The organism is Caldibacillus debilis DSM 16016 (genome assembly GCF_000383875.1).
In the GTDB taxonomy this organism is placed as follows: Bacteria; Bacillota; Bacilli; order Bacillales; family Caldibacillaceae; genus Caldibacillus; species Caldibacillus debilis.
Window position 1 is genome coordinate 1 of the sequence record NZ_KB912886.1, and the last position, 57,671, is coordinate 57,671.

Here is a 57,671-nt window from a genome sequence, read left to right on the forward strand (position 1 = left end):
AGCCAAAGGCCGCCTTTCAACCGGAAGCCATGCGGCCCCCGGTGTTATCCGGTATTAGCCCCGGTTTCCCGGAGTTATCCCGGTCTTACGGGCAGGTTACCCACGTGTTACTCACCCGTCCGCCGCTGAGCCCGAAAAGGAGCAAGCTCCCCTCGGGCTCCGCCCGACTTGCATGTATTAGGCACGCCGCCAGCGTTCGTCCTGAGCCAGGATCAAACTCTCCATCAAAAAAATTTATGCTCATCCGAAACTCAAAGGCGCTTTGTCTTGTTCAGTTTTCAAGGTTCAATCGAAACGCGACTTTTTTAATATAACACCCGGAATATTTTTTGTCAACACAAAAATTTATATTTCTTTTTCGCCCGAAATCAAAGGGGATCGAACCGGAAAAGAGCCTTCAAGTTTTTCAGAAGTTTCTCCTTTGCCATTCATCTCCGGCCCCCCATTGCTTCCGTGCGTTTCCCTTTTTCCATGAGGAAAAGAAAATACCGATAATGGGCCGCATGGTCCGGAAGCGCCGGGGCCGATTTTTGTCCGATTTCGCCGCTACAAGGGATCGTGACGGATTACAGCCGTAAAAATTTTTCCCGTTCCGCCTGATACGGCACGGTCCTGTGCCGGCGGCACAGAGTTGTTATTTCCCTTGCTTGGGAGGAACCGGAAACCGTCCGGCTCGCCCCGGACCCTTGAAAACATTCCGTCGGAAATCTCCCCCGTCCGAAAAATGTCCCGTTTCCCGTTCCCTTCCCTGTTCCATTTCAATATTCTTCAATGATTTCTTCGATAAACAGATCTTTATGGTTCTCCAGGGAAATGACCTCGTCGTTCTTCACCAGCTTTATGATCGGCCTCGTTAAATTTTTCGGATCAATAAACAGGATTTTTGCCACGTCCCCGTTGGAAAGGAGGACGTGGGAATGGATGGAATATTGGGCAATATAGGACATGAAGGATTGCAAGATGGAAAGGTCGAATTTTCCGACCATATCATACATCATCATTTCAATCGCTTTGAAGGGAGATACTTTGTCCTTGTAAGAACGGGCGCTGATCAGCGCATGGTAGACATCGGCAACGGCGATCATTTTCGCGTACGGGTGGATATTCTCCTTTTCCCCCATCGGGTAACCGCTTCCATCCAGCCTTTCATGATGCTGCAAAATCCCCATCTTCGCGCTGTTGGATAAGGAGGGCGTATCCTTCACCATCTTGTAACTGATAACCGGGTGTCTTTTTATTTCCGCGTAATCTTTTTCCGAAATCTCCTTGTTTAAGTAGATTTTCCGGTTCATTTTCGCCATGCCGGCATCGCACAGGCAGCCGGCCAATGCGATCTGATAGCAATCCCCTTTTTTCATGTTCATTTTATGGGCGATATATCCGGTAATCAGGCCGACGGAGACGCAATGGTGGTAAATGTAATCGTTGCGCTCCACAAAATTTTGCAGCATCAACAATTTATTGGGATATTTCAGGAATTTCTCCAGCAGCGGAATGAAAAATTCCCGGATGGTCTGGATGTGAACCGGCAGCCCGTTCTGCCATTTCTCAAATTCCTTCTTGAACAATTGAACGCCGGTCAAATATTCCGCGAAAAGATCCGTAGCGATGATCTTTCCGCCGTTTTTTTCCGATAAGGGGAGTTTTCTTCCGCTTTCCGCGGAATTTTTTGTTTTGTCGTTTTCGGGCCCGGCGGATTTCATTATTTCCGAAACCGTTTTTGCCGGAGGCTCTTTTTTCGGCCGTTCTTTGTTGTTCTCATCGACATGGACTTCCTCGATTAAAAACGCCTCCAAAACATCGATAATCTGCCGGGTGACGACCGTGTTTTTCGGTACGATCGGCCTATTGCTCTTGCTGTAGACATCTTCGAGGATCCGGTACCCTTCCCGGAGCTGTTTAACCTTCCTCTTCATCTTCTTTTCACCTGAAATCCCTTGGTATATTTATATTTTAGCCAATTCCCAGGCGTTGTTCTATATCTTTTTGCAAAAGGTGTTCCTTTTTGTTGATATTTTTGAAAAATTCCGTCTCGCATGGAGAAAAAAACTGCCGAAGGAAGTACCGTCTTCCTCCGGCAGCCGTCCATGGCCGCGAAGGGGAAACAGGAGCGCCGCATCTTTTCCGTTCCGATCGTCACTCGCTCTCCGTTTCCTCTTCTTTTTCCACCTTCGCGAGGGCGGAAACATAGTCATTTTCTTCCAAGTTGATCAGCTTTACCCCCGATGCGATCCTGCCGGTTTGGGAAATATCGGAAACGGCCATGCGGATCAGGATCCCGCAGTTTGTAATGACCATGACATCCTCATCTTCCTTGACCGCCATCATCGCCACCACGGGGCCGGTTTTTTCCACGATGTTATAGGTTTTTATTCCCTTTCCGCCCCTTCCCTGCAACCGGTATTTTTCCTGGTGGGTCCGTTTGCCGAACCCCTTTTTCGTCACGGATAACACATATTGGTCCTCTTCGATGATTTCCATGCCGATCACTTCATCGTCGCCGGACAGGGTGATCCCCTTCACCCCCGATGCGTTCCGTCCCATCGGCCGGACGTCCGTTTCCGGGAAACGGATGATCATTCCATTCTTCGTTCCGATCAGGATATCCTTTTTCCCGTCGGTCAACCGGACGGAAATCAGCTCGTCGCCTTCCCGGAGATGAATGGCGATCAAGCCGTTATTCCTGATATTCGTAAAATCGGACAGCGGCGAACGTTTGGAGATCCCGTGTTTCGTCGTGAAAAATAAATAGGATTGTCCGTCAATTTCCGAAACGGGGATGATCGCATTAATTTTCTCGTCTTTTCCGATCTCCAACAGGTTAATGACCGGGATTCCCTTGGCCGAACGCCCGTATTCCGGGATCCGGAAAGCCTTGAGCCGGTAAACTTTCCCCTTGTTCGTGAAGAACAAAACCGTATCGTGGGAAGAGGTGGTGATCATATGGGCGACGAAGTCGTCTTCGTTTGTCCCCATGCCTTGAATTCCCCGGCCGCCCCTCCTTTGGGAACGGTAGGCGGATATATCCGTCCGCTTGATATACCCCCGGTTGGTCAGGGTGATAATCACCTGTTCTTCCGGAATCAAATCTTCTTCTTCAATGTCTTCGGCCGAACCTTGAACGATTTCCGTTCTCCTTTCGTCGCTGAAACGCTCCTTGATATCCAGCAGCTCTTCACGGATGATTTCGACGATCTTTTCCTCGTCGGACAATATCGCCTTCAAATGTTCAATGGTTTTGATCAGTTCCTGGTATTCCTCTTCGATCTTCTCCCTTTCCAGGCCCGTCAAACGCTGCAGGCGCATGTCCAAAATCGCCTGGGCTTGTTTTTCTGACAAGCTGAAGCGTTCCATCAAAGCCGGTTTGGCAATCTCGGCGGTTTTCGAGCTGCGGATGATCCGGATGACTTCGTCGATATGGCCGAGGGCGATCCTCAACCCTTCCAAAATATGCGCCCTCGCCTCCGCTTTGCGCAAATCGTATTCCGTCCGGCGGCGTATAATTTCCTTTTGATGCTCCAAATAATAATGCAAGACTTGTTTTAAATTTAATACTTTCGGCTGCCCGTTTACGAGGGCGAGCATGTTCACGCCGAAGGTCGTTTGCATGGCGGTATGTTTGTACAAATTGTTCAGGATCACCTTCGCGTTGGCGTCCCGGCGGATCTCCATCACAATCCTTAAACCTTGCCGGTCGGACTCGTCCCTTAACGCGGTAATCCCGTCGATCTTTTTTTCGCGGACAAGCTCGGCGATTTTCTCGATCAGTTTGGCCTTATTGACCTGGTACGGGATTTCCGTCACGACGATCGATTGTTTTCCGTTGTCCGATTCCTCGATGACGGCCCTCGCCCGCAGGGTGATGGCCCCCTTGCCCGTTTCATAGGCCTTCCGGATCCCGCTTTTACCGACGATGATTCCCGCCGTCGGGAAATCGGGACCGGGGATATACCGCATCAATTCCTGGACGGTGATCTCCGGGTTTTTGCTCAACGCGATGATCCCGTCGATCACTTCCCCGAGATGATGGGGCGGAATGTTGGTCGCCATGCCCACGGCGATTCCGGAAGCGCCGTTGACCAGCAAGTTGGGAAAACGTGCGGGCAAAACGACCGGCTCCTTCTCTTGGCCGTCGTAGTTATCCTGGTAATCGATCGTGTCTTTATTGATGTCCCGCAGCATTTCCATGGCGATTTTCGACATTCTCGCCTCGGTGTAACGCATGGCCGCCGCCGAATCCCCGTCAATGGAACCGAAGTTGCCGTGGCCGTCCACCAGCATATACCGGTAAGTGAAATCCTGAGCCATGCGCACCATCGTTTCATAAACGGCGGCGTCACCGTGGGGATGGTATTTGCCGATAACATCACCGACGATGCGGGCGCTCTTTTTATACGGTTTGTCCGCGGTTATTCCCAGTTCGTTCATCGCATACAGGATCCTGCGATGAACGGGCTTCAGCCCGTCCCGCACATCCGGCAAAGCCCTCGACACGATGACGCTCATCGCGTAATCCAAAAACGAAGTGCGCATCTCGCTGCTTATGTTCACTTCTTTAATATTGGAACTCGGTGTTTCAGCCATTTCCTGCTACCTCCTTGCCCGGAAAGCCGGACCGTTCCGCCGCCATGGAAACCTTTTTCCGGGCGAAAATATCAGATATCCAGATTTTTTACGTACAAGGCGTTTTCTTCGATGAATTGCCTTCTCGGTTCCACCCGGTCGCCCATCAGCATTTCGAAAGTCTCATCCGCCTCGATGGCGTCTTCCAGGCTCACCTGCAGCAGCGTCCGGTTTTCCGGATTCATCGTCGTTTCCCAAAGCTGCTCGGGGTTCATTTCGCCCAACCCTTTATAGCGCTGAATGCCGGGTTTCGGCTGGCTGGGAAGGGACTTCAGCACCTCTTCCAGCTGCTGGTCGTTATAAGCGTAATAAACTTTCCGGTTCTGCTCGATTTTGTAAAGGGGCGGCTGGGCGATGTAAATATAACCCGCCTCGATCATTTGCCTCATGTACCGGTAGAAAAAAGTGAGCAGCAAAGTGCGGATGTGGGCCCCGTCCACGTCGGCATCGGTCATGATGACAATTTTATGATAACGGGCTTTGGAAATGTCGAAATCCTCGCCGATGCCGGTGCCGATCGCCGTGATCATCGCCCGGACTTCATTGTTGGACAAAATCTTGTCCAGCCTCGCCTTCTCAACGTTCAAAATCTTGCCCCTGAGCGGCAATATGGCCTGGTAGTTCCGGTCCCGCCCCTGCTTTGCGGAACCGCCCGCCGAATCCCCTTCCACGATGTATAATTCGCTGACCGCCGGATCATTGGAGGTGCAATCCGCCAGCTTTCCCGGCAATTGGGAAACTTCGAGGCCGCTCTTTTTCCTCGTCAGTTCCCGCGCCCTTTTGGCGGCCACCCGGGCCCTGGCGGCGAGGACGCCTTTTTCGACGATCCTTCTGGCCACCGACGGGTTCTCCAGGAAAAATTTTTCCAAATGCTCGGAGAAAACCGCATCGGTCACGGTGCGGGCTTCCGAATTTCCCAGCTTTGTTTTCGTCTGCCCCTCGAATTGGGGATTCGGGTGCTTGATGGAGATGATGGCGACGATGCCTTCCCGGACGTCTTCGCCGGTCAGATTTTCATCCTTATCTCGAAAAATATTATTTTTCCTGGCATAATCGTTGATCACCCTCGTCAGGGCGCTTTTGAACCCGGATTCGTGGGTTCCCCCTTCATAGGTATGGATATTGTTGGCAAAGGAGTAGATTAAACTCATATAGCTCGTATTGTATTGGAAAGCCACTTCAATATGGATGCCGTCCCGGTTTCCTTCGATGTAGACCGGATCGTGGAGCACTTCCTTGTTCTTGTTCAAATGGGCGACATAGGACAGGATGCCGCCTTCGTAGAGGTATTCGTCCCTCCGGTTGTTCGCCCTTCTGTCTTCGATGGTTATTTTTAGCCCTTTATTCAAAAACGCCAATTCCCGCAGCCGTTTTGCCAAAACTTCGTAGTCAAACTCGACGGTTTCCGTAAAGATTTCCGGGTCCGGGAGGAAACGGGTCGTCGTTCCCGTCCGGTCGGTTTCGCCCACCACCTTTAAATCGCAGCAGGGCACCCCCCGGGAATATTTTTGATAATAGATTTTTCCGTCCCGGTGGACATATACTTCCATTTCAACGGAGAGGGCGTTGACGACGGAGGCCCCCACGCCGTGGAGCCCGCCGGACACCTTATAGCCGCCTCCGCCGAACTTTCCGCCCGCGTGAAGGACGGTATGAATGACTTCGACCGCCGGTCTCCCCATTTTCTCATGGATTCCGACCGGAATCCCCCGCCCGTTGTCCCGGACGATGATGCTGTTGTCCTTTTCGATAATGACGTCGATTTGGGTGCAAAATCCCGCCAGCGCTTCATCGATACTGTTATCGACGATTTCCCAAACGAGATGGTGCAATCCCTTCGCACCTGTCGTTCCTATGTACATGCCCGGACGTTTGCGGACTGCTTCCAGTCCCTCCAAAACCTGGATCTGGCTTTCATCGTAAGTCGTCGCTTCCACTTTTCTATCTTCCAAGGCCATCGACTCAATCACCTGCACTTTCCTGTACGTATTCGTACATCAACGATGTTGCCCCCTTTTCGGGAGAACGTAATATCGGGATCGGAAATGCCGGGGAAAATCCGGGATCCAAGTTATTCTTTTGCGATTTTCCCGTTTGAGACAATAAAAAAATAAGCGTCTTTTAAGGCTTGGTGGTCAATTCCGTCAATTCCGGTGGCGGTGATGAATGTTTGAACCTTTCCCGAGATCGTCGTCAACAAAAGGGATTTCCGGAAATCATCCAGTTCCGACAACACGTCGTCCAACAATAAAACCGGATATTCTCCGATTTCCGAACGGATGAGATCGATTTCCGCCAATTTCAGCGAGAGGGCGGCGGTCCGCTGCTGCCCCTGGGAACCGTAAGTTTGGACTTCCCGGCCGTTTACGCAAAAGATCAAATCGTCCCTGTGGGGACCGTAGAGGGTCGAACCCCGTTCGATCTCCTTGTTTTTTCCCTTTTCGAATTTTTCCTGGTATTTATTAATCATTGTTGTCAAATCGTCTTCTTCCGATACGTCGGCCGAAGAGCAATAACGGATCGTAAGGCGCTCTTTTCCGCTGGTAATGGACGAGTGGATGTCCGTCGCCCATTTTTCCAGGCTTTGCAAAAATTCGAAGCGGCGCCGTACGACTTTCGCGGCCAGTTGAATCAGCTGTTCCGTATAAATTTCCAAAAGATGGCCGTCCGCCTGTCTCTTTCCTTGCAGCATCTTCAAATATTGGTTCCGTTGCCGCAATATTTTTTGATATTGGCTGATTTCGTACAAATAGACGGGGGAAATTTGCCCGATCTCCATGTCCAAGAAACGTCTCCGTACAAGCGGGCTTCCCTTTACGATGTTCAAGTCTTCCGGAGCAAACAGGACCACGTTCATATTGCCGACGTATTGGCTTAAACGGCGCTGCTCCAAATGATTGCATTTGGCGATTTTTCCCTTTTTTGAGATGATGATCTCCAGCGGCAAAAGGGAATGCTGTTTATATACTCTTCCTTCTATTTTAGCATAATCTTTTTCCCATTGGATAAGTTCTTTATCATTCGCGGTCCGGTGGGATTTGGCCATCGCCAGTACATAGATGGCTTCAAGAAAATTCGTTTTTCCCTGGGCGTTTTCCCCGATGATCACATGGATGCCTTCCGCCAACGGCATCGACAGCTGATCGTAATTGCGAAAATTTTTTAATTGGATCTCTTGGATATGCATGAATCAATCATTCACCCGCTGAACGTTTTATGAAAAATTTGCCGCTTCCGGGAACGAAAACTTCGTCGCCGTCCCTCAATTTCCGTCCCCTTCTCGTTTCCCTTTCCCCGTTGACGTACACTTCCTCCGTTTGCAGGAAACGTTTCGCCGCCCCACCGGTGGAAATCAAATCCGTGAGTTTTAAAAACTGGCCGAGGGTAATATATTCCGTATCGATGTTCACTGTCTTCATCGTTTTCGGGTTTCCTTTCGCCGTATTTTTTCCCATATCTTAATTTTACTAAAATTTTTGTGAGAAACAAAGGCGGCTTCCCTTCCGCAAACGCCCCGCTTCTTCGGCATGGCTTCCGCGGACCTATTTCCGTTTTTTGCGTGCTGCCAACATCTGAACAACGGAGCCTTCCCGTTTTTGGTCAAAAACGTTTTCGGACAAAAACCGGGATCAACCGTCCTTCCCGTTTCCTTGACCGGCTGGCTCCGCTTTGCCGTTGTCCGCGAGAAACAGGGGTTTCCCGCTCCTTCCTTTACCTGGCAGAAAGGCGGAGAACCGGGAACGTTCATGCAAGCCGCTTCCGAAAAAGAAAAGGGGCGTCCCGAGCCGGAATCCGGCCGGAAAACACCCCGAAGCGGCGGACGGGCCGATTAAAAGGTGCGGACGGGAAGCAAGAGCTGTACGAGCGAATCGTCATCGTTGGTTTTGATGACAAAGGGACGCATCGCACCGGTGAAGTAAATCGTCAATTCCGTCCCGTCCGCAGCCCGCAAGGCGTCCATCATATACAAGGCGTTGAAGGAAATTTTAATGTCTTCCCCTTCCATGGACAGGCTCCTGATCTTTTCCACCACCTTGCCGACTTCCGGGGTATAGGAGGAAATTTCGACGGTATTTTGATCCACCGTTGAAAATTTGATCACGTTGTTTTTGGCCTCCCGGGCGAGAAGGGAAGCCCGGTCCACCGCCCCGTAATATTCCTTGGCGTCCAACTTGACGACGGTTTTGCTGTCCGTCGGGATCAGCCGGGAAGTGTCGGGATAATTTCCTTCAAGCAGCCTCGATAAAAACAGCATATTCTTCGCTTTAAAGAGGATATGGTTGCCGGTGATGACAATTTCCACCTGATCCCTCGAATCGTCGAGAATTTTTACGAGTTCGTTCAGGCTTTTCCCGGGGATGACGATGTTATAGACTTTGTCGCCGCCGGATGAGGAATTCAACGGCACCTTTTTCATGGCGAGACGATGGCTGTCCGTCGCCACGGCCGTCAATTGATTGTTTTCGATTTTCCAATTGACGCCCGTCAGAATCGGGCGGGTCTCCGATGTGGAAACGGCGAAAACCGTTTGCCGGATCAAAGTTTTTAACAGGTCCGCCGGAAGGGTGAAGGCCCCGTCCTCGGAGATCTTCGGAAGCCGCGGGTATTCCTCCGCATCCAGGCCGTTTAAATTATATTCGATGTTCCCGGAGCGGATGATCGTTTTGAAGTGATCCACCACTTCAAGATCGATCACCGATTCCGGGAGCTTTCTGACGATTTCGCTGAAAAAGCGGGCCGGCAGGACGATCGCTCCCGGTTCGATGATCTCCGCGTTTTCCTTGTCTTCCTCTTCCGCAGGGATGAACGATTCGATGGAGATGTCGGAATCGCTGGCCGTCAGTTTAATGCCTGCTTTATCCGCCTCAATTTTGATGCCGGTAAGGATGGGAATGGTGGTGCGGGTGGCCACCGCTTTCAGCACATCCTGGATGGCGGCCGTCAACCGATCCTTCTGGGTAAAAAATTTCATTGGCATATCCTCCAATATTTATTAATAAAATAATAAGATCAAGACATTAACAGCAGTAATATGGGGTGTGGATATGTGGATAACCTTCCGCGACAGGGAAAAAATACAGTCTGTCCACATGTGGACAAACTGTGCATCAATGACCGGAGTTATTCACAGTGTTCACAGCCTTAACGGATCAGCTTGTTTTTGATTTCTTCCAATTGCTTCAGAAACAGGGGATCTTCCTGAATGAGTTTGGAGATTTTTTCATGGGCGTGGATGACCGTCGTATGATCCCTTCCCCCGAATTCTTCCCCGATTTTCGGCAAGGAAAAGTCCGTCAGTTCCCTGGCCAGGTACATGGCGATTTGCCTCGGGAAAGCCACCGACTTTGTCCGTTTCTTTGCCTTGAAGTCTTCCAGCTTCAGTCCGAAATATTCCCCGACCGCTTTTTGAATGTCTTGAATGGTCAGGACGTTCGGTTTGGAAGCCGGGATGATGTCTTTTAAGGCTTCGGCCGCCAATTCGGCGGTTATATCTTTGTTTTCCAAGGAAGAATAGGCAACGACCCGGATCAATGCCCCTTCCAGCTCGCGGATGTTGGAATCGATCTGATTGGCGATATAAATCATCACTTCGTTGGGAATGTCGAGTCCTTCCGCTTTCGCCTTTTTGCGGAGGATGGCGATCCTCGTCTCCAGATCGGGAGGGGTTATGTCGGTAATGAGCCCCCATTCGAACCGCGACCGCAATCGGTCTTCCAGCGTCGGGATTTCCTTGGGGGGACGGTCGCTGGAAATTACGATCTGCTTGCTTTCCTCATGCAGCGTATTGAAGGTGTGGAAAAATTCTTCCTGCGTCGATTCCTTTCCCGCCAAAAACTGGATGTCGTCGATGAGAAGGATGTCGACGTTCCGGTATTTGTTGCGGAAATCATCCGCCCGGTTGTCACGGATGGCGTTGATAAACTCGTTCGTAAATTTTTCCGAGGATATATAGACGACTTTTGCCGACGGATTATGCTCAAGGATATAGTGGCCGATTGCGTGCATCAAATGGGTTTTCCCCAATCCGACGCCACCGTATATGAACAGGGGATTGTACGCTTTCGCAGGGGCTTCCGCAACTGCTAAGGAGGCGGCATGGGCGAAGCGGTTGCCTGAACCGATCACGAACGTGTCAAAGGTGTATTTCGGATTGAGCATCGTCTGATAGTTTTCCGTCTGCTGGGCCTTTTTCCTGTTTATGGCGGTGCTGGCCGTTTCCTGATCCTCCGTATGGGCATCCGGGATGACAAATTTCAATTCCATTTCCGCACCGGTTAATTCGTGGATGATTTTCGCCAAGATTTGAGAATAATTGCCTTCCAGCCAATCCCGGGCAAATTCGTTCGGGGCCTCGACGATCAAAGTTTTTCCTTGAAGGGAAATGGCTTTCGTCGATTTTAACCATGTTTCGAAGCTCGGCTTGCTGATTTTCTTCTCGATAACCGCCAAGGTTTTCCCCCAGAGGTCGTCAATGCTTTCCAATCGGCTTCCCTCCCCGCCTGCTTATGTTCCTACAGGTTGGAATATTTTTTGCGAATCATAGTAGAATAAATAAAGAAAGGATAATGACAAAATCCACAGATTGTGGACAAGTTTTTACACAACCCCTGAATATTTTATTCACATGTTATTCACAAACTGTGGATAAACCCCGTCCTGTGGATAATTATCCAAAGGGAAAACACATTTCATCATATCAAAAAATACTAGAATTCGCAATGCGTGGAGGGAAATATCCACAATATCATCAGGCGGTGGATATAAAGTTATTCACAGGGCTGAATTTATGAAAAAATTGTCGATAACTTGTGAGTAAATCCGGGAACCCTGTCGAAAATTATCCACAATTTTATCCGGAAACCGGGCAGTTCCGGCAGCCGCGGAAGGTTCGGTCCGTGTTGACAGTAGCCGAAAAATGCGGCTATAATGATAAGGACTTTTTTTGAACTGTTTTCCTCAATGGCTCAAACGGGGAGGTGTCATAGATGAAAAGGACGTATCAACCGAATAAACGGAAGAGAAGCAAAGTGCACGGTTTCCGTGCGCGGATGAGCACGAAAAACGGTCGTAAGGTTTTGGCACGCCGCCGCCGCAAAGGCAGAAAAGTATTGTCCGCATAGGCCACTGAAGTTCAGTGGTCTTTTTTAAAACGGGGAGATTCCAGGCAGGGCCAGATGTCAACGAAGCAGGTGCATACCGATGAAAAAGAAGTACCGGATCAAAAAGAGCGGGGAATTCCAGGAAGTTTTCCAGCGGGGAAAGTCCTTTGCCAACCGCCAGTTCATCATATACAAACTGGAGAAAGAGAACCAGGATCATTTCAGGATCGGGATTTCCGTCAGCAAAAAAATCGGGAAAGCGGTGACGCGGAACCGGGTGAAGCGGTTGGTGCGGGAAGTTTTCAAGGAATTAAAGAATGAGCTCCCGCCGAACGCCGATTTCGTCGTCATCGCCAGAAAGCCGGCGGCGGACATGAAATACGAGGAGGTCAAAAAAAGCCTCCTTCATGTTTTGAAAATTGCAAAAGCGTTGAACCGGAACGGCGGCAAGGATAAAAGTTGAAAGATCCGGCGGAAAATTCAACGTTTCTGCGAAAAAGCCGATCGGCAGGAAGGAAAAAGGGAAGAAAATTGTGGTAAAATTTTTATAAAACGGGTTAATCTGAAAACGGGATCTCGCTTTGCCGGAAATTTCACGGATGAATGAAGAATCTAAGGTCTGATATGGGAGGATACCTGTTAAGTGAAGAAAAAGGTTGTTGGAATCGGTCTCATTCCGCTCATCTTCTTTTTGTCCGGCTGCTCGGACGTGAACGAACCGATTACGGAGGACAGCGAAGGATTTTGGAACCAGTTGATCGTCTATCCGTTATCCTGGCTGATCGTTTCCATTGCCGGACTGTTTCCCGGAAAATTCGGCTACGGGCTTTCCATCATTATCGTGACCATTTTTATCCGCATTTTGATCCTTCCTTTCATGGTCAGCCAGATGAAAAGTTCGAAAAAAATGAACCTGATCCAGCCTGAACTGGAAAAATTGAGGAAGAAATACAGTTCCAAGGATGCCGTCACCCAGCAGAAACTGAAGGAAGAACAGCTGAAATTGCTGCAGAAGTACGAGATCAATCCCCTTTCCGGCTGCCTGCCGGCATTGATCCAAATGCCGATCCTGCTCGGGCTTTACCATGCCATCGTCCGCACCGAAGAAATAAAAAGCCATTCGTTTTTATGGTTTGATTTGGCTGCCCGTGATCCTTTCTACATTCTGCCCTTCTTGGCGGGCGCGACAACGTTCCTGCAGCAAAAAGTGATGATGAGAGGCGTGCCCTATCAAAATCCGCAGATGCAGATGATGCTTTGGCTGTTGCCCGTCATGATTGTCGGTTTTTCCTTTTTCGTCCCGTCCGCATTGGTCTTGTACTGGATTGTCGGAAATCTCTTTACCGTGGTTCAATCCTGGTTCATTAAAATTCCGGAGCTCGAGGCCAGGGCTCGCGGAACTTTGGGAGGAAGAAAAAATTGAAGCAAGTGACCGCCACCGGCCAAACCGTTGAAATGGCCGTCCAATCCGCATTGAATGAACTGAAAACGACGAAGGACCGGGTCGAAATTAAAATCATCGATGAAGGAAAAAGGGGTTTGCTCGGCATTTTCGGCTCCAGACCCGCGATCGTCAAGGTGACTTTGAAGACGGATCCTGTCGCGGAGGCAAAAAAATTTTTGCAAACCATCTGCGACGAAATGGATATCCCCGTTGTGATCCATGTGCGCACCGATAATCTTTTCATGCATATCGATCTGGAGAGCGAAAAGGCCGCCCTCCTGATCGGAAAAAGGGGGCATACGTTGAACGCCTTGCAGACCTTGACCCAGGCTCTCGTCAACCGCTACACGGACCATTATATGTCCGTCATTTTGGACGTGGAAAATTACCGGAGGAAAAGGGAAGAAAAGCTGACCGAGCTGGCGGAGCGCCTGGCGAAGAAGGTCGCCCGGGAGAAAAAGCCCTATTCTTTGGAACCGATGCCTTCCTATGAGAGAAAAATCATCCACAGCGCTTTGGCGGGTCATCCGGAAGTGACGACCTATTCCGTGGGGGAAGAACCGAAAAGGCATCTGGTCATCACCCCGAAAAACTGAGGATTTTTTTCAAACTGTTTTCGTGGCAGAGGGGATTGCCATTGAAAACAGTTTTTTCTATGCAGTTTTTTTGTTTTCTTGTATAATACTGTGGATAACTTTGTTTCAACGGGATATCCACATGTGGAAATTTTTTTATCATTTGTTTATTCACATGTGGATTTATTACAATAAAATTACGGCCGTTTATTAACGTCCTTGCTTTCCGATTGTTCTTGTCGGATTTTTCCGATGTTCCTATAGATTTTTTCTTAAGCGTGGTGACCCATGATGGAGTTTGATACGATCGCAGCCATTTCCACGCCGATCGGGGAAGGGGCGATCGGCATCGTCCGCCTGTCGGGGGAAAAGGCGATCGAGATCGCGGACCGGGTGTTCCGGAGCCCTTCCGGGAAAAAGCTGCAGGATGTCCCGTCCCATACGATCCATTACGGATATATTTTCGACACGAAGGAAGAACGGAAAATCGAAGAAGTGATGGTAACGGTGATGAGAAAGCCGCGCACCTTCACGAGGGAAGATGTGGTGGAAATCAATTGCCACGGCGGCCTGCTTGCCACCAATCGGGTGCTGGAGCTCGTTTTGTCCAACGGGGCGCGGCTTGCCGAGCCCGGGGAATTTACGAAACGGGCCTTTCTGAACGGCCGCATCGACCTGTCCCAGGCGGAGGCGGTCATGGATTTGATCCGGGCGAAAACGGACCGGGCGATGAACGTGGCCCTCGGCCAATTGGAAGGCCGGCTCTCCAGGCTGATCAAAAAATTGCGCCAGGAAATTCTGGAAGTCCTGGCCCAGGTGGAAGTGAACATCGACTACCCGGAATATGACGACGTGGAAGAAATGACCCATCAAATGATGCTCCAAAAAGCGGAATATGTAAGGAAGGAAATCGAAAAATTATTGGCGACCGCCAGGCAGGGGAAGATTTTACGGGAAGGACTGAAAACGGCGATCGTCGGCAGGCCGAACGTCGGGAAATCCTCCTTGTTAAACAGCCTCGTTCACGAAAACAAAGCGATCGTCACCGATATTCCCGGAACGACAAGGGACGTGATCGAAGAATTCGTCAACGTCCGGGGGGTTCCCCTGAAGTTGATCGATACGGCGGGAATCCGGGAAACGGAAGACGTGGTGGAAAAAATCGGAGTGGAAAAATCCCGGAAGATGCTAAAAGAAGCGGATTTGGTTCTTTTTCTGTTAAATTACAACGAGGAATTGACGGAAGAAGACCGCGGGCTGTTTCAGGCGATCCGGGATGCGGAGGCGGTCATCATCGTCAATAAAATCGATCTTCCGCAAAAAATTGATATGGAAGAAGTGAGACGGCTTGCCGACGGGAAAAAGGTGATTCCCGTTTCCGTGAAAGAGGAAAAGGGCATGGAAGAGCTGGAAGAAGCCATCGCTTCCATGTATTTCAGCGGCGAGATCGGGATGGATGAAACGGCGTTCGTCACGAACGCGAGGCATATCGCTTTGCTGAAGAAGGCGTTGGAATCCGTGGAGGACGTACTCAAAGGAATCGATCAAAAGATGCCGATCGATATGATCCAGATCGATATGACGAAGACTTGGGAAACCCTCGGGGAAATCATCGGGGAGAGCGTCCAGGACGAGCTCTTGGACCAGCTGTTTTCCCAATTCTGCCTCGGAAAATGATTCGAAAAGGAGGTTGAAAGATATGCAAACCTATGATGCCGGAAGCTATGACGTCATCGTCGTCGGCAGCGGCCATGCGGGATGCGAAGCGGCGCTCGCCGCGGCGCGGATCGGTGCGAAGACGTTGGTTTTGACCATCAATTTGGATATGGTCGCGTTCATGCCCTGCAATCCTTCCATCGGGGGACCGGCAAAAGGGATCGTCGTAAGGGAAATCGATGCCCTCGGGGGGGAAATGGGGAAAAATATCGACAAAACCTACATCCAAATGCGCATGCTGAACACCGGCAAGGGCCCAGCCGTGAGGGCTTTGCGGGCCCAGGCCGATAAAGTCCTTTACCAAAGGGAAATGAAAAAAACCTTGGAAAGGCAGCCGAACCTGACCCTCCGTCAAGGGATGGTGGAGAAACTCATCGTCGAGAACGGGGTTTGCCAAGGGGTCATTACAAAAACCGGCGCCGCTTACCGCGCCAAGGCCGTCGTTTTAACGACGGGGACCTTTTTGCGCGGCGAAATCATCATCGGCGAATTGAAATATTCCAGCGGGCCGAACAACCAGCAACCTTCCATCAAGCTGTCGGAAAATTTGGAGGAACTCGGTTTCCAACTCGTCCGTTTCAAAACGGGGACGCCTCCCCGGGTCAACAGCCGTACGATCGATTACAGCAAGACGGAAATCCAGCCGGGGGACAAGGAGCCGCGCGCCTTTTCCTACGAAACGACGACTTACATCACCGATCAGCTGCCTTGCTGGTTGACGTACACGACGGAAAGAAGCCATCAAATCATCGATGAAAATTTGCACCGGGCCCCGATGTTTTCCGGTATGATCAAAGGGCGGGGACCGCGGTACTGCCCCTCCATCGAGGACAAGGTTGTCCGGTTTCACGATAAGCCCCGCCATCAAATCTTTTTGGAACCGGAAGGAAGGGAAACGGAAGAAGTTTATGTGCAAGGATTGTCGACCAGCCTCCCGGAAGAAGTGCAGCAGGAATTGATCGCCAGCATCCCGGGACTGGAGAAGGCGGAAATGATGCGGCCCGGGTATGCGATCGAGTACGATGCCATCGTTCCTACCCAGCTGTGGCCGACATTGGAGACGAAATTGGTCAAAAACCTGTATACGGCGGGACAGATTAACGGTACGAGCGGCTATGAGGAAGCGGCCGGGCAAGGAATCATGGCGGGGATCAACGCGGCATTTAAAGCCCTGGGCAAGGATGAGGAAGTTGTTTTGAGCCGTTCCGACGCCTATATCGGCGTGATGATCGACGATCTGGTGACCAAAGGCGTCGTTGAACCGTACCGGCTCCTGACTTCCCGGGCGGAATACCGGCTGCTTTTGAGGCATGACAACGCCGATTTGCGCCTGACGGAAATCGGCTACCGGATCGGCCTGATTTCCGAAGAACGTTACAGAAAATTTTTGCTGAAGAAACAGCAAATCGAAGCGGAATTGAACCGTCTCCGGTCGACGATCATCCGCCCCGACGAGAAGGTGCAAAAATTGATTCAAAGCGTCGGCGGAAGCGAACTGAAAGACGGCATAAAGGCGTCTGATCTGTTGAAACGGCCGGAGATGACTTACGAACACATCAAACAATTGGTTCCCGCCCCGGAAGAACTGTCGCCTGAAGTGGAAGAACAAGTGGAAATTCAAATCAAGTATGAAGGCTATATACAAAAGTCCCTCCAACAAGTGGAAAAAATGAAAAAATTGGAGGACAAAAAGATTCCCGCGGACATCGATTATGACGCCATTTTCGGCCTTGCCAACGAAGCGAAGGAGAACTTGAAAAAGGTGCGGCCCCTTTCCATCGCCCAGGCTTCGCGCATACCGGGCGTCAATCCCGCCGATATTTCCATTTTGTTGGTTTATTTGGAACAGGGAAAAATCGCCCGCGTCAGCAACCAATAAAGACAGGAAGATGGCCATGAACACGGAACAATTTATCGAAGCGCTAAACGAGCACCATATTTCCTTGACGGCCCGGCAGCTGGAACAATTTGAAACCTATTGGGCCCTTCTTTCCGAATGGAACGAAAAAATGAACCTGACTTCCATCAACGGAAAAGAACAGGTCTATTTAAAACATTTCTATGATTCGTTGACCGCTTCCTTTTTCGTCGATTTGAAAAGCTCCCCGTTGCAGATTTGCGATGTCGGGTCGGGGGCCGGATTTCCGGGCATTCCATGGAAAATCGTTTTTCCCCAGCTGCGTTTGACCATCATCGATTCCTTGAAAAAAAGAATCCTTTTTCTAACGGAATTGGTGAACCGGCTGCAGCTGGAAGGGGTTACCCTTTTCCATGAACGCGCGGAAAACGCCGGCCAAAACGGGGATTTTCGGGAAAAATTCGATGTGGTGACGGCCCGGGCCGTCGCCAGGTTGTCCGTTTTGTCCGAGTTTTGCCTGCCCCTCGCCAAGCCGGGAGGCGTCTTTCTTGCCATGAAAGGTCCCGGGGTCAAAGAGGAAATCAAAGAAGGGAAAAGGGCGATTTCGATCCTGGGCGGCAAGATCGCATCCGTCCATACCTTGGCGCTCCCCTATGAAAACAGCGAGCGGAACATTATTTTGATCGAAAAAGTGAAAAACACGCCGAAAAAATATCCGAGAAAGCCCGGGATTCCGGTAAAATCGCCGCTTTGACCGAAGGCCCGGGACCGTTTCCTTGCCATAGGATGCAGGAACTTCCCGGCGGCTGGAGAAATAAGTAAGTAATGGACTAGGGAGTATGATGAAGGTGGTGTCGGCCAATGAAACATCCGTTTTCGAAGATTTTCGGGCTGGGTGACAAGGAGAGCCGGGATTTTGGATTGGATCAGGAGATCGAGAATCCGAACGAAGAAGTGAAACAGATACCTATCGACCAGATCCACCCCAACCGCTTCCAACCGCGGACGGTTTTTGACGACGAAAAGATCGATGAGCTGGCGAGCACGATCCATACCCACGGCATCATCCAGCCGATCGTCGTCAGGGAAATCGGGACATCCCAATACGAAATCATCGCCGGTGAGAGACGTTTCCGGGCGGCAAAAAAACTTGGCTGGAGCACGGTCCCCGCGCTGGTCAAAAATTTGAACGATGCCCAATCCGCTTCCATTGCCCTGATCGAAAATTTGCAGCGGGAAGAATTGTCCCCCATTGAAGAGGCGATGGCCTACGACAAGCTGCTGGAAATCCACCACCTCACCCAGGAAGCCCTCGCCCAACGTTTGGGAAAAGGGCAATCGACCGTCGCCAACAAACTGCGGCTGCTCAAACTTCCGAAACAGGTCCAGGATGCCCTGCTGAACAAAAAAATTACCGAGCGCCACGCCCGTGCCCTGATTCCGTTAAAGGACGAGGAAAAACAATTGAAGCTTTTGGACGAAATCCTGGAAAAGCATTTGAACGTGAAACAGACGGAAGAAAGGGTTCAGAAACTGCTGGCCAGCGAGTCGGCCCCGAAGCCCAAGCCGAAACGGATCTCTTTAAGCAAAGATCTCCGCATTGCCGTGAATACGATCCGGCAATCGATGGCGATGGTGAAAAAGAGCGGAATCCCTGTCGAAGCCGACGAGGAAGAATTGGAAGATTATTATCAAATTACGATAAAAATACCGAAAAAGAAAAAATAGTCCCTTCTTTCTTTTTTCCAAACTTCCGAAGGGCTTCCCCCGAACACCGGTCCCGGCGATCCTTGGGGGCCTGCCGGGATCCGCGCCGGAAAGCGGCAGAAAAAAGCCCCTCTTTTTTGGCCTGTCGGCTCCGACTCGGACTCCGTTTCATCCCGATCTTCCCTTATTGTCAATAACGTCCGGCAAAGCCGGTATTTTTGGATCAAGGATATCCTCGCTTCCCTTCCGGATATCCTTTTTATCATTCTTCATTTTTTCCGATCGGAAAAATCAAAGATTCGCAGATTCCTTTCGTTCCGGTTCACAGGCTGCGCCTCCGGACGGCAGACCGCCCTTCCCTTCTCCGTTGCGGAAACCATTTCGTTGGTTTATCATTTTTTCATGTCCGTCTCTTTTTCCTTTTTTTGTGCCTGGCTTTTTTGCGGGATGGGCGGTTTTTTCTTTATATTTCGTGATAAAATAGAAGCTGAATAGTTTCTTGCGGGGTAGGTGACATCGTGGGTAAAATCATTGCTGTTGCGAACCAAAAAGGGGGAGTCGGCAAAACGACCACATCGGTTAACTTGGCCGCATGCCTGGCCTATATCGGGAAGAAAGTGTTGATCGTGGATGTGGATCCCCAGGGAAATGCGACGAGCGGCATCGGCATTGAAAAAGCGGATGTGAGCCAATGCGTTTATGATATTTTGATAGACGAAGTAGAAACGAAGAAGGTCATTATTCCGACCGATGTGGAGAATCTGTACATCATCCCTTCCACGATCCAGTTGGCAGGGGCGGAAATCGAGCTCGTTCCGACGATCTCCCGGGAAATCCGTTTGAGGCGCGCCCTAGAACAGGTCAAGGATGATTATGATTATATCATCATCGATTGTCCGCCGTCCCTTGGCTTGTTGACCATCAACGCGCTGACCGCTTCCGATTCCGTCATCATTCCGGTGCAATGCGAATATTACGCGTTGGAAGGCTTGAGCCAATTGTTGAATACCGTCCGTTTGGTCCAAAAACATTTAAACAAGAAATTGCGGATCGAAGGCGTTTTGTTGACGATGTTGGACGCCCGGACAAACTTGGGAATTCAAGTCATCGACGAAGTGAAGAAATATTTTCAGGATAAAGTATACAAAACGATCATTCCGAGGAACGTCCGCCTGAGCGAAGCACCCAGCCACGGAAAGCCCATTATCGTTTATGACCCCCGTTCGAAGGGGGCGGAAGTTTATATCGAATTAGCAAAGGAAGTGGTGGCTAATGGCTAAGGCTCTCGGCAAAGGCCTGGAATCCCTTTTCCCCGCCATGGAAATCTCCGAAGAAGAGACGATTCAGGAAATCAGCATCGATGAAATCCGGCCCAATCCTTATCAGCCGCGGAAAAATTTCAAAGACGAAACCATTGATGAATTGAAACAATCGATTTTGGAACACGGGATTCTGCAGCCCCTGATCGTCCGCAAAAGTGTCAAAGGCTATGAAATTGTCGTCGGCGAAAGGCGTTACCGGGCCGCCAAAGAAGCCAACATGAAAACCGTTCCGGCGGTTGTCCGGAAAATGGACGACCGGCAAATGATGGAACTCGCCCTTTTGGAAAACCTGCAAAGGGAAGATTTAACCCCGATCGAAGAGGCGTCCGCTTATCAGGTGCTGATGGACAGGTTGAATTTGACCCAGGAGGAGTTGGCCAAACGCCTCGGAAAAAGCCGGCCTCATATCGCCAACCATGTCCGCCTTCTGTCATTGCCCGCCTATGTGCAGAAGCTCATTAACGATCAGAAAATTTCCATGGGCCATGGACGCGCCTTGTTGGGGCTGAAGAAAAAGGAAAAAATGAAGGCGGTCGTGGAAAAAATCTTGAAGGAACAGCTGAACGTCCGCCAGCTGGAAGCCCTGATTCAGGAATTAAACAAAAATGTTTCACGTGAAACATCGAAAAAGAGCGAGCAGAAAAAGGACGTGTTCATTTTGGAAGCCGAATCGTTGCTGCGGGAGCGGCTCGGCACCAATGTAAAGATCAAACAGTCCAAAAACAGGGGCAAAATAGAGATCGAATTTTTCTCCAAGGAAGATTTAAACCGGATATTGGAAATGTTCGGCCCGGAACCGTTATAATAAGTCATTGGACAATGGCTTATTTTTTTTATCATCCTATGTAACCGTCCCGGGCGGCGCCGAAGACGGAAGCCGTGGAAAACGGCTGTCCTCATGTCGAAGTTTCTGCGGAAAACCGATGGGAAGCCCCGCTTGCGGCCGGTCCGGACGTCAGCCGCGGCAGGGAAACACCGGCCGCGTGCGGAAGCGCCCTTTTTATCGCGTCTCCGATTTCCGCTTGCGGAAATCACTCCGCCTTTCTTCCTTCGATCCGGGATTGGTAGAACAAACCCGCCTGATAAATCCCTTCCGTTATCGTTTTCGCCAGCGCCATGACCAGATACAGCCGGGTATTTTGCAAGATGAAAAATTCCATCAGCCCTCCGGCGTTTACGATCCCGGTAATATGCGAATGGCCGACGAAAGGCAGATCCTTTTGCATGGCGGCCCCGGGCTTCAAAGGCCCGGGTTTGACGGAAATGGTCCCGACGTTCTCCGGACGCCCCAAACATGCATCGACGGCGATGATGAAAGGCTGGGCCAACGCCCGGTTCACTTCCTCCAGCTTTTCCTTTAAATTGACCGCATGGACCGGATCTTCCAGCGTGCCGAACACGTGGAAGTTTTCCGGCAGCGTTTTTTCCAGCAGGTGGGTGCCGACGAGGGGACCCAGCGAGTCACCCGTGGAACGGTCGGTGCCGATGCAAAAAAGGACGATCGGGACGGATCTTTCTTTCGGCAAAAGGGAAAAAAGGAGTTCGGCGATCTTTCGCGACGAGAAGGACTCGTTCCAGTAAATGTTTGCCCGGTCTTCTTTTCGATTCGGTAAGATTTTCATGGCATGACCTCCGGCCTTCTTGGATCCAGTATTACTAGTTTAGTAACGGCGGGCGGTTTTTATACGAGAAAACGGACGTTTTTTAAAGGGCCGGGCGTTTCTTTATAAATGAACCGATTAATTGTAAACTAAAAATGAAACTTCTGTTCTAGAAAAGACGGGGAGGGAATCATTTTGGAAGAAAAAACGTTCGAACTGAATGACATAGTGGAAATGAAAAAACCTCATCCGTGCGGAACGAATCGTTGGAAAATCATCCGGATGGGCATGGACATCCGGATCAAATGTATGGGCTGCCAACACAGCGTTTTAATGCCGAGAAAGGAATTTACAAGGAAATTGAAAAAGGTGCTGGGACCCGAATCCGAAGCCGAATAATCCCCCTCGGTCCCGGATTCGTCCGTTCCGCAATTATTGAAAGGAACGGCGGCCCTGCTCGGCAGCCTTGATGGAGGGCCGTATGCCGGGCGGTTCGGATGGCGCCCGGAAATTTGTTGATCGGAAAAGCCGCCGGTTTTCTTTTCTGAGGACCCTTCGTCCATCCGGAGCCAAACCGGCATGAACGTCCCTTTGACCCGGACCGCCGTTTCCCCTTCCCGGAATAGGCTGCCTTGTCCCGCGCGGGGACGGACCGGCTACCGGCAAGCTCCGCGGCTCTTGTAATTTTTCCATGGACTAACTATAATGGGTAAAGACCGTTTGCAGGTGCTCTTTTTCATGTTTATTGAGGTTCGGATAGGAGTGAATCATGATGGGATTGACAGCGGGGATCGTCGGTTTGCCGAATGTGGGGAAATCGACCCTTTTTAATGCCATTACCCAGGCCGGTGCGGAAGCGGCCAATTATCCTTTCTGTACGATCGATCCCAATGTCGGGATCGTTGAAGTCCCGGACCGGAGGCTGGACAAGCTGGCTGAAATGTTCCAGCCGCAAAGAAAGGTCCCCACAACCTTCGAATTTACCGATATTGCCGGCATTGTGAAAGGCGCGAGCAAGGGGGAAGGACTGGGGAACAAATTCCTTTCCCACATTCGCCAAGTGGATGCCATCTGCCATGTCGTCCGCTGTTTTGATGACGAGAACATCACCCATGTTTCCGGAAAGGTCGATCCCGTTTCCGACATCGAAACGATCAATCTGGAACTGATATTGGCCGATCTGGAACTGGTCGACAAAAGGATCGCCAAAGTGGAAAAGCTGGCGAAACAAAAGGACAAAAAGGCGATGGCGGAATTTGAAGTGTTGTCCATGCTGAAAGACGCCTTCGAAAAGGAGCTGCCCGCCAGGACGATCGAATTCAATGAAGAACAGCTGAAAATCGTGAAGGGCTACCAATTGCTGACGATAAAGCCGGTCTTGTACGTGGCCAACGTCGGCGAAGATGATCTGTTGGATTCCGACGGAAACGAGTATGTCCGGCAAGTGAAGGCTTACGCGGAAAAGGATCACGCCGAAGTTGTCGTCATCTGCGCAAAGATCGAGGCGGAAATCGCCGAATTGGACGGTGAAGAAAAATCATCCTTTTTAAAGGAGCTGGGCATTGAGCAGTCCGGTTTGGACCAGATGATTCAAAAGGCCTATCATTTGCTGGGGTTGGCCACCTTCTTCACGGCAGGTGCCCCGGAGGTAAGGGCGTGGACCTTCAAAAAGGGGATGACAGCCCCCCAGTGCGCCGGCATCATCCATTCCGATTTCGAAAAGGGCTTTATCCGGGCGGAAACCGTCTCCTATGAAGACTTGATGGCCTGCGGATCGATGGCTGCCGCCAGGGAAGCGGGAAAAGTCCGGCTGGAAGGAAAGGATTACCTCGTTCAGGACGGGGACATTATCCATTTCCGTTTTAACGTTTGAAAATGTCACCGCGGAACATCCCCTGAAAATGTCAACCCCGGAAAAGTTGACATGAAAAAATCAATCCAAGGCTCGGGGCGGGGGCGTATGGCGGCAAAATTTTCGGCCGATCTTTTCATGGGCCGCCGCGAAATGTTGTATACCCGGGAACAATATGATATAATGGTTAATCGTGAGTAATGAGATATTGCTCCTTGCTCTTTTTATAAGAGCCTTATGTCCAAAAGGAGGTGAACGTCCGTGAGAAAATACGAGATTTTGTACATCATCCGTCCGGATATTGATGAGGAAGGGAAAAAGACGCTCGTTGAACGTTTTGACAACGTTTTGAAAGAAAACGGCGCCGAAATCATTGAATCCAAAGAATGGGGAAGACGCCGCCTGGCTTATGAAATCAAAAAATACCGGGACGGCATTTACCACCTTATCAATCTCAGGTCGGAACCGAAAGCCGTTCAAGAATTCGATCGGCTGGCGAAAATTAACGATGACATCATTCGGCACATGATCGTTAAACTGGAAGACTGAGATCCGCAAATGTTTCACGTGGAACATTCCGAAGGAAGGAGTTGATTCTGATGTTGAACCGGGTTGTTCTTGTCGGGCGGCTGACGAAGGATCCCGATCTGCGCTATACGCCCAACGGGATTCCCGTGGCTACTTTCACCCTGGCCGTGAACCGGACATACACGAACCGGCAAGGAGACAGGGAAACGGATTTTATTAATTGCGTCGTCTGGAGAAAGCAGGCGGAAAACGTCGCCAACTATTTGAAAAAAGGAAGTTTGGCGGGCGTCGACGGCCGGCTGCAGACAAGAAATTACGAAGCGCAAGACGGCAGGAGAGTGTATGTGACGGAAGTTGTGGCGGACAGCGTGCAATTTTTGGAGCCGAGAGCCGTTTCCGCAAGCCGGGAAAGCTCGCAAAGCTTTGGCGACCCGTTCGGTTCCAGTCAGAATCAACCCAAGCCTTCGGATGACCCGTTTCGAAACGATGAGCCGTTTTTTGATGACGGCGAACCCATCGATGTTTCCGACGATGATTTGCCGTTCTAAAACAATCCTGAGAAAAGGGGTGAACAGAGCATGGCAGCCCGAAAAGCGCGCGCGAAACGGAAAAAGGTTTGCTATTTTACGGCGAACGGAATCACCTACATTGACTATAAAGACGTCGATCTTTTGAAGAAATTCATTTCCGAACGGGGAAAGATCTTGCCCCGCCGTGTGACCGGAACGAGCGCGAAATATCAAAGAATGCTGACGAAAGCCATCAAAAGGGCACGGCAAATGGCGCTTCTTCCGTATGTTGCGGATGACAAATAATCCGTGGAACGGCGTCCGAGCCGTTTGGAACCAAGCTGACTCCACTTGATCAAGAGTCAGCTTTTTCATTTGCCGAAAATGTGGAAACCCGCCGGAATGGAAATGGGAAAGGGCATTCCATAATGAGCTTGAAGGAGTATAATAATATCGATAAAATAAAAAACATACTCCTTTTCAGTCACTTTCATTGAAAAAGATTTTTCTGCCGGATAGATAAATGAGGTGTTCCAGTGAAAACGAAACAGATTGCCGAAGGCGCCTTATGTTTGGCCTTTTACGCTTTGCTTGTCTTCCTGTTTGTCTATCTCCCCGTGGTCGGGACGATCGCAACTTTTTTCTCTGCGGTTCCTTTCATCTATTTGACGGCGAAGTACGGCTGGAAATTCGGGGGATTCTTTTTCCTCGGATCCCTCGCGGTATCCTTTATGATCGGTTCATTTGCGTCCCTTCCGGTCACTGTCCTGTTCGGCTTGACCGGTACGGTTGCCGGCTGGACGATCCATGCGAAAAAGGGGCGCGGCGTCATCTTTGCCTGTTCCGTGCTTGCGTTTTTATTGAATCTCATCGCCCAATACGCGGCCGCGGCCGTTTTCTTCCATTGGAATGCGATTGAGGAAATGAAGGATATGATCGACGAATCGGTGGAAATGACGGAGAAAATCATGCGGGCAACGGGACAGAATATGGATGATGCCCAATACGACCAGCTTCTGCAATTGTCCCAATTGTTTTCGGTGCTTCTTCCTTCCTTTTTCGTCATCATTTCGGCGGCCATGGTGCTGATCATCCAATGGGTTTCTTTTCCGGCGGTCCGAAGGATGGGAATCGAGATCCCTAAGGCCGTTCCCTTCCGGGAATTGAGCTTCCCGAAAAGCATCATCTGGTATTATTTGGCCGTACTGGTCCTTTCCCTTTTTGTGGAGACGGATGCAAGTTCTTTTCTTTATCAGGCGGTAACGAACCTTTCATACATCTTGCAATTGGTTTTTACCGTACAGGGCGCCGCCTTTCTTTTCTTTTTCTTTCATGCGCGGAAAGTATCCAAGGCCGTCCCGGCGGTATTGACGATCCTTTGCCTTTTAAATCCCTTGTTTTTGTTGATTCTGCGCATTGTGGGGATCATGGATCTCGGATTCGATTTGCGGTCGAAAATCAGACCGCAGAGGTGACGGGAGGAATGGCGGCCTCTCGGGCCGAAGGCCGGCAAAAGACGAAGGGAGGCCGTCTGCCGGCAAAATCGATCGCCGGATTCCTTTTATCTCTTTTGAAAGCATTTTAGGAGTTGGAACATATGCCTTCATTATTACGAAAAAGCCAAATTCGCATGCTGATTTTCGCCCAGTCCCTGGCGATGTTCAGTTTTTTCCTTTTCTTCGCCTTCGACCGATGGGCAGTCAGCGCCGCAGGGTTCATCCTGTATCTCCTTTTCGCATATCTTCTGCTGAAACGGGACAGATGGTACCGGAAAGAAGTGGAAGAATATATTTCCGTGCTTTCCTACCGACTGAAAAAAGTCGGCGAGGAAGCCTTGCTGGAAATGCCGATCGGCATCCTGCTGATTAACGACGATTACGATATCGAATGGGCGAATCCGTACATGGCTTCCTGCTTCAAGGAAGAATCTTTGGTGGGCCGTTCGCTGTATGACGTGGCGGACGATTTGATCCCGCTCCTGAAAAAAGAAGAGGAAACGGGAACGGTTGATTTATCGGGCCGGAAGTATAAGGTGATTTATAAAAAGGAAGAAAGGCTGCTTTACTTCTTCGATATCACCGAACAGGCTGCCCTGGAAAAAATGTACCAGGAAGAAAAGCCGGTCATCGGCATCATCTTTTTGGACAATTACGATGAAGTCACCCAGGCGATGGATGACCAGGAACGGGGAAGCTTAAACAACCGGATCGCTTCCTTGTTGAATGAATGGGCCCAGGATCAGGGTGTTTTCCTGAAACGGGTTTCCTCCGACCGCTATGTCGCCTTTCTTAACGAAAAGATCCTGGCGAACCTGGAGGAAAACAAATTTTCCATCCTGGACTTCGTAAGGGAATCCACTTCCAAAAACAAAACCCCCATCACATTAAGCATCGGCATCGGTTCCGGCGTTTCCTCCCTGCCCGAATTGGGGGTGCTCGCCCAGTCAAGTCTGGACTTGGCCCTCGGACGGGGCGGGGATCAAGCGGCGATCAAACTTCCCAACGGTCGGGTGAAGTTTTACGGGGGAAAAACGAATCCGATGGAGAAGCGGACGCGGGTAAGGGCGCGGGTCATTTCCCACGCCTTGCGGGAATTGATCCTGGAAAGTTCGCGCATCTTCATTATGGGCCACAAATACCCCGACATGGACGCCATGGGGGCATCCATCGGTCTGTTAAATATTGCCCGCATGAATAATAAGGAAGCATATGTTATACTAGATGAACAGAAAATCGATTCGGGCGTGCGAAAATTGCTGGCGGACATCAAACAGCATCCCGAGCTCGGGCCCAGGCTGATTTCTCCCGAGAGGGCGCTGGACATCATCGAGCAAAAATCCCTTTTGATCGTTGTCGACACCCATAAACCGTCCCTTGTCATCGAAGAAAAACTGGCCCACCGGATCGACAGGATCGTCGTCATCGACCACCACCGGAGAAGCGAGGAATTTTTCAAAAATCCGTTGCTCGTCTATATGGAACCTTATGCCTCATCCACTTCGGAACTGGTTACCGAAATTTTGGAATACCAGCCCAATCCGAAAATCGAAATGCTGGAAGCGACGGCCCTGTTGGCGGGGATTATCGTCGATACGAAGAGCTTTACCTTGAGGACGGGATCAAGGACCTTCGACGCCGCTTCCTTTCTCCGCTCGAAGGGTGCCGATACGATCCTGGTCCAGAAATACTTTAAAGAAGACGTGGAATCGTATTTGAAACGGGCGAGATTGATCGAAAAGGCCAAGTTTTACCCCCGGGGCATCGCCGTGGCCAAAGGGGATCCTTCCGTACGATACAGCCAGGTTCTGATCGCCCAGACCGCCGATACGCTGCTGATGATGGAAGATGTGGACGCGTCCTTTGTCATTTCCGAACGGTCCGATCAAACGGTTGCCATCAGCGCCCGTTCCCTCGGAAAAATCAATGTGCAGCTTATCATGGAACAGCTGGACGGCGGGGGCCACTTGACGAACGCGGCCACCCAACTCCACGATGTTTCCGTGGACGAAGCGGAAAAAATGCTGCTGAAAGCGATCGATGATTATTTTGAAGGGGGAAAGCAGGAATGAAGGTCATTTTTTTGAAAGACGTGAAAGGCAAAGGAAAAAAGGGAGAAGTGAAAAACGTGGCGGACGGCTACGCCCAAAACTACCTCATTAAAAACGGGCTGGCCGTTGAAGCGACGGAAGCGAATCTGAAAACATGGGAAGCGAAAAAGAGGAAAGAGCAAAAATTGGCTGAACAGGAATTGGAAGAAGCGAAAAAATTAAAAGAAACCTTGGAGAAGCTCACGGTGGAATTGAAGGCGAAGGCGGGCGAAGGCGGAAGGTTGTTCGGCTCCATCACCTCCAAACAGATTGCAGAGCATTTGGAAGGGGAAAAGGGGATCAAAATCGATAAAAGGAAGATCGATTTAAAGGAACCGATCCGTTCTTTAGGCTATACAAAGGTTCCGGTCAAGCTCCATCCCCAGGTGACGGCCGAACTGAAGATCCATATCCGGGAAGAAAGCGAATAAGGGACGGACCGGTTCCGGATGCCTTATGGCTGCAAGGGGTTCTTGGGCATACAAAAATTACTTCGCAAAAAGGCCGGTTTCGAATAAGTGGATTCGACGGGCTGAAAAACGTCATTTGTTTACTTCGCAATAAAACCGGTTCCGAATACCATGGATGCACGGGGGTAGCCTGAGAAATGAACGATCTTTTAATCGACCGCACACCTCCTCAAAACATAGAAGCGGAGCAAGCCGTTTTGGGGGCCATCTTCCTCGAGCCGGAGTCCATCCATATTGCCGCGGAACGGCTGCTTCCCGAAGATTTTTACCGCACCGCCCACCAAATCATCTTTCAGACCATGCTCAAGCTCCATGACCAGGGGAAGGCTGTCGATATCATTACCGTCACCGAAGAACTGGCCGCCGCCAAACAGCTGGAAGCGGCCGGCGGGGTATCCTATCTGACCGATTTGGCCGCTTCCGTCCCCACCGCGGCAAACATCGATTACTACGCCGGGATCGTCCAGGAAAAGTCCTTGCTGCGCCGGCTGATCCGCGCCGCATCGACGATCGCCCAGGAAGGATACACCCGGGAAGACGATGTGGAAGATCTGCTGGCCGATGCGGAACGAAGGATCCTCGAAGTTTCCCAACGGAGGAATGTCGGCTCCTTTCAAAATATACGGGACGTGCTCGTCCGCACCTACGATAAAATCGAAAAACTGCATAACCGGAAAGGGGACATCACCGGGATCCCGACCGGGTTTATCGAATTGGACCGGATGACGGCGGGGCTGCAAAAAAACGATTTGATCATCGTCGCCGCCAGGCCGTCGGTCGGGAAGACCGCCTTCGCCCTCAATATCGCCCAAAACGTGGCGACGAAAACGGATGAAAATGTGGCGATATTTTCGTTGGAAATGGGGGCGGAGCAGCTGGTGATGCGGATGCTCTGCTCGGAAGGCAACATCAATTCGCAAAATTTGCGGACGGGCCGGCTGACGGACGAAGATTGGAAAAAATTGACCATGGCGATGGGGAGCTTGTCCAATGCGGGAATTTTTATCGATGACACCCCGGCGATCCGGGTTTCCGAAATCCGGGCCAAATGCCGCCGGTTGAAGCAGGAACACGGCTTGGGCCTGGTGATCATCGACTATTTGCAATTGATCCAGGGCAGCGGGCGGGTCAAGGAAAACCGCCAACAGGAAGTCTCGGAAATCTCCCGGTCGTTGAAGGCCCTTGCCCGGGAACTGGAAGTGCCCGTCATCGCCCTTTCCCAGTTGTCCAGGGGAGTCGAACAGCGGCAGGACAAACGTCCGATGATGTCGGACATCCGGGAGTCGGGAAGCATCGAGCAAGACGCGGATATTGTCGCCTTCCTGTACCGGGACGATTATTACAACAAGGATTCCGAAAATAAAAATATCATCGAGATCATCATCGCCAAGCAGAGAAACGGTCCGGTCGGCACCATCCAATTGGCCTTCGCCAAGGAATACAATAAGTTCGTCAACCTCGACCGCCGTTATGAGGAGGCCTCCATTCCCCCGGGGGCTTAATGCATACATCCGTTGGATTTTTCCAACGGGTTTTTTGTTTTTGGCCGGCAGAACCCGGACCGCCGTCGAATAAATACGAACATTTGACCCATAATATCCATATATTGTTCGTTTGTGATATTGACTTTCCCGGGGCGGGTGGTAAACTATTCATGTCGAGAGGATCCGAAAAAATGCCTTGCAAGGCCGCGGAAAAATCTCCCGTTTATCGGAAGGAAGGAACGCCGGACCGTGAAAGGGCGCTTGGAAATTTAAAATTTTGAAGGGGTGCAAAAATGACTTCAGTCGTCGTTGTCGGAACCCAATGGGGCGATGAAGGAAAGGGAAAGATTACCGATTTTTTGGCGGAAAGGGCCGATGTCATCGTCCGTTATCAGGGCGGGGACAATGCGGGCCATACGATCCGGTTTCAGGGAAAAACCTTGAAGCTTCACCTCATTCCTTCGGGGATTTGTTATCCCGACAAATTATGCGTCATCGGCAACGGGGTTGTCATCAATCCGAAAACATTGATCAATGAGCTGGAATATCTCAAGAAGGAAAATATTCCGGCGAACCGGCTGCGGATCAGCAATCGGGCCCATCTGATCATGCCTTACCATCTTCTTTTGGATGAACTGGAAGAAAAAAGCAAGGGCGCATCCCAAGTCGGAACGACAAAAAAAGGGATCGGGCCCGCATACACGGACAAAATTTCCCGCAACGGAATCCGGATGATCGACCTGCTGGACAAAGAAACCTTCTATGAAAAGCTGAGCCGGCAAATCGAGGCCAAAAACCGGCTGCTCGAAAGATTATACGGCGCCGAAGGGTTCTCCTTGCGAGAGGTCTTTGAAGAATATTACGAATACGGACAAAAACTGAAAGAATATGTTTGTGACACCTCCAAATTGATCAATGAGGAGATGGAAAAGGGAAAACGGGTTCTTTTTGAAGGGGCCCAAGGCACGATGCTGGATATCGACCACGGGACCTATCCCTATGTCACCTCCTCAAATCCGGTGGCGGCCGGGGCGGCGGCCGGCGCCGGGGTCGGGCCCGGCAAAATCAATGAAGTGGTTGGCGTGGCAAAAGCCTACACGACCAGGGTGGGAGAGGGCCCTTTTCCGACGGAGATCACCGGAAAGACGGCCGAGGCCATTCGCGAGGCGGGACGGGAATACGGGACGACAACGGGAAGGCCGAGAAGGATCGGCTGGTTTGACTGCGTCGTCGTAAAGCATGCGAAAAGGGTGAACGGCATTACCGCATTGTCTTTGAATTCCGTCGACGTCCTGACCGGCATTGATCCCGTAAAAATCGCCGTGGCCTATGAATACAAAGGGCGGCGAATGGACGAATTTCCGGCGAGCCTGAAACAGCTGTCGGAATGCGAACCGGTATACGAAGAACTTCCCGGCTGGACGGAAGATCTGTCCGGATGCCGTTCCTTGGAAGAACTGCCGGAAAACGCGAGAAGATATATCGAACGCATTTCGGAATTAACCGGCATTCCCTTGGCCATTTTTTCGACAGGCCCCGACCGGGCTCAGACGAATGTTGTAAAAAAAATCTTCAAATAAAGGGAAAAACTGCCTGGTGCATGGTTCACACCGGGCAGTTTTTTATGGAAATTAATAAAGAAAATATATTCATGTAAAGAAAGGAAACAAAATGTAATATAAATGTAATATTTTTATCCTCCGTGAAAAGATAAAAGGCGAGAAGGAACGGTTATTAAACATTGAAACTGGGAAAATAGAAACAATAAATCGTCACGCAGGCCGGATTTTGTAAAAATATGGTTATAATTATACATTTGCTTTACAAAATGAAAACGAACAAGCTGTACGGAAGGAATTTGTGGTACATTTAAAAAAACAGTATTTTTAGAGAGTTTCAGATTATTTTGGGAGGAAAAAGAATGGGTTTTCACCTTCTGGAGAACATCTCCAAAATAACTGAAAGAGCGGAAAGGATTCGTGCCCAATCTGCCAGTACCGCGAAAAAAACCCTCATCGCGACAATTGTCATGTCCACGATTTCCATACATACCTCTTTTGCTGCAGCGAACGACATGAATAAAGTCACAAAACTAAAAACGATCTATCACGTTTACGTCAATGATCATTATTTGGGCGCCGTTTCCGACAAGGACCGGGTGGAAGCGTTCATCAACGAAAAGATGGAAAAGATCAAGGAGAAGTACAAAGGCTTCGATTTCACCTACAAGACGGATGAAGTGGCCTTCGTTCCGGAGCAGATTTTCCGTAACACTGCCGTAGAGAACGAAGAGGTTTTGTCCGAAATTGACAAAGAATATCAAATCCAAGTGGAAGCCGTTGCCTTGAAAATCGACGGAAAAATCGTCTCTTATTTGGAAAATTTGGAAAAGGTCGACGAAGCCATTGAAAAATTGAAATTGCAGTATGTGTCCAAAGAAGATTTGGAAAAGATCGAAAAGTTGAAAAACGCGAAAGGGCCTTTGCCCGCATTGAAAAAAGGTGAAAGCCGCTTATTAGACGTCAAACTTTCGAGAAATGTTACAGTTTCTTTGGAAAAAGTGAAACCCGAACAGGTCCTTTCGGTGGATGACACCGTGAAGCTGTTGCAAAAAGGAACCTTGGAGGAACGGAAATACACCGTACAGGAAGGCGATGTTTTAGGGACGATCGCCGAAAAGCACGGTTTGAAATTAAAACAGCTGCTGGAATTGAATCCGGGAATCAAGGAAGATACCCTGCTGCAAATCGGCGATCAGCTGAACGTAACGGTGAAAAAGCCCTATTTGGATGTTGTCGTTGAAAAAGAAGTGTATGCTGAAGAAAAGATTCCGTATGAACGGAAGGTCATCGAAGATTCCTCCATGTACAAAGGGGATACGAAAGTCGTCCAGGAGGGCTCCGAAGGGAAACGGGCCGTCACCTATGTCGTCAGCGAAAGGAACGGGCGGGAGATCGCCAGGAAGGAAAAGGGCGAGAAGATCTTGAAACAGCCCGTTGCTTATATCGTCCGTAAAGGCACGAAGGTCATTCCCTCCCGCGGCACGGGGAATTTCGCCTGGCCGACGAACGGCGGTTACATATCCAGCCACGTCGGATACCGGTGGGGCCAGTTCCATAAGGGAATCGATATCGCAAGACCTTATGACCGAATCATTCGGGCCGCCGATAACGGCGTCGTCGTTTCCGCGGGGTGGGACGGCGGTTATGGAAACAAAATTGTCATCGACCATCGCAACGGTTTTCGCACCGTATACGCCCATCTGGCCTCGATCAATGTCAGGGTGGGGCAGACGGTGGCCCGGGGCGCGAAGATCGGCGTGATGGGAAGCACCGGGGATTCCACCGGCGTGCACCTGCACTTTGAAGTTTACAAAAACGGCGCCTTGCAAAATCCGCTGAATTATTTAAGATAGAGGTTAGAGGAAGAGGGATAAGCTGCTTCAAAAAGCCGCATGGCGGGCTTTTAAGCAGCTTTTTCTTTTGAGGGGATCTCTCCCGCCGGAAAACATCTTTTCCGGCGGAGTTTTGCCTTTGGGGCTTGTTCCCGTCCCTCCGGGACGGCGGAATCCGCCCGTGCGGGATTTGGCAAGTGGATCGGGATGGCGGGGAAAAGACGAGGTCCGTCCTAGGAGATACGGAGGAATCTCCCCCCGGTGTCCTTGGCCGCTGCGGGGCGCTTTTTCGGGAAATCTTAAACCGGACCCCCGGGACGCATCTTCATGGACGGGAAAATCTTCGTCAATCCATTTCCTTTTCCGACAAAAAATATTTCCCAGGAAAAGCCACCGCCGCCATAAGGCGTAATGAATAAAATATCAAAGATTTCCCGTTATTTCTCGGGAAATAATTTTGCAATCATTGTACAATCATTGATGGAGAGGATTCGACAATCTTTCTCCGGGTTCGGGTAAGAACCCGGAGAATCCTTTCCTCCTGGAACGGGATGAAAACAATTGGCAGGAAGAATTCTTTTCCGGAAAGATGCAAAGCATCACGAATTCGTGATAAAGTAATAAAAAAGAAGCTTCGATTTTTCCCTTCAGAGATCAAGGATTATTGATAGAAACGGATCCGAGGAAAGGAGAAGGTGGCATGGCCAAAAAGATTCTGGTTGTGGACGACGAGAAGCCGATTGCCGATATTCTGCAGTTCAATTTGAAAAAGGAAGGCTACGACGTTTATTGCGCCTATGACGGGGAAGAAGCGCTGAAAATGGTGGAAGAAATAAAGCCGGACCTGATCCTTCTCGACATCATGCTGCCCGAAAAGGACGGAATGGAAGTGTGCCGCGAGGTGAGGAAAAAATATGAAATGCCCATCATCATGCTGACCGCTAAAGATTCGGAAATCGACAAGGTGCTGGGGCTGGAACTGGGCGCCGATGATTACGTGACGAAACCTTTCGGGACGAGGGAACTTTTGGCCAGGGTGAAAGCGAACTTGCGCCGGCACCAGCAAGCGGCGGCAGCAAACGGTGAGGAGGAAGAGTCCAACGAGCTTGCCATCGGTTCCCTGGTGATCCACCCCGATGCCTACATGGTCTCCAAAAGGGGGGAACCGATCGAGCTCACCCACCGGGAGTTTGAACTTCTGTATTACCTGGCCAAGCACATCGGGCAGGTCATGACGCGGGAACATTTGCTGCAAACGGTCTGGGGTTATGATTATTTCGGGGATGTCCGCACCGTCGACGTCACCGTGCGCCGCTTGCGGGAAAAAATCGAGGACAATCCGAGCCATCCGGCGTGGCTGGTCACGAGAAGAGGGGTCGGCTATTATTTGCGGAATCCCGAACAGGAGTAAAAGAAAACGATGCGGAAATTGAATCTTTTCACTTCCATACGCTTGAAATTCATCCTCTTTTTTGTTCTTTTGATCCTGATTGCCATGCAGATTATCGGCGTGTATTTTGTTCGAGAATTGGAAACGAAATTGACCGAGAATTTTAAGGAATCCATTTTAAGCCGGGTGAAATTCCTCACCTACAACGTGGAACAGGAATTTATGAAGGAACGGGTGGACAGCGGCCAGCTTTCCCTGGAACTGGCCATTGACAAGATATTGAAGGAAAACACTTCATCGGACATCAACGAAATCCGGGTCATCGACAAGAACATGCGGGTGATCGGCACGTCCGACGAAAACAATGAAGACATCGTTGGCCAAAGGACGACGGACGTCCTGGCCACCCGCGCCTTCGCCACGGAAGAGAACATCGACCAGCTGGTCATCGACCCGAATAACGGCAGGACATGGGTCCTTTACGTGCCGATCAAGGTCCGGAACAATGTGGAAGGATTAATTTATTTGGAAGGAAAGATCGAAAAGGTTTTTGACCAAATCCAGGTCATCAACGGGGTGCTGGTAAAGGGGACGGTGATCGCCTCGGGAATCACCGCCATTTTGGCCATTTTTGTCGCGCAGACGATCACCCGCCCCCTTTCGGATATGCGCAGCCAGGCCCAGGCGATGGCGAAGGGGAACTTTTCCCGGAAAGTCAAAGTTTACAGCCAGGACGAGATCGGCCAGCTGGCCCAAACCTTCAATTATTTGACGAAAAAACTCCAGGAAGAACAGGCGAAAACGGAAAGCGAAAAGCGGAAACTCTCCTCGGTTTTGGCCAACATGTCCGACGGGGTCATTTCGACGGACCGGAAGGGGAGAATCATTTTAATCAATGAATCGGCGGAAAAAATGCTGAACATTTCCAGGGATGACGTCATATCCAAACCGCTCCTTGCCGTCCTCGGAATCGAAGACCAATATTCCGTTGAAGACCTGTTTAATGAACAGGGTTCCCTGGTCCTCGATTACGGCACGAAAACGAAACCTTTAATTTTCAGGGCCAACTATTCCACCATCCAAAAGGAAACGGGCAAGGTAAATGGGCTGATCGTCGTTTTGCACGATATCACCGAGCAGGAAAAAATCGAAATGGAGCGGAGGGAATTCGTATATAACGTTTCCCATGAATTGCGCACTCCGCTGACGACGATGAAAAGTTATTTGGAGGCCCTTTCGGAAGGGGCGCTGCAGGATGAGAACCTCGCTCCGAAATTTTTAAAAGTCGCCCAGAATGAAACGGAACGGATGATCCGGCTTGTCAACGACCTGCTGCAATTGTCGAAGATCGACAGCAAGGATTACCGCCTCGACAAGGAATGGGTGGACTACATCCGCTTTTTGAACCGGGTCATCGACCGGTTTGAAATGACAAAGGATGAAAGCATCGTTTTCGTCCGCAGATTCCCGAAACAACCGGTCTATGCGGAAGTGGATGCGGACAAGATGACCCAGGTCTTGGACAACATTATTTCCAACGCCATCAAATATTCCCCCGACGGCGGACAAGTCACGTTCAAAGTCGTCCTTTTTCAAAACTATATCGAGACGAGAATCAGCGATCAGGGGGTCGGAATTCCGAAGGAAAGCCTGGAGAAGATCTTCGAGCGGTTTTACCGGGTGGATAAGGCCCGTTCGCGTCAGCTGGGAGGGACCGGACTCGGGCTGGCCATCGCCAAGGAGCTGGTGGAAGCCCACGGCGGGAAAATTTGGGCGACGAGCGCGGAAGGGAAAGGAACGACCATCCATTTTACATTGCCCTATGATCGGGATCAGAAGGATGATTTTTCATGAACTGGGAAAAGATCAAATCGTGGATATTGGCGGGGCTCGTGGCCCTCAGCATCCTTCTCTTCTGGAATTTGGTTACCTTCCAGCAAAACTATGATTTCATCAGCCGGAATAACTACATTAAAGAAGTCAACATCAGCGAAAAAAGGGAGATCAAAGATTTGATTTTTCCCAATAAAACCATCGTCCAAACGAAGGATGGGGCCTATGAGGGGACGGAAAACATCGCCCACATCAAACCGGTGATGGAGAAAATCCGGGAATGGACCTTCTATGATTTTCAGGAGCAGGAACAAAACAAAGATTTATTCCAAAAGGGAAACCGGCAGGAAATGGTGTTTTTGAAGTTCCCGGATATCGTTCCCTTTGATTTGTTGAAATCCCTGTTTAACATTGAAGCGAGGCGGCTGCCGACGGGGACTTTCCAGTACATGATCGTCAATCCCGGGGAACTGGAAGAAAACGAGGGGACTATCTATTTTTCCTCGGCGGATTTCCAATTCCTTGTCAAAAGCCGGGTCCGCCACCCGCACATGAAGGATTTTTCGGAAGCCGTCTCCGGGTTCCGCAAAAAGGCGATCCCTTATCTTTCCTATGAAAAAAAGGACGGATCGCGGCTGTTTGTCCCTGAAAATCAAGTGCGTCTGAACGATTACCAATACTATCCGAAATATTATGATTTGAGGTTGTTCATCAACGCGCTGTTTTCTGATCCGAGTTTTGTCACGAGAAACGGAAACCGGTATACGGACGTCTCCAGTGTGCTCGATGACTATCCGGACATGAGGAAACTCGTCTTTGTGAACACGACGGTCACCCTGGATTCTTCCATGTCCGCCAGCGACGTGCTGCAGGGAAGCATCCAATTCGTCAACGGGCACAGCGGATGGACCGACCATTATTATTACTCGGGGATCAATCAATCCTCCCGGGAAGTGTCCTATCAATTATATTTGGACGATTTCCCCGCCATCAACGAAAACGGCCTGAGCCGGATCACTTTAGTGACGGGGAAAAATGGGGTATATTCGTATCAAAGGCCCTATTTCAGCCTCGACATTTCCTTCAACCCGGGCAACCGGACGTACACCCTGTCTTCGGGAAGGGATGTCCTGGATTATTTGCTGGAGAGAAAGAGTCCGGAGATCGAAAATGTGGATGACATCATCATCGGGTATCAATTGGTGAAAAACAGCGATGATCCCCTCATTCAATTCATCCCTTCATGGTTCTACCGTCTGGAGGATCATTTTGTCCCGGTGACGGAGGAAGAATTGGGAGGGGAAAGGTAATGGATTGGAGCAGGGCAAAGACGATTTTCATCATCACCTTTTTGATTCTCAACATTTTTCTCGGGGTCCAGCTGATCATGCAAAAAAACCAAAACAAGTTTGATTTGATCAAGGAAACTTCCATCGAGGAACGGTTGAAGGCCGATGAGATTACCTTTCCCGAGCTTCCCCAGGAACCGACGGAAGGGACATATGTGGAAGCGGAAGAAAAGATGTTTCGGGAGGATGAATTGGCCTTTTTAAGGGGACAGGATATCGATCTGTCCGGGGGAACGACGGTTTTGAGCACCCTGAAAGATCCCTATCCCTTGAAAAAGGACTGGCAGGAAAAGGACGCGAACGAATTCGTGTTGAACTACGTCTATAAAGGGGGCGAGTACGTCTTCGGCGAATTCAGGGAAGATGAAAATCAAATCATTTATTACCAAACCTACAATAATTTCCCCTTTTTTAAAAATTCGAGCGGGCAGCTGGTTTTGACGCTGAACAACAATAACGAAATCGTCTCTTATCGGCAAACGATGCTGGATCATGTGAAAGAGTTGAAAAAACAGGAACTGCTGACCGCCTATGAAGCGCTCGTCACCCTTTACAATAAAAGACTGTTAAGAAGCGGGAACAAAATCACAAAAGTGGAAATCGGCTATTATACCTTGGTTCCCGTAAGGAGTTCCCAGCTGCTCGCCCCGACTTGGCGGTTTTCGGTGGAGGGCGGGGACGATTTGTTCGTCAATGCGGTGGAAGGCCACGCCTTTTCCGAAACGGAGAGCAAAAAATTGGAGTGATGCCCGGCAGGGCGAAAGCGGCCATCGGAAGGATTCCCTTTCGGAGGAACGATTGGCCCGCCCGGAAGATGCCGGCACGGGGTCTTTTCCGTCCGGGGAGCTGCCCGGAAAAAGCCGGGGGAAAGGATTTTACCCGACCGGAACGCGCGAAGCGGGATCGGTCGCCCTCCCGCCGGGGCTGAGGATGGGATGGATTCGGAGACGGGAGGAGAATTTTCCCCATTCCTTTTTGGCGCAAGCGTGGTTTTTCCGCAGGAGACCTCCGGAAACGGGGCCGGATTTTTCCGCCATTTTCGGAGGCCGGCCTGCTCCTTTTTTGCGGATGCGGTTGAAAAATTCTTTGGGGGAAGATGGAAGGGCCGGCAAGATCCCCGTTTCTGGCGGACGACAGAGAAACCGAATGATTGGAGAGTGAGTTCCCATGGCATTGAGTTTCAGCGTTTTGGCAAGCGGAAGCACGGGAAACGCCATCTATGTGGAGACGGAGCGGCATTCTTTCCTGGTGGATGCGGGATTGAGCGGAAAACAGATGGAACAATTGCTCCGCCAAATCGGCAGGGATCCGAAAAATTTGACCGGGATTTTGGTCACCCATGAACATAAGGACCATATTACGGGTGTCGGCATCCTTGCGAGGAAATATCAATTGCCGGTGTACGCCAACGAAAAAACTTGGAAGGCGATGGAACCGTTGATCGGGGAGATCCCCAAAGAAAACAAATTTATTTTTCCGATGGAATCGGTCCTCTCCTTCGGCGGCCTGGACATCGAATCCTTTGGTGTCTCCCACGATGCGGCGGAACCGATGTTTTACATATTCCATCACGACGGAAAAAAATTGGCGATTATTACCGATACCGGGTATGTCAGCAGCCGGATGAAGGGCATGATTAAGGATGCGGATACATATGTTTTTGAAACGAACCACGATGTGGAAATGCTGAGAATGGGAAAATATCCGTGGAACATCAAAAGGAGGATTTTAAGCGACATCGGCCACGTTTCCAACGAAGAAGCCGCCTTGGCGATGGCCGATTGCATCGGGGACAAAACGAAGCGAATTTATCTCGCCCATTTAAGCAAAGATAACAATATGAAGGAATTGGCCAGGATGTCCGTTTCGCAAATTTTGCAAAAGAAAGGATACGATGTCGGGGGAAGGATCCTGCTTTGCGATACCGATCCGAAAATCCCGACTCCCTTGACAGCCGTGTAACATTTTTAGAAAAAATGTCCAATTCATACTATAATGGTATTGGCCCGGAATCTGCCCGATTCACCTGTTGGGAGGGAAGAAAAGATGGGTTATTACGATGAGCATTACGATTATGGGAAGGAAAATCCGGAAAGGAAGCCGAGGGGCGGGTATTTTTTGGCCAGCCTGCTCGGGGCCGTCATCGGCGCCGCCATTATTTTTTTCGCCATTCCCTTCCTGATGAGACAGGATTGGTTTCCGTTCCCGCAGGATGATGCCTCCGTCACCGAGAACGCCGGAAGCGGAGGGACGATTAACCGCAGCGTCTCCGTCGATGTGAATACGGATATTACAAAAGCGGTGGAGAAGGTCAGCGATACGGTGGTCGGGATTACCAATATCCAAAACAGCGACATCTGGCTCGATTCCCAACCGGGCGGCACCGGCTCCGGCGTGATTTATAAAAAGGCCGGCGGAAAGGCCTATATCGTCACCAATTATCATGTGGTGGAAGGAGCGAACCGGCTGGAAGTCACCCTGCCGGACGAGACGAAACTGGCCGCCCGGCTGGTCGGCAGCGATATGTGGACCGATCTGGCGGTTGTCGAAGTGGACGGCAGTAAAATCAAAAATGTGGCCGAGTTCGGGAATTCGGACAAATTGAAACTGGGCGAACCGGTCATTGCCATCGGGAACCCTTTGGGCCTCAATTTCGCCGGGTCGGTTACCCAGGGCATCATATCCGGAATCAACCGCACCGTTCCCCTCGATTTTAACGGCGATGGAGTGCCTGACTGGAACGCGGAAGTCATCCAGACCGACGCGGCCATCAATCCGGGAAACAGCGGCGGCGCTTTGGCGAACATTTCCGGACAGGTCGTCGGCATCAATTCCATGAAGATCGCCCAGGAGGAAGTCGAAGGGATCGGCTTCGCCATTCCCATCAACTCGGTGATTCCCATCATTGAAGACATTGAAAAATACGGGGAAGTCAAAAGGCCGTACATGGGCGTGCAATTGCAGGATATCAGCGAAATCCCCGTCTACTATCAGGAACGGATGCTGAAGCTGCCGAGGGATGTCCATTACGGTCTGGTCATCGTCGATGTCGTTCCCAACAGCCCGGCGGATAAGGCCGGCTTGAGACGCTACGACGTCATCGTCAAATTGGACGGCAAAGAAGTGAAAGGGCTCATCGATCTGCGGAAACATCTGTATGTGGAGAAGGAAATCGGCGATAAGATGACCGTTGGATTTTACCGGGAAGGAAAATACCGGGAAGTGACATTGACGCTTTCGGAAGAAACGTTATAACGATAAAAAGGCGGAAAGGGCCCGGGGCTCTTTCTGCTTTTTTTGGACAAAAAACGGGAAAAGGGGATGAGGGCGGATGATTTATTGCTGTGAAGACCATGCCGAATATGCCCTGGAGACGGTCATCAACGAAAGCGGCCGGCCTCCCGCTTTACAGCCCGTCGAAGAAAAGGAATTATTAACAAAGACCTGTGAATATTGTGGACAACCTGCCGTATATGTTGTGGCGAACGGATATTCCCATACAAAATATGGCCGGTAGTTGTGGAAATGTGGATAAGTCCTGTGGATATCTTGTTTATAAGGTGAGGAGAAACTGTGAATATCACGATATTGGCTGTTGGCAAACTGAAGGAAAAATATTTGCGGCAGGGCGTCGACGAGTACCTGAAGCGGTTGTCGGGGTATGCCAAAATGGAGATGGCGGAAGTCCCGGATGAAAAGGCGCCGGAACATTTGAGCGAACGGGAAGCAGAGCAGGTCAAGGAGAGGGAAGGGAAGCGGCTTTTGGCCAAGATCGGCGCTGACGCTTACGTCATCGCCTTGGCCATTGACGGGAAAATGAAAACCTCGGAAGAGTTCGCCGCCCATCTCGATGCCCTTGCGACCCGAGGGAAGAGCCGGATCATCTTCGTCATCGGCGGCTCCCTCGGCCTCAGCCGGGCGGTGCTGGCCAGGGCCGACGAGCGGCTTTCCTTCTCGAAGATGACCTTCCCCCACCAGCTCATGCGCCTGATCCTGCTCGAGCAGATTTACCGCGCCTTCAAGATCAACCGGGGGGAGCCGTATCATAAATAGAGGCAAAAATTTTTGCAAATATTGGGGAGATGGTTCTCATTCATATAATCATTGGCTTTTATCTTAATAGCATCTTTTTCACGATCATATGAGATTTGCCGCACAGCCTTCAGTGGATGAACGTCGGATCCGAGAGCTGCTTACGTTGTCTTTTATTGACCGAAAAGAGAATATCCTTTTTCTCGGTCCACCGGGGATTGGAAAGACGCACTTGGCGATTTCGATTGGAATGGAGGCGATTGTTAGAGGGTATAAAACGTATTTTATTACGGCCCATGATTTGGTCACTCAGTTAAGGAGAGCCCAAGAAGGGAAGCTGGAAAAAAGTTGCGCATGTTTGTAAAACCAACCATACTCATCATTGATGAAATGGGATACTTAAAACTAGACCCGAACGGAGCTCATTACTTATTTCAGGCCATCGTCCGCCGGTACGAACAGGGCCCGATCATCCTCACGTCCAATAAAAGCTTTGGGGAATGGGGAGAAGTGATGGGCGACTCGGTGTTGGCGACCGCGATGTTAGATCGATTACTGCATCATTCTATTATTTTCAATCTAAAGGGGGAAGCTATCGATTACGGGAAAAAAGACTCCAACAAGAAGAAAACAGAAGGATCCATGAAATCCTTCTGGGGAATTTTAAACCGGCGATTTTGGGGAAAAATTCATCGGCCTTGACATAGACTCCTTCAGCGCTACTTGGCAAGACCAATTGACCATAAATATATATTAAGGGGGAAATTTACATTAAATTCTCGAATTATGATTTCACATATTGATTCCCTGTAAAAGAGACTCCTCAGGGGGTCTTTTTTTTCGGAAGGCTCTTTTCGTATAGATTGTTGCTATTTTGACCAAACTATTGAGAGGTGATAAAATACATCTCCCACAAGAGGTTTAGAATGTGGAAAGAAGTTTATGCTGTTACCTAAACACGAGCAAGTCAAGCTTTTGTGTGAGGTATAAAAACAGCCATTTCATCAAAGAAACGGCTGTATTCCTTATTCCAATAAAACCCCCTTTAATGGAAGATTAATTACTATTGTTTGTAGCAAGATTAAGTATTTCTTGATAAAGTTCGTTCCAATCATGATAATATTCTTTTACTTCATTTGGATTAATAAGAATTCTTTCTGCTGACTCGTATTTGCCTTCAAATTCAAATAACTGGTCAATATCCATACGATAAAAGACTTGATAGCCTATTTTAGGATAAGGACTACTTTCATCCCATTTTGAGTTTTCACTGTGGTCAACTACAATATGACCTAAAAGAAAACAACTTCCTGTAACGTAACCCTCTTCATACGCTTCACGCTTTATACATTCTTCAGGAGTTTCTCCATTCTCAATATGACCGCCAGGAAAGTCCCACCCTCTATGGTTTAGATTAACTAAAAGTAACTTACCATCTTTAAAACAAAATCCGTGAACGCTTGTAATTAAATTTCTTGGAGGAAGTTGTGCATCAGGCTTCCAAGTTAATTTTACTTTTGCGTCTCCCCACTTAACAACTTTTGTTATCATGTTTTTCCCGTCCACTTCAATTGAATACCGATTTTCTATATTCCGCAATCCTGCCGGTTCGCTGAATAAATATCTGTAACTATTATACCATAAAAAGTAAATTTTTCCTTGTTATATTCAAAAGCAACAATGTCTATGAAAAGAGCCTTTCGAAAAAGACTTGGTTGTTTTCAAAGATTTTCGAGTATTATATAAAGTACGAACAAATGGAGTTGTCTCAATATGATTTTCAATTGAAGTCGTATTTTGATCTGATTGACTTTTATCATTTTCAATTTCAAAAATATCAATAAATCCTTTTGGAGAACTTGCTCAAGAACCTAAACAAATTAGATAGGGTTCTTTCTTATTGCTGAAAAATTTTGGAAAAAGTCCATAGTTGTGTGTAAATTTTCCCTCGGTTAGAATGCCCGTTTGAAGTGGAAGATAGAACATTTCGCGTCTTTGAGAGGCTGCGACAGACTCTTTTTAGACGGCTCGTTTTTTTGAGATTCCTTTTTACACAATTTTACGGACTTAACTAAATTCTAAATTTTATTCCAATTGTGTCAAAACGGTTGATTAAGAATAAAATAAAAGAAAACCAAATTTCTAAAGTGTGACGGCTGGTGCAAAAAGGTTTCCTTTCACTACATTCAGAAGTTAACTTTAAGGAATTTTTTCTGAGTTTCCATGAATTGATGATCCTTTTCATCACGTGGAAGTTGATTTCTTAATGATTTGCCAAAGACTATTCGAAAATGAGGCTATGAACGGATCGTAATTTTATTCAAATATCGACGAAGATCTAGCAAACTTTATGAAACCAATTTTATCTGATAATAAACCACTACTAAACAATTTAGATGTAGTTGGAAGGGGAATACAAATTGCCATTCAGGAGAGATGAAAATGACGGAAAATCGACTATTTAATGAGGTCCTGAAAGAACGGTTTTTAAACCAGTTTAACGAAATGACACAACAAAATTACAGACGTATTTTTTTGATTGTCGAAACATACGAATCGGATTTAAAGAAAGACATTTGTTTCTTTACGATCGAAGAAATAAAAACGGTGCTATTCAGCTTTGAGGCGCGGAATCGGGGAACCGTTGAAAGTTACGCCCGCATCATTAGCAGTTATTTGAATTGGTGTGTCGAACAGAAATTTATTGAAAAGAACGTTCTTGCTGACTTCAAGCCGGACGATTTCGATGAATTCGTTATGCCCGTCGAATTTATCACCGAACGAACCTTGCGGAGGATCGAAGACTTCTGTGAGAATTACCAAGACGCTGTTATCCTTCGCTTGCTGTTTATTGGTGCGGGCGGCAAGCGTTTAAGTGAAATCAGGAATCTGAAGAAGCAAGATGTTGACTTCAAAAACAAGCGAATTCGTCTAATAAATTCGCTTAAAGAAGATAACAGCGGGTTCCCTGTCCGTTATACGGAACGATGGATTGATGTTGACGATCGTACGTTGCAGCTGATCGACGGCGCCATAAACCAAAAACAATATACCAAACGTAACGGTAATATTGTTTTTGATATTCGTGTCAAGCCATTCGTTGATCTTGTTAAAAACGATTACGTTATCCGCCCATCGATTACGAACGTGGAAAGTTATTCCGCTCCGGTGGATAAATATGTGATTTATCGGAGAATTCAGATGATTGAAGACACCTATGGTTTAAAGAATTTCAATTCTAAATTTATACAACGGAGCGGAATGTTGTATTATGCCAGCAACATTATGATGGATGACCAATTAACAAACATTGACATCAAAATTGTTGCCGAGCGATTCGGCATTAGATATTCCAATAACATTAAGAGTTTCTTGACAATGGAAAATATTAGAAGTTTATATCCCAAATAATGAAAGGAGGGATAATTTTCTTTTTGCAAATGGAGCGTTTAATAGTTTCTATGAGGTCATATCATTATTTTCTGGATATTGTTAGAACCCAAAACCATTTTGTCCGAAATTAAATCGGAGTCCTTATGAATATGGGACTCAGGCTGCCCAAATGGGCTTTTTCCCTCCTTTGACGGAGAGCGCTTCAAATGGCGATCTCCTGAAAGGGAATGGATACCGCAACGAAAAATACGAAAATTTCCCCGATCTTTTAGCACGGATCAAATGAACACTTATTCTTCTTGCAATAACAGATGCCAGTAATGCTCGATTCGTTTGAATGTGTCGTCAGCACGCTGGGCAACAAAATCTCTTGCCAATTGGTAATCCGCATCCTTTGGTGAGATGCCTTTCGTAACAAATGAAAGCAGTTGTTCTTTCGCTTTCACCAGCACCGCAGACAAATCTTCTTCATTCTGAATGCTCTGAAACATTTCCTGATAATTTTTGATGATTGATTCAATTTCTACTTGTGTATAAACCGTTTTCCCAAGTTTATTCGTCATGGACAGCTCACGGCTTTGTTCGTATGGAAGAGGAGCATTCAGCGGTCTGATTTTGGCCCGTGCCGCGATAAATCTTTCCTCTACCGATTGATAATTCATTACTTTTTTCGTATTGTGGCGGACATAATCTTGAATCAGTCGATCAAATCCAGCTTTTACGTCGCCGATTAAAAACGCATCACTGAAGTATTGGAGTGCAGCCGTCGAAGAAGCCAATTCAAGATGGGCTTCATAGGAATGCTGCTGTTCTTTACTAATTCCAAAAAGGTTAATCCCTGGATATGGCGCTAAACTATCCACTCCGTCCGTGATGTGTTGTAAGATGGATTCTACTTTTTTTACTTCTTCATTATTTAGCGAATCAAAGTATTTGGATTCATATAAATATTGGCTGAACACAAGCCATTGATCCCGTGGCCGATAAGAAAAAATATCAGAGGGGTCAGCGTTTTCTACGTGAAAAAACTTTTCCATCGGTATGGCCATCATGCCTTGAACTTGTTTGATTTCGTCCGAAATCGTAAGTTTATAGGCTTGTCCATTTCGGATGACTTCCACTTGTTGTCCGGCCAATGGATTTTTGATTTCATGTACGGACGGCATTTTGGCTTTATTTCGAGCGACCATTGCGCCGATATATCCGAGATCAATTTTCACGGTCAGGTCCTCCTAAATCTAAAAAGTAATGGTTCCACCCCATTTGCATAGGGGATCGGATCATCTTCCGCAAAAGAATCCTGCACATGGAATATTCAACCGCCTGCATATTGTGGGGCTTGAATTTTGGGTTGATCGCTTCCCATTTTCAGCCCTTCGGTTTGTGCTTTGCCGTTCGGTTCTTCAGGAAAATGCACCCTTTATTGTCATCCGATCATTGAATTCATGTTTGGAGCGGCAAGTCATTCATCCGCAAAGCTTTTTTTCGCGCTTCCACCGTCATCAATGTAAAAATGAAAGGACCATTTGGCGAGCATGCTTTACCTGATTTTCTAAATTGTATTCGTTCCATGGACTTCCCTAAAAACAGCATTCAATATTATTATCGGTTTTTTGATATATAGTTGAATGATTATGACCGTATCAAAAGGCAGCCCAGGGTTTTTTCGGCCATTTGATCCCGGCTGTCAGCAAAAAAGCGTTTGAGCGAGGAAAAGCGGTATTATGGAAGAGGGGATTTGAGAAGAAGATACTCACAAGCCCAGCCCATCCGTCAAAGATGGCATTGATCCGGATGAAATTATCCGATTCTTGCAGCTGGGATGCGGCCTGCTTCCTAAGAAAAAAGCACCGGGAAAGACAATTCCCAGTGCTTTTTTGTTCATGAACCACCGCGGTGAGTTGCGTCAATTTCAATGAAAGCGCCTCGGATCACGGCCAATGGGCTTCGTGCCGTCGGCTTCCGCCCTTCCTTCTGCTTCCCGCCGCCGCACATGCCGCATTCACCTTCTCGACGCGAACCGTACGGCCCGGCTGATCAAGGCCGGCAATACCGATACATGGCCTTCCCCTTCGAATTCCTTGAATTCCACGTGCAAGCCGCAGCCGGCGAGGGGGGACAAGCGTTCCGCCAGCTCCCTCGCATTGGCATTGATGCGGCTTGGATGGCTCTTCTCCAGTTCTCCTGCCGCCAGCAACAGATCGATATTCAGCGTTTCCCGTTCCAAGCGGAAGACGAATTGCCGCTCCGCTTCGCGCAGAGGCCGTTCGTTCCAATGAATGGACGGGCTTCCCGCGATATACGTCCGGAAGGCGGCCGGCCTGGTGAAAAGCACATGCAGCGCAAAAAGTCCCCCTAGGGAATGGCCGAAGAGCGTCCGCCTTCCGCTGTCGATGGGGAGCTCGGATTCGATCTCCGGCTTCAATTCCTCTTCAATAAATGCCAAGAAAGCTTCCGCTCCGCCCAGTTCCGGCCATGCGGCGCCGTCGGGTCTGGGAGGCAGTTCGGCGGCGGGTACCGGCAACGTAAAATCATAGAAGCGGGCGGGCGCAAACGGCATTTCCGTCGGATAACCGATGCCGACGACCACAGCGGGAAAGACCCCCGTCTTTTCGGGCCGGCGCGCCTGCACCCGCACCGCCTCCACCATCGTTCCGAACACGGCATTGGCATCCAGCAAGTAGATGACCGGAAATCCCGAGGGGGGCGGATCGCCGTCAGGTTTGGCCAAAAAGATCCGATACTCCCGCTTCCCGTCGCGGGAGTACATCACGCGCTGTTCCGTACCCGGTATCGTCACTTCCCGGATGCCAACCTCCCCGCCTCGCCTTCCGGTCTGTTCCATTTTTTTGCCAGCCACCGCTCATTCCTCCTCGAAATCTTTTTTGGGATGATGATTACGGGCATTCCGTAGCCTCAAAAAATTCGTTAACTCTCCGTTTCGTCGGCATACAGCCATCTTACCGCTTCGGGGAATCGTAAGGAAAAAAGCTGCGGTGATGCGGCGCTCCCTCTTCGAGCACAAACCGCAATCTTTCACGTGGCAATCCGTTATTCAGCAATAGGGCATAGGCTTCTTTCGTTCTTGCCGCCATCTCTTGCTGGATGCTCCGCTTCCCGATTCCTTCCAGGCTTCCCACATCCAAATAAACTTTCAGTCCGGGACCGGCGTTTTTCGACAGCATAAAATCGATGAAGCCTTCGTACCAAAACGATCCGGATATGGAACGATTTTTCCGAACACGTCGGGGTACAAATAAGCGGCATAAATGGAAATCAGTCCGCCGAGGGAGGCCCCGATTATTCCCGTCTGCTCCCGGCGGCCGTCCGTCTTGTATTTTCGGTCGATGTAGGGTTTCAATTTTTCCACAAGAAACGAAAGGTAATGGGAACCCTGTCCGCCAAAATCGGGATATGGATCGGAGAGCGCCTTCGCATGCCACGACGTATATTCATCCAACCGGTTTTTCGGTTCGATGCCGACCAGTATAAGCTCTCCCAGTGTTCCCCGGGCAAACATGTGTTCCAACCGCGCCAAGGAACGGTTTTGGCTTGGATCGTAAAAATAAGCCGCCGTCCTGGACATAAACTACCGGCAATCCCGTTTTGCTCGTTTCATAAGAAGGAGGGAGATAGATGAAGAGTTCCCTTCCTTCCAAGGATTCCGTCAACAATCTTCCGTTCATTTCGCTCGCCTCCTCGAACCCTTCGTCATGCCTGGTCGATGACCGTGAGCCGTTGGGCGGCGGGGATCCTCGGCTGTGCGGACGGAATTTTGGCCGGGTATCCGATTTGAAGATTGCCGACTGCCCTTTCCCCGGGCCGAATCCCCATGGCTTCGCGGAAGATGGGGTCGTGCAGCCATCCGTGGGTTTTCCATACCATGCCGATTCCCCTTTCCCACGCCAGCAGACTGAAGTTGTGGATCACGCAGCAAGTCGCCGCATAATCCTCTTCCCGGACGACCGGATTCGGATCTTCCCTCATCAGGACGGTCAAAATCATCGGAATGGCCATGATTTTATCGTAAAATTTCTGTCCGGCCTCTTTCTTTTTGCCCGGATCCGCTTCCTTGTCCGCATTGATTTTCCGTACCGCCTCGGCGATCTTCCTCCGTCCTTCGCCGTAAGTGAGAATAAACCGCCACGGTTGGGTCATGCGATGATTGGGCACCCAAACGGCGTCCTCCAGCAGTTCCATCACGAGTTCGGGAGGTACGGGACGGTCCTCGAAAACATGAATCGAACGCCGTTCCCGCAACAATCGGCCAAGTTCCATAACCATCCTCCTTTTCATCTTTTGAAAAAGGTCTCTTTCTTCCTACACGCGCGTTTTAGACAGCAGGTACACGAAATATGGGATGCCGATGATGGAAATGACGACCCCGACGGGCAGTTCGGCCGGGGAAAAGACGGTCTTGGCGATAAAATCGGCGGCGATGACCAACAGCATCCCGATGGTTCCGCTTACGGGAATCGCCCGATCATGATGGATGCCGACCAAACGTTTGGCGATGTGGGGGGCGATCAATCCGACAAATCCGATGTTCCCGGACACGGATACGCATGCGCTCACGATGCCGATGCTGCTGAAAAGCAGGATGTTTTTTTCCCTTTCCGTGGCGACGCCCAAGCCTTTCGCCCGGTCTTCCCCCAATTGAAGCAGATCAAGAACCGGCGATTTCCGGATGATGATCGGAACGAAAAGGACAAGCCACGGCAGCATCGCAGCGATATATGGCCAATTGGCGTTCCAAATGGTTCCCGTGAGCCATACCGTCGCCATTTCGAAATCCTGGGGGTTCATTTTCAGGGATAAGTACAAAGACAAGGCCCCTAGCCCGGAGCCTGCGGCGATGCCGACCAGGATCAGGCGTTGGGGATCCAGTCGCCCGTTCCGCCAGGAAAAAAAATAAATCAGGACGGCGGCTCCCAATCCGCCGATCCACCCGAACAACGGCATCGCCAAAATGGCCAGCCATCCGCTTCCCGTTAACCGTCCTTCAAAGAAAAACATAAAGACGACGATTGCGGCGCCCGCTCCCGCATTAATGCCCAAAATCCCGGGGTCGGCCAGATCGTTTCTGCTGATTCCTTGGATCGCGGCCCCCGCGGCCCCGAGCCCGAACCCGACGAGGGCGGCAGCGACGATGCGGGGCAGCCGGAAATCGAAAATGACCAAATCGTGTTCCGGAACGGGATCGATCCGCAACAAGGTTTTCAGCACGTCTGTGACCGTCAGGTCAAAAACGCCGTTCGTCAGGCTGATGTAAATGGCGGCGAGCACCATCCCGAAACAGACGAGCAGGACGGTCCAATAGCGTACCGCCGAACTTTTAGGCATCTTTCCCCCCTCCTCTTTTGTAGATTAAATAGAGGAAGAAAGGGACCCCGATCAAAGACGTGACGACCCCGACCGGCGTCTCGAAGGGATAGTTCAAGAAACGGCTGAGGATATCGGCAACGGCCAAAAAAACGGCTCCGAGAACGCCGGCGCAAGGAATGATCCACCGGTAATCGGCGCCAACCAAGAATCGGGTGATATGGGGGATGATCAGGCCCACGAATCCGATATTGCCGGCCAAAGCGACGGAGATGCCGGTCAAAAGGACGACGCTGGCGACGGCCATCGCCTTGACCAGCTTCGTCCGCTGCCCCAAGCCCACGGACACTTCCTCGCCCAGCGAGAGGATCGTGATCGAACTGGAAATCATGAGGGCGAGGGCGATACCAACCAGCGCAAAAGGCACCGCGAGTTTGATCAGGCCGGGGTCCATCTGGTGAAGCCGGGCATTGTACCAAAAACTCACGTTTTGGGACACTTGAAAATAGGAGGCCATGGCGGCTGAAACGCTGCTCAGGAACGTTCCGATAATGGTGCCGATGATCGCCATGCGGACCGGGGACATCCCGTTCGGCAGGAGCGACGCGAGCCCGAAGACGATGCCCACGGCGAACAGCGAGCCAATCAGCGAATACAGGATCATGGCCAAGGAAGAGGCCTCCGGCTGGACGATCATACAAAGGGTTATGGCGAAAACCGAGCCGTCGGAGACCCCATGATCGAAGGGGATGCAAGATAGTTCCTGGTCATTCCTTGCATGATGGCCCCCGAGATGGCCAGGAACGCTCCGATCAAAAGCGCGCCGGCCGCCCTCGGCAGCCGGGAATGCATCACGATTTGATGGTTCACGTTGTCCGGATCAAAATGGAAAATCGCATGCCAAACGGTCAGCGCATCGATATTTTTTGCCCCATAGAGAATGGAGGCGGTGACGGCGGCCGCCATGGCGAACGGAGCAAGCCAAAGGATGAGGGCCGGCGACGAAATCTTTGCTCCCATTGTGCTGCCCGCCCCGTTTTTTATTCGTTGCCCAGTTTCTCCACGGCAGCTTTCAAGAAGTGGATTTTACTCCATGCCGTACCGCCTTGTGCGAGGGGATCCACCACATTGACAAACACCTTATTGTTTTTGACCGCATTGATGCTTTGCCAAATCGGATTCTTTTGCAAGTTTTCCAGTGCGTTCGGCTGATCCTTGTTCTCGTCTTCCGAAAACTGCACAAAGATATAATCCGGATTCATTTCGCTGAATTTTTCCAAAGAGATCATTTCCTGGGCCTTTGCCTGTTTGATCTCTTGAGGCGCCGTCAGTCCCAGATCCATGTACAGCGAGGGGTTGAAAAATACGTCTTCCGGATAGATCATGATATTGCCGTTTCTGATGCGGACGATGACGACTTTTTTCTCCTTCAGCCGGTCGCCCAGCTTCGCTTTCGCCTCCGCCAAATCATCCTTATACTGTTGCAGCGCTTGCTCCGCGGCGTCTTGTTTGCCTGTCAGTTCCGCAAGAAGGCGCAGGTTCGCTTCCCAGTTGGTCGAAATATGGGAAACGGGAATGGTCGGAGCAATTTTTTCCAATTTCCCGATCACATCCGGCGGGAATTTCGTCGTGGCAAAGATGACATCCGGTTTCAGCTTCAGGATGGTTTCCATGTTCGGCTGCGCCTTTTCACCGATGGATACGGTGGAGCCTGTAATTTCTTTAAACATGTCCGGGAACTTGCCGCCGACCGTGATGCCGCCGAGGGGTTTGACCCCTAGCACAAGGGCGTCTTCCATCGTCTCCATGCTGCCGGTGATCACGATTCTTTCCGCTTTTGCGGGAACGGTGTATGTTTTTCCAAGGTAATCGATGGTCCTTGTTTCATTTTCGTCCGCTTTCTTTTCTTGACCGGCGGCGTTGCCGTTTTCCGCCGATTTCTCCGGTGCGGAGGATGATTTCGCGCCGCAGGCTGTCAAAAGCAGAATGAGCAAAACAAGAAGACTAAAATGAAACCATTTCCTTTTCATGATCGGTTTCAGGTCCTCCTCCTAATCTATGATTATGATAATGATTATCATTTTCGATTATAAGGCTGATTCTCCTTTTTGACCATGGACGGTATCCGGAATTCATTTTGGACAATTTCCAGAAAAAGAAGGAGGTGACGGCCATGGTTAAAAGCGTATCAAATTTCATTTTGGACGATCTCCGGACCGTTCGCTGAAGTCTTCTTGTCCCAAAATCATTTTGGACAATCTTCAGAAAAGAGCTTTAGGGATTCGTCGATGATCCGGTCATGGGCGCAGGCCGAATATTCCACCCATGGATCCGAAGGGATCAAATACACCCGGTTGTTCCGGACCGCCTTCAATTCCTGCCAAGGCATGGAATATTGCAGCGTCTTCCAATAGGCCAGCGTTTCATCCTCCTGCCGGACCAACAGGAGCAAGCGGTCGGGATCCCATTCGGCCAACTGTTCGACGGAGACCGGCCGGTCATAGACGGCACGGTCACAACCATAGGCGGGCGTGAAGGGCAAATCGCGGAAAAATACTTCCGACATGCTGCGATTGCAGTAAACGAACAAATTTTGTTTTGAGATCCGGACAATGAGGAATCTGTCATCCTTCACCGCGGGTATTAACCGCGCTCTGGCCAGCTTCACCTTCCGGTCATAGGTTTGCAGCCAATGCTCCGCTTCCTTCGTTTCGCCCAAAAATTCGGCGGTCATCAACAATTGCTCCCGCCAATTTTTTTCCCACGGAACGTAAAAAACGGGGCCGGCCTGTTCCAGCCGTTCCTTCTCTTCGGCATCCAACTCATCCGTGCTGATCACCACATCCGGGCGGGCATGGAGGAGGGTTTCGATATTGGATTCCCAATGCAGATTTCGGCGGTAAGCGCTGAGATGCACGGCAATATCCGTGCGGTACAGCTTATAGTAATAGGGCGTTCATTTCGGGTGAAGCGGCGCGGCGTAGGGAATCATCTTGAGGGCGAGCAGCTGTCCGATCACCGGGGTTCGGTAGGCCGCGATTTTCCGGCGGCGTCTTTTCATGTAAACCGTCGGCGCGATTCCGACTTTCTTCTTGAATTTGCGGCTGAAATAAAATTCATCGTGGTAACCGACCTGATGGGCGATGTCACGGAGCCGGGCATTCGGCTGCGCCATGAGTTCTTTCGCCTTGTTGAGCCGCAGCTCGGTCAAATAATCGATGGCGCTGATCCCGTACGTTTTTTTAAACAGATCGACAAAATACTTAGGGCTGATTTTCGCGATGCGGGCCAGCTGCTCAATCGTCAAGTTCTCGTTGAAATAACGCTCCATGTAGTTTTTCGCCGCCTCCAGCGCCGTTTGTGATTCCCCGGAACGAAGGCTGCGGCTCTTCATGGCACGATAGAGCAATTCCTGGAAAATGAGCTGGCTGCGAAAGCGTTCCAGTCCGTCTCTGCTGTGCCAATGGCGGAAAACCTCCTCACACAAGGAAACAAGTTGGTCATCGGGGGTGATCGCTCCCTTCAACGGAAATGAATCTTCTCTTTCCATGTTTTGCACGCGTTCGCATCCTTGATCCGTCGCCCGAAACACGTCGAATTTGAAAAGAAAGATCTTCAGTTCCCCCGGATCGTCTGCCTCGGCCCCGTAAGTCCCGCCGGGCGGGCATATATAAACGGCGCCCTGGTGCAGCCGGTATTCATCTTTGCCCAGCATCAACCGTCCCCGTCCCTTCTCCACGACGAAAAGAGCATGGGAAGCGGCGAGCTGCTGCCCGATCCGCCAATTGCCGTCACCTTTTATGCATTCCAAATCCCGAAGCCGAAACAAGAATTCGTCCGGTGAAATTGCAACGATTTTCGGTTTGGCCCCTTCATGGCGAAACATCTGTTCCACCGTCCTTCGTTATTTCTGCTTCCGTCCGATGCAAGCAAGCCCTTCCACTTTCGTTGAAAAGGTTTTTGGGAACGTTTGGTAGTGTGGCAGGGGAAATACGATCCACTCGTTTGAAAGAAAGATCCAATAATTGATAATGATTATCATTATTATATAAGAGTATCCCGTTGGAAAGCAATTTTGAAGTACAGTCATGAATCGAAGTTGCGCTTTCCACAACACATTCGAATCTATGAAAAATCACACCGTCGCCGCCCAGTCGCAAGTTAGGGACAGCTGATCCGGAAAAGGCAACGGGCGGCGAATGGGAAATCAGCCCTTCTTCAGCCAGAAAAATAAAACAGGCAATCATTCCCATGCGGATGATTGCCTGGAACCATCGGCTAAAAAATAGAGAGGTTTCGTGGTTCTCCGTCTCCCGAACGCAATCCGGGGCAAGTTTACCTGATTCGTTTCGTTTTCGCCTTGCCCAAAGTCATGAGGACGGCAGCAAGAAGATACAGCAGGTGAAAAGAACCGAACAGCTGCCAAGCGCCATTCTGTCCGAGCAAATAAAGCCCGAAGGAGATGGCGCAAACAAAAGCGGCGAACATCAGCCATGGCTTTTTCATGACTTGGGTGGTTGGGTAGTCGTCAACCTGCCCTGATGCGACACCAATTGAAGGTAGGAGTGCTTAGCACGTTGGTACTACTGGGTAGTCGCAAGCTCTCACTTCAAACTTCGTCAGAAGTTAAGTGGGAGCAGTTGACTCTCCGCTTTCGGGTGGTACAATCTTGATAGAATGAGGAGGGGAGGGAGAATCGATGGCATTGAATGACTGGTTTCAAAAGGGGATGACCTACGAACAGTACGTCGGGCAAATGAAGCAGAACAGGGAGGAAATGCTGTCCATCCAGGAACGTTTTTCCTTGCGCCCGGAAGACAAGGAAAGGCTGGAAACATTGCGGGAAAAAGGGCTCCGGGCAATTGTTCTGACGGAAGACTGGTGCGGCGATGCGATGGTCAACAATCCGATCCTCATGAAGATCGCCGAAGCCGCCGGAATCGAAGTGCGGTTTTTGCTGCGGGACGAAAATCTGGAACTCATGGATCAATATTTAACAAACGGAAAGTCGCGGGCGATCCCGATCTACATCTTCCTCGACCGGGAAGGGAAGGAATACGCCGTTTGGGGTTCCCGGGCGCCGGAAGTTCAGCGATTTGTCGACGAGGAGAGGGCGAAATTGCCCCCGAAGGATGCGCCGGATTTCCCCGAAAAACAGAAAGCGATGTACGGCAAAATGCGGGAAAAATTTTTGCGGGATGAACAGGTATGGCGGCACATCGCGGACAGTATCATCGCGCGAATCCATCAATGATTTTCGAAAGGAAGCCGTCCATCGGACGGCTGTTGCTCGGACGCTTTTGTCGTCCGCGAATCGATCATTTTTTGAAAGGAAGGGGTCTTTATGGATTCCATTGTTTTAAACAACGGGGTGCGCATGCCCCAATTGGGGTTCGGCGTCTGGAAAATACCGGACGATCAGGTTACACAGGTCCTTGAAAAAGCCTTCGAAATCGGCTACCGTTCCGTGGACACCGCGCGGATCTACAAGAATGAAGAAGGAGTGGGCCGGGCCGTCGCCGAAAGCGGCATCCCCCGGGAAGAGCTGTTCATTACGACGAAGGTCTGGAACAGCGACCAGGGGTACGAAAACACGTTAAAGGCCTTCGAAGCGAGTTTGCAGCGATTGGGCCTGGACTATGTGGATCTTTATCTGATCCATTGGCCGACGCCCAAATACGATCAATATGTGGAAACCTACAAAGCCTTGGAAAAACTCTATAAAGACGGCCGGGTGCGGGCGATCGGCGTCAGCAATTTCGACATTGACCATCTGGAAAGGATTTTGAACGAATGCGAAGTGGTGCCGGCGGTAAACCAGGTGGAATGCCATCCCTACCTGCAGCAAAAAGAGCTGAAGGCGTTCTGCAAAAAGCACGGCATCGCCGTCGAAGCCTACAGCCCGCTGATGAACGGAAAAGACGCGTTACAGGATGAAGTGATCCTGAAGATCGCGAAAAAATATGGAAAGACTCCCGCTCAAGTGATCCTCCGCTGGCATTTGCAGGAGGGCGTGATCGCCATCCCGAGGACCGTAACCCCGTCGCGGATGGAAGAAAACTTCCGGGTGTTCGATTTCGAATTAAGCGAGGAAGACATGAAGGAAATCGCCGCATTGGACCGGAACGTCCGGGTGAATGCGGTGCCGAGCGAATTTAACGTGCGATGAAGAAAGGACCGGATGCGGCTTGCCCGTGTCCGGTTTTACGTTTTTCCATGGCGTGGAAAATGAGCGTCAGGATGAAACGGGGGAGGCTCTTGTCCCTTTCATTCTCCCTTTTCAGGCGACCTTTACTCAGGTCCTTTTGTCCTGCTGTCGGTTGCCATCTTCAGAAGTCGTACCGTACGGCCGACCGGGATTAGGGTCCTTACAATCCATTTATGCACCTGCCCAATATTCTGCCATAGCCTTTGGGTGCTTAGGACTTCGTCTTGTTGTTCAGACTCGTCCGGCTTTCACAGCCTCCGATCGGGTTCGTGTACCTCCGGTCGAGGGTTTGCTCCGGCTTCCTTAGGACTCCGCCTCACGACGGACACCCTTGCCATCAGCCAACGGCAGGCGCTCACCAGCCTCCGTTCGGGA

At 49.9% G+C, this 57,671-nt stretch carries 52 protein-coding genes, 1 rRNA gene and 2 pseudogenes; 33 read left to right on the plus strand and 22 right to left on the minus strand.

Features of this window, described 5'->3' with window-relative positions:
- The 8 genes from A3EQ_RS0108050 to dnaA form a co-directional block, all read right to left on the minus strand.
- Positions 1-228: ribosomal RNA gene (locus tag A3EQ_RS0108050) — 16S ribosomal RNA — on the minus strand; the annotation flags it as partial.
- Between the two features lie 530 nt (positions 229-758).
- Positions 759-1,916, minus strand: coding sequence for an HD-GYP domain-containing protein (locus A3EQ_RS0108060; RefSeq protein WP_020154665.1), 1,158 nt, complete (start codon positions 1,914-1,916; stop codon positions 759-761).
- Positions 1,917-2,136: 220 nt separating this feature from the next.
- Positions 2,137-4,584 (minus strand): DNA gyrase subunit A, encoded by a 2,448-nt coding sequence (gene gyrA / locus A3EQ_RS0108070; protein WP_020154667.1) that lies wholly within the window; start codon positions 4,582-4,584, stop codon positions 2,137-2,139.
- A 71-nt stretch (positions 4,585-4,655) separates the two neighbouring features.
- Positions 4,656-6,581, minus strand: coding sequence for a DNA topoisomerase (ATP-hydrolyzing) subunit B (gene gyrB, locus A3EQ_RS0108075; RefSeq protein WP_020154668.1), 1,926 nt, complete (start codon positions 6,579-6,581; stop codon positions 4,656-4,658).
- Positions 6,582-6,694: 113 nt separating this feature from the next.
- Positions 6,695-7,810 carry a DNA replication/repair protein RecF gene (recF, locus tag A3EQ_RS0108080; RefSeq protein ID WP_020154669.1) on the minus strand — a complete coding sequence of 372 codons (1,116 nt, stop codon included), beginning with the start codon at positions 7,808-7,810 and terminating at the stop codon, positions 6,695-6,697.
- A gap of 7 nt (positions 7,811-7,817) precedes the next feature.
- Complete coding sequence (yaaA, locus tag A3EQ_RS0108085; RefSeq protein ID WP_026499838.1) at positions 7,818-8,042, minus strand: S4 domain-containing protein YaaA; 225 nt, start codon at positions 8,040-8,042, stop codon at positions 7,818-7,820.
- A gap of 410 nt (positions 8,043-8,452) precedes the next feature.
- Entirely contained in the window at positions 8,453-9,595 is a 1,143-nt protein-coding gene (dnaN, locus tag A3EQ_RS0108095; protein WP_020154672.1) for a DNA polymerase III subunit beta, read from the minus strand.
- Positions 9,596-9,765: 170 nt separating this feature from the next.
- Positions 9,766-11,106 carry a chromosomal replication initiator protein DnaA gene (dnaA, locus tag A3EQ_RS0108100; protein WP_020154673.1) on the minus strand — a complete coding sequence of 447 codons (1,341 nt, stop codon included), beginning with the start codon at positions 11,104-11,106 and terminating at the stop codon, positions 9,766-9,768.
- A 503-nt stretch (positions 11,107-11,609) separates the two neighbouring features.
- On the opposite strand from dnaA, the gene rpmH reads away from it, so the two are divergent.
- The 10 genes from rpmH (at position 11,610) to A3EQ_RS0108160 (ending at position 21,150) form a co-directional block, all read left to right on the plus strand.
- Positions 11,610-11,744, plus strand: coding sequence for a 50S ribosomal protein L34 (gene rpmH, locus A3EQ_RS0108105; RefSeq protein ID WP_003397591.1), 135 nt, complete (start codon positions 11,610-11,612; stop codon positions 11,742-11,744).
- Between the two features lie 79 nt (positions 11,745-11,823).
- The gene (rnpA, locus tag A3EQ_RS0108110) at positions 11,824-12,186 is read left to right on the plus strand and encodes a ribonuclease P protein component (protein WP_020154674.1); all 363 of its coding nucleotides are present in this window, start codon (positions 11,824-11,826) and stop codon (positions 12,184-12,186) included.
- 180 nt (positions 12,187-12,366) lie between these two features.
- Entirely contained in the window at positions 12,367-13,146 is a 780-nt protein-coding gene (gene yidC, locus A3EQ_RS0108115; protein WP_020154675.1) for a membrane protein insertase YidC, read from the plus strand.
- Positions 13,143-13,763 carry an RNA-binding cell elongation regulator Jag/EloR gene (gene jag, locus A3EQ_RS0108120; protein WP_020154676.1) on the plus strand — a complete coding sequence of 207 codons (621 nt, stop codon included), beginning with the start codon at positions 13,143-13,145 and terminating at the stop codon, positions 13,761-13,763. Before yidC ends, jag begins: the two co-directional genes overlap by 4 nt.
- 270 nt (positions 13,764-14,033) lie before the next feature.
- Positions 14,034-15,419 carry a tRNA uridine-5-carboxymethylaminomethyl(34) synthesis GTPase MnmE gene (mnmE, locus tag A3EQ_RS0108125; protein ID WP_040369250.1) on the plus strand — a complete coding sequence of 462 codons (1,386 nt, stop codon included), beginning with the start codon at positions 14,034-14,036 and terminating at the stop codon, positions 15,417-15,419.
- Between the two features lie 22 nt (positions 15,420-15,441).
- A complete protein-coding gene (gene mnmG, locus A3EQ_RS0108130) occupies positions 15,442-17,337 on the plus strand; it encodes a tRNA uridine-5-carboxymethylaminomethyl(34) synthesis enzyme MnmG (protein WP_020154678.1) in 1,896 nt (631 codons plus the stop codon).
- Between the two features lie 16 nt (positions 17,338-17,353).
- A complete protein-coding gene (rsmG, locus tag A3EQ_RS0108135) occupies positions 17,354-18,070 on the plus strand; it encodes a 16S rRNA (guanine(527)-N(7))-methyltransferase RsmG (RefSeq protein WP_020154679.1) in 717 nt (238 codons plus the stop codon).
- 107 nt (positions 18,071-18,177) lie between these two features.
- On the plus strand, positions 18,178-19,044 hold the full coding sequence (gene noc, locus A3EQ_RS0108140) for a nucleoid occlusion protein (protein WP_020154680.1): 867 nt from the start codon (positions 18,178-18,180) through the stop codon (positions 19,042-19,044).
- A gap of 497 nt (positions 19,045-19,541) precedes the next feature.
- Positions 19,542-20,303 carry a ParA family protein gene (locus A3EQ_RS0108155; protein ID WP_026499839.1) on the plus strand — a complete coding sequence of 254 codons (762 nt, stop codon included), beginning with the start codon at positions 19,542-19,544 and terminating at the stop codon, positions 20,301-20,303.
- Positions 20,296-21,150, plus strand: a complete 855-nt coding sequence (locus A3EQ_RS0108160) for a ParB/RepB/Spo0J family partition protein (RefSeq protein WP_020154684.1) — start codon at positions 20,296-20,298, stop codon at positions 21,148-21,150. Before A3EQ_RS0108155 ends, A3EQ_RS0108160 begins: the two co-directional genes overlap by 8 nt.
- A 226-nt stretch (positions 21,151-21,376) precedes the next feature.
- Here the strand turns inward: A3EQ_RS0108160 and yyaC are convergent, their stop codons facing one another.
- Entirely contained in the window at positions 21,377-21,967 is a 591-nt protein-coding gene (yyaC, locus tag A3EQ_RS0108170) for a spore protease YyaC (protein WP_020154685.1), read from the minus strand.
- Between the two features lie 171 nt (positions 21,968-22,138).
- Between yyaC and A3EQ_RS22130 the strand changes: the two genes are divergently transcribed.
- The 20 genes and pseudogenes from A3EQ_RS22130 to istB all read left to right on the plus strand — a co-directional run.
- The gene (locus A3EQ_RS22130) at positions 22,139-22,345 is read left to right on the plus strand and encodes a DUF951 domain-containing protein (protein ID WP_370741146.1); all 207 of its coding nucleotides are present in this window, start codon (positions 22,139-22,141) and stop codon (positions 22,343-22,345) included.
- A 373-nt stretch (positions 22,346-22,718) separates the two neighbouring features.
- Complete coding sequence (gene ychF / locus A3EQ_RS0108180; RefSeq protein ID WP_020154687.1) at positions 22,719-23,819, plus strand: redox-regulated ATPase YchF; 1,101 nt, start codon at positions 22,719-22,721, stop codon at positions 23,817-23,819.
- Between the two features lie 240 nt (positions 23,820-24,059).
- A complete protein-coding gene (gene rpsF, locus A3EQ_RS0108190; RefSeq protein WP_020154689.1) occupies positions 24,060-24,347 on the plus strand; it encodes a 30S ribosomal protein S6 in 288 nt (95 codons plus the stop codon).
- Between the two features lie 50 nt (positions 24,348-24,397).
- The gene (gene ssb / locus A3EQ_RS0108195; RefSeq protein WP_020154690.1) at positions 24,398-24,874 is read left to right on the plus strand and encodes a single-stranded DNA-binding protein; all 477 of its coding nucleotides are present in this window, start codon (positions 24,398-24,400) and stop codon (positions 24,872-24,874) included.
- A 30-nt stretch (positions 24,875-24,904) separates the two neighbouring features.
- A complete protein-coding gene (gene rpsR, locus A3EQ_RS0108200) occupies positions 24,905-25,141 on the plus strand; it encodes a 30S ribosomal protein S18 (RefSeq protein ID WP_020154691.1) in 237 nt (78 codons plus the stop codon).
- Between the two features lie 230 nt (positions 25,142-25,371).
- Complete coding sequence (locus tag A3EQ_RS0108205; RefSeq protein ID WP_020154692.1) at positions 25,372-26,310, plus strand: YybS family protein; 939 nt, start codon at positions 25,372-25,374, stop codon at positions 26,308-26,310.
- A 122-nt stretch (positions 26,311-26,432) separates the two neighbouring features.
- Positions 26,433-28,403 carry a DHH family phosphoesterase gene (locus tag A3EQ_RS0108215; protein ID WP_026499841.1) on the plus strand — a complete coding sequence of 657 codons (1,971 nt, stop codon included), beginning with the start codon at positions 26,433-26,435 and terminating at the stop codon, positions 28,401-28,403.
- A complete protein-coding gene (gene rplI / locus A3EQ_RS0108220) occupies positions 28,400-28,852 on the plus strand; it encodes a 50S ribosomal protein L9 (protein WP_020154695.1) in 453 nt (150 codons plus the stop codon). The genes A3EQ_RS0108215 and rplI overlap by 4 nt, the downstream gene beginning before the upstream one ends.
- A 176-nt stretch (positions 28,853-29,028) precedes the next feature.
- Positions 29,029-30,393, plus strand: coding sequence for a replicative DNA helicase (gene dnaB / locus A3EQ_RS0108225; RefSeq protein ID WP_020154696.1), 1,365 nt, complete (start codon positions 29,029-29,031; stop codon positions 30,391-30,393).
- A gap of 275 nt (positions 30,394-30,668) precedes the next feature.
- On the plus strand, positions 30,669-31,955 hold the full coding sequence (locus tag A3EQ_RS0108235; protein ID WP_020154698.1) for an adenylosuccinate synthase: 1,287 nt from the start codon (positions 30,669-30,671) through the stop codon (positions 31,953-31,955).
- Positions 31,956-32,449: 494 nt separating this feature from the next.
- Entirely contained in the window at positions 32,450-33,790 is a 1,341-nt protein-coding gene (locus tag A3EQ_RS0108240; RefSeq protein ID WP_244874567.1) for a peptidoglycan DD-metalloendopeptidase family protein, read from the plus strand.
- A 679-nt stretch (positions 33,791-34,469) separates the two neighbouring features.
- Entirely contained in the window at positions 34,470-35,180 is a 711-nt protein-coding gene (gene yycF, locus A3EQ_RS0108250) for a response regulator YycF (RefSeq protein ID WP_020154701.1), read from the plus strand.
- A 9-nt stretch (positions 35,181-35,189) separates the two neighbouring features.
- Positions 35,190-37,013: a cell wall metabolism sensor histidine kinase WalK gene (walK, locus tag A3EQ_RS0108255; RefSeq protein WP_020154702.1), complete on the plus strand. Its 1,824-nt coding sequence runs from the start codon at positions 35,190-35,192 to the stop codon at positions 37,011-37,013.
- Complete coding sequence (locus tag A3EQ_RS0108260) at positions 37,010-38,302, plus strand: YycH family regulatory protein (RefSeq protein ID WP_020154703.1); 1,293 nt, start codon at positions 37,010-37,012, stop codon at positions 38,300-38,302. The genes walK and A3EQ_RS0108260 overlap by 4 nt, the downstream gene beginning before the upstream one ends.
- Entirely contained in the window at positions 38,302-39,087 is a 786-nt protein-coding gene (locus A3EQ_RS0108265; protein WP_020154704.1) for a two-component system regulatory protein YycI, read from the plus strand. Before A3EQ_RS0108260 ends, A3EQ_RS0108265 begins: the two co-directional genes overlap by 1 nt.
- Before the next feature lie 421 nt (positions 39,088-39,508).
- A complete protein-coding gene (locus A3EQ_RS0108275; RefSeq protein ID WP_020154706.1) occupies positions 39,509-40,303 on the plus strand; it encodes an MBL fold metallo-hydrolase in 795 nt (264 codons plus the stop codon).
- Between the two features lie 84 nt (positions 40,304-40,387).
- Positions 40,388-41,596, plus strand: coding sequence for a S1C family serine protease (locus A3EQ_RS0108280; RefSeq protein WP_020154707.1), 1,209 nt, complete (start codon positions 40,388-40,390; stop codon positions 41,594-41,596).
- 76 nt (positions 41,597-41,672) lie between these two features.
- Complete coding sequence (locus A3EQ_RS0108285; protein ID WP_020154708.1) at positions 41,673-41,858, plus strand: CxxH/CxxC protein; 186 nt, start codon at positions 41,673-41,675, stop codon at positions 41,856-41,858.
- A 56-nt stretch (positions 41,859-41,914) separates the two neighbouring features.
- Positions 41,915-42,394 (plus strand): 23S rRNA (pseudouridine(1915)-N(3))-methyltransferase RlmH, encoded by a 480-nt coding sequence (rlmH, locus tag A3EQ_RS0108290; RefSeq protein WP_020154709.1) that lies wholly within the window; start codon positions 41,915-41,917, stop codon positions 42,392-42,394.
- 82 nt (positions 42,395-42,476) lie between these two features.
- Positions 42,477-43,080, plus strand: a pseudogene (gene istB / locus A3EQ_RS20785) (IS21-like element helper ATPase IstB); the annotation flags it as partial.
- 349 nt (positions 43,081-43,429) lie between these two features.
- Here istB and A3EQ_RS0108300 read toward each other — a convergent pair.
- Positions 43,430-43,924 (minus strand): NUDIX hydrolase, encoded by a 495-nt coding sequence (locus tag A3EQ_RS0108300; protein ID WP_020154711.1) that lies wholly within the window; start codon positions 43,922-43,924, stop codon positions 43,430-43,432.
- Positions 43,925-44,815: 891 nt separating this feature from the next.
- Here A3EQ_RS0108300 and A3EQ_RS0108310 point away from each other — a divergent pair.
- A complete protein-coding gene (locus A3EQ_RS0108310; protein WP_169382665.1) occupies positions 44,816-45,784 on the plus strand; it encodes a site-specific integrase in 969 nt (322 codons plus the stop codon).
- 272 nt (positions 45,785-46,056) lie between these two features.
- Here A3EQ_RS0108310 and A3EQ_RS0108315 read toward each other — a convergent pair whose 3' ends face one another.
- From A3EQ_RS0108315 to A3EQ_RS22465, 12 genes and pseudogenes are all read right to left on the minus strand, one after another.
- Complete coding sequence (locus A3EQ_RS0108315) at positions 46,057-46,986, minus strand: hypothetical protein (RefSeq protein ID WP_020154715.1); 930 nt, start codon at positions 46,984-46,986, stop codon at positions 46,057-46,059.
- A gap of 782 nt (positions 46,987-47,768) precedes the next feature.
- Entirely contained in the window at positions 47,769-48,626 is an 858-nt protein-coding gene (locus tag A3EQ_RS0108330; RefSeq protein WP_020154718.1) for an alpha/beta hydrolase, read from the minus strand.
- Positions 48,627-48,726: 100 nt separating this feature from the next.
- Positions 48,727-48,951, minus strand: coding sequence for a hypothetical protein (locus A3EQ_RS22890; protein WP_244874568.1), 225 nt, complete (start codon positions 48,949-48,951; stop codon positions 48,727-48,729).
- Positions 48,921-49,352, minus strand: a complete 432-nt coding sequence (locus A3EQ_RS22895) for an alpha/beta hydrolase (RefSeq protein ID WP_244874569.1) — start codon at positions 49,350-49,352, stop codon at positions 48,921-48,923. Before A3EQ_RS22895 ends, A3EQ_RS22890 begins: the two co-directional genes overlap by 31 nt.
- 125 nt (positions 49,353-49,477) lie before the next feature.
- Positions 49,478-50,044, minus strand: a complete 567-nt coding sequence (locus A3EQ_RS0108340; RefSeq protein WP_020154719.1) for a nitroreductase family protein — start codon at positions 50,042-50,044, stop codon at positions 49,478-49,480.
- Between the two features lie 42 nt (positions 50,045-50,086).
- Positions 50,087-51,109 carry a FecCD family ABC transporter permease gene (locus A3EQ_RS0108345; RefSeq protein WP_020154720.1) on the minus strand — a complete coding sequence of 341 codons (1,023 nt, stop codon included), beginning with the start codon at positions 51,107-51,109 and terminating at the stop codon, positions 50,087-50,089.
- Positions 51,102-52,108, minus strand: a pseudogene (locus tag A3EQ_RS20795) (FecCD family ABC transporter permease). The gene A3EQ_RS0108345 and the pseudogene A3EQ_RS20795 overlap by 8 nt, the downstream one beginning before the upstream one ends.
- 20 nt (positions 52,109-52,128) lie before the next feature.
- The gene (locus A3EQ_RS0108355) at positions 52,129-53,118 is read right to left on the minus strand and encodes an iron-hydroxamate ABC transporter substrate-binding protein (RefSeq protein ID WP_020154721.1); all 990 of its coding nucleotides are present in this window, start codon (positions 53,116-53,118) and stop codon (positions 52,129-52,131) included.
- Between the two features lie 215 nt (positions 53,119-53,333).
- The gene (locus tag A3EQ_RS22900; RefSeq protein WP_020154723.1) at positions 53,334-54,005 is read right to left on the minus strand and encodes an ABC transporter substrate-binding protein; all 672 of its coding nucleotides are present in this window, start codon (positions 54,003-54,005) and stop codon (positions 53,334-53,336) included.
- 39 nt (positions 54,006-54,044) lie between these two features.
- A complete protein-coding gene (locus A3EQ_RS22905; protein ID WP_020154724.1) occupies positions 54,045-54,974 on the minus strand; it encodes a helix-turn-helix transcriptional regulator in 930 nt (309 codons plus the stop codon).
- The gene (locus tag A3EQ_RS22460; protein WP_154652836.1) at positions 54,961-55,341 is read right to left on the minus strand and encodes a hypothetical protein; all 381 of its coding nucleotides are present in this window, start codon (positions 55,339-55,341) and stop codon (positions 54,961-54,963) included. The genes A3EQ_RS22905 and A3EQ_RS22460 overlap by 14 nt, the downstream gene beginning before the upstream one ends.
- 82 nt (positions 55,342-55,423) lie before the next feature.
- Positions 55,424-55,576, minus strand: a complete 153-nt coding sequence (locus A3EQ_RS22465) for a hypothetical protein (protein ID WP_020154725.1) — start codon at positions 55,574-55,576, stop codon at positions 55,424-55,426.
- Between the two features lie 211 nt (positions 55,577-55,787).
- On the opposite strand from A3EQ_RS22465, the gene A3EQ_RS0108375 reads away from it, so the two are divergent.
- Together A3EQ_RS0108375 and A3EQ_RS0108380 are read left to right on the plus strand one after the other, a co-directional pair.
- Entirely contained in the window at positions 55,788-56,342 is a 555-nt protein-coding gene (locus A3EQ_RS0108375; RefSeq protein ID WP_020154726.1) for a thioredoxin family protein, read from the plus strand.
- A gap of 90 nt (positions 56,343-56,432) precedes the next feature.
- Positions 56,433-57,257, plus strand: coding sequence for an aldo/keto reductase (locus A3EQ_RS0108380; protein WP_020154727.1), 825 nt, complete (start codon positions 56,433-56,435; stop codon positions 57,255-57,257).
- The last annotated feature ends 414 nt before the right edge of the window (positions 57,258-57,671 follow it).

Bases quoted from the DNA above. Each gene is read 5' to 3' on its own strand.
- yycF (WP_020154701.1), top strand. From the start codon at position 34,470: ATGGCCAAAAAGATTCTGGTTGTGGACGACGAGAAGCCGATTGCCGAT.
- A3EQ_RS0108160 (WP_020154684.1), top strand. From the start codon at position 20,296: ATGGCTAAGGCTCTCGGCAAAGGCCTGGAATCCCTTTTCCCCGCCATG.
- A3EQ_RS0108275 (WP_020154706.1), top strand. From the start codon at position 39,509: ATGGCATTGAGTTTCAGCGTTTTGGCAAGCGGAAGCACGGGAAACGCC.
- walK (WP_020154702.1), top strand. From the start codon at position 35,190: ATGCGGAAATTGAATCTTTTCACTTCCATACGCTTGAAATTCATCCTC.
- A3EQ_RS0108235 (WP_020154698.1), top strand. From the start codon at position 30,669: ATGACTTCAGTCGTCGTTGTCGGAACCCAATGGGGCGATGAAGGAAAG.
- ychF (WP_020154687.1), top strand. From the start codon at position 22,719: ATGGGATTGACAGCGGGGATCGTCGGTTTGCCGAATGTGGGGAAATCG.
- A3EQ_RS22890 (WP_244874568.1), bottom strand. From the start codon at position 48,951: ATGCTGTCGAAAAACGCCGGTCCCGGACTGAAAGTTTATTTGGATGTG.
- mnmG (WP_020154678.1), top strand. From the start codon at position 15,442: ATGCAAACCTATGATGCCGGAAGCTATGACGTCATCGTCGTCGGCAGC.
- A3EQ_RS0108340 (WP_020154719.1), bottom strand. From the start codon at position 50,044: ATGGAACTTGGCCGATTGTTGCGGGAACGGCGTTCGATTCATGTTTTC.
- A3EQ_RS0108345 (WP_020154720.1), bottom strand. From the start codon at position 51,109: ATGCCTAAAAGTTCGGCGGTACGCTATTGGACCGTCCTGCTCGTCTGT.
- yyaC (WP_020154685.1), bottom strand. From the start codon at position 21,967: ATGAAAATCTTACCGAATCGAAAAGAAGACCGGGCAAACATTTACTGG.
- A3EQ_RS22895 (WP_244874569.1), bottom strand. From the start codon at position 49,352: ATGTCCAGGACGGCGGCTTATTTTTACGATCCAAGCCAAAACCGTTCC.
- rnpA (WP_020154674.1), top strand. From the start codon at position 11,824: ATGAAAAAGAAGTACCGGATCAAAAAGAGCGGGGAATTCCAGGAAGTT.
- yaaA (WP_026499838.1), bottom strand. From the start codon at position 8,042: ATGAAGACAGTGAACATCGATACGGAATATATTACCCTCGGCCAGTTT.
- A3EQ_RS0108355 (WP_020154721.1), bottom strand. From the start codon at position 53,118: ATGAAAAGGAAATGGTTTCATTTTAGTCTTCTTGTTTTGCTCATTCTG.
- A3EQ_RS0108375 (WP_020154726.1), top strand. From the start codon at position 55,788: ATGGCATTGAATGACTGGTTTCAAAAGGGGATGACCTACGAACAGTAC.
- rplI (WP_020154695.1), top strand. From the start codon at position 28,400: ATGAAGGTCATTTTTTTGAAAGACGTGAAAGGCAAAGGAAAAAAGGGA.
- dnaB (WP_020154696.1), top strand. From the start codon at position 29,029: ATGAACGATCTTTTAATCGACCGCACACCTCCTCAAAACATAGAAGCG.
- gyrA (WP_020154667.1), bottom strand. From the start codon at position 4,584: ATGGCTGAAACACCGAGTTCCAATATTAAAGAAGTGAACATAAGCAGC.
- A3EQ_RS22905 (WP_020154724.1), bottom strand. From the start codon at position 54,974: ATGTTTCGCCATGAAGGGGCCAAACCGAAAATCGTTGCAATTTCACCG.
- noc (WP_020154680.1), top strand. From the start codon at position 18,178: ATGAAACATCCGTTTTCGAAGATTTTCGGGCTGGGTGACAAGGAGAGC.
- rpsR (WP_020154691.1), top strand. From the start codon at position 24,905: ATGGCAGCCCGAAAAGCGCGCGCGAAACGGAAAAAGGTTTGCTATTTT.
- A3EQ_RS0108280 (WP_020154707.1), top strand. From the start codon at position 40,388: ATGGGTTATTACGATGAGCATTACGATTATGGGAAGGAAAATCCGGAA.
- A3EQ_RS22465 (WP_020154725.1), bottom strand. From the start codon at position 55,576: ATGTTCGCCGCTTTTGTTTGCGCCATCTCCTTCGGGCTTTATTTGCTC.
- A3EQ_RS0108300 (WP_020154711.1), bottom strand. From the start codon at position 43,924: ATGATAACAAAAGTTGTTAAGTGGGGAGACGCAAAAGTAAAATTAACT.
- A3EQ_RS0108380 (WP_020154727.1), top strand. From the start codon at position 56,433: ATGGATTCCATTGTTTTAAACAACGGGGTGCGCATGCCCCAATTGGGG.
- A3EQ_RS22460 (WP_154652836.1), bottom strand. From the start codon at position 55,341: ATGGGAATGATTGCCTGTTTTATTTTTCTGGCTGAAGAAGGGCTGATT.
- recF (WP_020154669.1), bottom strand. From the start codon at position 7,810: ATGCATATCCAAGAGATCCAATTAAAAAATTTTCGCAATTACGATCAG.
- A3EQ_RS0108310 (WP_169382665.1), top strand. From the start codon at position 44,816: ATGACGGAAAATCGACTATTTAATGAGGTCCTGAAAGAACGGTTTTTA.
- A3EQ_RS0108265 (WP_020154704.1), top strand. From the start codon at position 38,302: ATGGATTGGAGCAGGGCAAAGACGATTTTCATCATCACCTTTTTGATT.
- A3EQ_RS0108060 (WP_020154665.1), bottom strand. From the start codon at position 1,916: ATGAAGAGGAAGGTTAAACAGCTCCGGGAAGGGTACCGGATCCTCGAA.
- ssb (WP_020154690.1), top strand. From the start codon at position 24,398: ATGTTGAACCGGGTTGTTCTTGTCGGGCGGCTGACGAAGGATCCCGAT.
- A3EQ_RS0108215 (WP_026499841.1), top strand. From the start codon at position 26,433: ATGCCTTCATTATTACGAAAAAGCCAAATTCGCATGCTGATTTTCGCC.
- A3EQ_RS0108260 (WP_020154703.1), top strand. From the start codon at position 37,010: ATGAACTGGGAAAAGATCAAATCGTGGATATTGGCGGGGCTCGTGGCC.
- mnmE (WP_040369250.1), top strand. From the start codon at position 14,034: ATGGAGTTTGATACGATCGCAGCCATTTCCACGCCGATCGGGGAAGGG.
- A3EQ_RS0108285 (WP_020154708.1), top strand. From the start codon at position 41,673: ATGATTTATTGCTGTGAAGACCATGCCGAATATGCCCTGGAGACGGTC.
- dnaN (WP_020154672.1), bottom strand. From the start codon at position 9,595: ATGAAATTTTTTACCCAGAAGGATCGGTTGACGGCCGCCATCCAGGAT.
- rsmG (WP_020154679.1), top strand. From the start codon at position 17,354: ATGAACACGGAACAATTTATCGAAGCGCTAAACGAGCACCATATTTCC.
- rpmH (WP_003397591.1), top strand. From the start codon at position 11,610: ATGAAAAGGACGTATCAACCGAATAAACGGAAGAGAAGCAAAGTGCAC.
- A3EQ_RS0108240 (WP_244874567.1), top strand. From the start codon at position 32,450: ATGAATAAAGTCACAAAACTAAAAACGATCTATCACGTTTACGTCAAT.
- gyrB (WP_020154668.1), bottom strand. From the start codon at position 6,581: ATGGCCTTGGAAGATAGAAAAGTGGAAGCGACGACTTACGATGAAAGC.